Genomic DNA, 54,275 nt, shown 5'->3' with positions numbered 1-54,275 from the left:
GTAGACCTTCAGCTTCGAGAGCATCTGACGGCCCAGGCTGTTCTTCGGAACCATGCCCTTGATGGCCTTCTCGACGGCCTTCTCCGGGTTGTTCGCCAGCAGGTCGTCGTAGCGGACCGAGCGGAGGCCGCCCGGGAAGCCGCTGTGGCGGTAGGCCATCTTCTGGGTCTTCTTGTTGCCCGAGAGGTGCACCTTGTCGGCGTTGATGATGATGACGAAGTCACCAGTGTCAACGTGCGGCGCGTAGATCGCCTTGTGCTTGCCCCGCAGGAGGTTGGCGGCCTGGGAGGCCAGGCGGCCGAGCACGACGTCGGTCGCGTCGATGACGTGCCACTGACGCTGGACGTCGCCGGGCTTGGGGCTGTACGTACGCACGGTCGTAGCCTTCGCTTTTCAGTGAGTGGGTCCTGACAGGAGCACCAAGGCCCGGGGCCTCCAGCCGATCCGCCCGGACGCAATTCGGGCAGCCGCTGGAGTTCGGCCTGTCGTCTCCGGCGTACCGACGTCTCACGTGAGATAGAGCCAGCCAATACGCACAACAGCGGCCAACGATACCGGGACGGTGGGGTGGATTCCAAACCGGCCCGGCGCGGAGCCGTTCGATTCAGCGGTCGCGGACCACCCGGGTCTCGTCCCAGACCGGCTCGGGGGACTCGTAGACCCGGCCGTCCGAGCCGAACACCAGGAAGCGGTCGAAGCTCCGGGCGAACCAGCGGTCGTGCGTGACGCACAGCACCGTGCCGTCGAACGCCTCCAGGCCCTGCTGCAGCGCCTCGGCGCTCTCCAGGTCCAGGTTGTCGGTGGGCTCGTCCAGCAGCAGCGCGGTCGAACCGGACAGCTCCAGCTTGAGGATCATCAGCCGGGCCTGCTGCCCGCCGGACAGCGACTCGAACTTCTGCTCCTCCTGCCGGTCCAGCTCGTAGCGGCGCAGCGCCGACATCGCCGCGCCGCGGGAGAGCGCGTGCTCCTCCTCGACGATCGAGCGGATCGTCCGGCCGAGCAGCTCCGGGTGCGCGTGGGTCTGCCGGAAGTGGCCGGGCACCACCCGGGCGCCGAGCTTCCAGCTGCCGCCGTGCTGCACCGTGTCGTCGCCGGCCAGCAGCCGCAGGAAGTGCGACTTGCCGGAGCCGTTGGAGCCGAGCACCGCGACCCGCTCGCCGTAGAAGACCTCCAGGTCGAAGGGCTTCATCAGGCCGGACAGCTCCAGGCCCTGCATGGTGAAGGCCCGCACGCCGGTGCGGCCGCCCTTCAGCCGCATGGTGATCGACTGCTCGCGCGGCGGCGCCTCGGGCGGGCCGGCGTCCTCGAACTTCTTCAGCCTGGTCTGCGCGGCGGCGTACCGGGAGGCCATCTCGTGGCTGACCGCGGCGGCCTGACGGAGCGTCACCACCAGCTTCTTCAGCTTGGCGTGCTCCTCGTCCCAGCGGCGGCGCAGCTCCTCGAAGCGCTCGAACCGGGCCTTGCGGGCCTCGTGGAAGGTGTCGAAGCCGCCGCCGTGCACCCAGACGCTGGAGCCGGTCGCGCCGGACTCCACCGCGATGATCTTGTCGGCCGTCCGGGACAGCAGCTCGCGGTCGTGCGAGATGTACAGCACCGTCTTGGAGGTGGCCCGGATGGCCTCCTCCAGCCAGCGCTTGCCCGGGACGTCCAGGTAGTTGTCCGGCTCGTCGAGCAGTAGCACCTCGTCCGGGCCGCGCAGCAGCGCCTCCAGCACCAGCCGCTTCTGCTCGCCGCCGGAGAGGGTGTTCAGGCCGCGCCACTGGGCCCGCTCGAACGGCATCCCGAGCGCCGCCACGGTGCAGACGTCCCAGTCGGCCTCGTACTCGTAGCCGCCGGCGTCCGACCAGTCGGCGAGCGCCTGGGCGTACGCCATCTGCGACTTCTCGTCGTCCTGGGCGATCATCGCCAGCTCGGCGGCGTCCACCCGGCGGGCCGCGTCGGCGATCCGCTTCGGCGCCACCGAGACCAGCAGGTCCCGGACCGAGGCGTCGGCGGGCAGCGCGCCCGGCGCGTCCTCGGCGCTCTCCCGGCCGGTGGTGCCGACGAACTGGCGCATCACGCCGAGCCCGCCGCTCACCGTCACCGAGCCGCCGTGCGGCTGGGTGTCGCCCGCGATCATCCGCAGCAGCGTGGTCTTGCCGGCGCCGTTCGCGCCGACCAGCGCCACGGCCGCGCCCTCGCCGACCCGGAAGGACGCGTCGTCGAACAGCACCCGCCCGTCCGGCAGGTAGTACTCCAGGTGCGAAATCTCGACGTGTCCCATGCCTACGGATTGTGCCAAGCCCCCACCCCGCGACAAAACGGATTACCCGGCGGCCGGCTCCCCCAGCGTCCGCAGCCGGCGCGAGACCCGGTTCCGCTCGGCCAGTTGGTCGTCCGCCGGGTAGCCGACCTCCTCCAGCGTCAGCCCGTGCGGCCGGATCACGTTGACGGCCGAGTTCCGCACCCCGCCCGCCAGCACCTCGCCCGGGAACTCCACCGGCCGGTGCCCGTCGCCGACCAGCAGCATCGCCCCGACCAGCGCGCGCACCATGTTGTGGCAGAACGCGTCCGCCCGCACGGTGGCCACCGCCAGCGAGCCCTCCTGGGCCGCGTACGGGTCGATCGGCACCCGGTCCCAGTGCAGCTCCAGCAGGGTGCGGATGGTGGTCGCACCCTCGCGCTTCTTGCAGTACGCGGCGAAGTCGTGCTCCCCGACCAGCAGCCGGGCCGCCTCGTTCATCTTCGCCAGGTCCAGCGGCCGGTCGTGCCAGAGCACGTGGCCGCGCACCAGCGGGTCCACCCCGCCCGGGTGGTCGGCCACCCGGTACGCGTAGCGCCGCCAGATCGCCGCGAACCGGGCGTCGAAGCCGTGCGGCGCCTCGGCGACCCGGTACACCCGGACGTCGGCGGGCAGCCGCCCGGCCAGCCGGCGCAGCAGCTTCTCGCCGTGCAGGGCCCACAGCTCCACCGGCAGGTCCACGTGCGCGACCTGGCCGCGGGCGTGCACCCCGGCGTCGGTCCGGCCGGCGACCGTCAGCGGGAAGGTCTCCGCGCTGCGCAGCACGATCCGCAGCGCGTCCTCCAACTCGCCCTGCACGGTGCGCCGTTCGCGCTGCCGGGCCCAGCCGGAGAACTCCGCCCCGTGGTAGGCGAGGTCGAGCCTGATCCGGACGTGCCCGTCCGCCGGGCCGTCCTTCACCGGCGGCAGCTCCGCGCAGTCGTTCACCACTCCAACTCCCCTGTGCCGTAGCTGAGATGACCTGGGATGCGAACGGGCCCGCTCCCCCGGCGAACGGGAGGGCGGGCCCGGACGAAGACCTACCGGGAGGCTCAGGCCTCGGTGGTCTCGGCGGCCTCGTCGGCCTTGGTCTCCTCGGCGGCCTTCGCCTCGGCGGCCTGGTCGGCCTCCTTGACGGCGCGCTTGGCGGCGGCCTCGGCCTCGGCGACGGTCGCCTTGGTGGCGATCTCGCCCTCGACCAGCTCGATCACGGCCATCGGCGCGTTGTCGCCGCGGCGGCCGCCGATCTTGGTGATGCGGGTGTAACCGCCGGGGCGGTTCTCGAACCGCGGGGCGATCTCGGTGAAGAGGGTGTGCAGCACCGACACGTCGGTGATGGTCTTGCGCACCAGGCGACGGTTGTGGATGTCGCCCTTCTTCGCCTTGGTGATCAGCTTCTCCGCCAGCGGGCGCAGGCGACGGGCCTTGGCCTCGGTGGTGGTGATGCGGCCGTACTGGAACAGCTCGCGGGCCAGGCCGGCCAGCAGCAGCGGCTCGTGGGACGGACCGCCGCCGAGGCGGGCACCCTTGGTGGGACGGGGCATGACTTAGCTCCTTGAATCTCCGACTGCGGCCGTACCAGGTACCGCAGCGGGCGTACGGACACCGCGTCCGCACGACTTCTCACGCCACCGGGGGCGGTTCACCGGGAACCGCCCCCGCTGTCGAAACTTCAGAACCTCAGTACTGCTCGGTCTCCGCGTAACCCTGGTCGTCCAGGTCGTCGGCGCCAAAGGCGTCGGCGGCGGCGGTCGGGTCGAACCCGGGCGGGCTGTCCTTGAGGGCCAGGCCCATGCCGGCCAGCTTCGCCTTGACCTCGTCGATCGACTTCGCACCGAAGTTGCGGATGTCGAGCAGGTCGGCCTCCGAGCGGGCGACGAGCTCACCCACGGTGTGGATGCCCTCGCGCTTGAGGCAGTTGTAGGAGCGGACCGTGAGCTCCAGCTCCTCGATCGGCAGCGCCAGGTCGGCGGCCAGGGCGGCGTCCGTCGGGGACGGGCCCATGTCGATGCCCTCGGCGTCGACGTTCAGCTCGCGGGCCAGGCCGAACAGCTCGACCAGGGTCTTGCCGGCCGAGGCCATCGCGTCGCGCGGGCGCATCGCGGGCTTGGTCTCGACGTCGACGATCAGCTTGTCGAAGTCGGTGCGCTGCTCGACACGGGTCGCCTCGACCTTGTAGGTGACCTTCAGCACGGGGCTGTAGATCGAGTCGACCGGGATGCGGCCGATCTCCTGGCCGGAGGCCTTGTTCTGGACGGCGGAGACGTAGCCGCGACCGCGCTCGACGGTCAGCTCCATCTCCAGCTTGCCCTTGCCGTTCAGGGTGGCGAGGACCAGCTCGGGGTTGTGCACCTCGACACCGGCCGGCGGCGCGATGTCGGCGGCGGTGACCACACCCGGGCCCTGCTTGCGCAGGTACATCACGACCGGCTCGTCGTGCTCCGAGGAGACGACCAGCTGCTTGATGTTCAGGATGAGGTCGGTGACGTCCTCCTTGACGCCCGGCACGGTGGTGAACTCGTGCAGGACGCCGTCGATCCGGATGCTGGTGACGGCGGCACCGGGGATCGAGGAGAGGAGCGTGCGGCGGAGCGAGTTGCCGAGGGTGTAGCCGAAGCCCGGCTCCAGCGGCTCGATCACGAACCGCGAGCGGAACTCGTCGACGACCTCTTCGGTCAGCGAAGGACGCTGAGCGATCAGCATGTTCTGGTTCCTCCAGTTGTCTTCGGCACCCACTATTTGATGCCGACAGAACTCAAGCGTACGGGCTCCCGCGAGCTGTGTTGAAATCAAACGCAGCGGGAGCCCGTACCAGGTTTAAAACACCGGACGCCTGGTGAACCCAGGCTCCGCGTCAGACGCGGCGGCGCTTCGGCGGACGGCAGCCGTTGTGCGGGGTGGGGGTGACGTCCTGGATCGAGCCGACCTCGAGGCCGGTGGCCTGGAGCGAGCGGATCGCGGTCTCACGGCCGGAGCCCGGACCCTTGACGAAGACGTCGACCTTGCGCATGCCGTGCTCCTGCGCGCGACGGGCAGCGGCCTCGGCGGCCATCTGCGCGGCGAACGGGGTGGACTTGCGCGAGCCCTTGAAACCGACGTGGCCGGCCGAGGCCCAGGAGATCACGTTGCCCGCGGGGTCGGTGATCGAGACGATCGTGTTGTTGAACGTGCTCTTGATGTGAGCGTGCCCGTGGGCGACGTTCTTCTTCTCCTTGCGGCGGATCTTCTTCGCGCCGGCAGCCTGACGACCCTTGGGGGGCATAAGTCTGTTCTCCTACTGAGGTGGTCGGTCCGCTGACCCGCGGGCCGGAGGGATGTCCGGTGACGGGACGGACTACTTCTTGCCCGGCTTCTTCTTGCCGGCGATCGCGCGACGCGGGCCCTTGCGGGTACGCGCGTTGGTGTGGGTGCGCTGGCCGCGGACGGGCAGACCGCGACGGTGGCGCAGGCCCTCGTAGCAGCCGATCTCGACCTTGCGGCGGATGTCGGCGGCGACCTGGCGGCGGAGGTCACCCTCGACCTCGAAGTTCGCGTCGACGAACTTCTGCAGCTTGACGAGGTCGTCCTCGGTGATGTCACGGACGCGGATGTCACCGCTCACGCCGGTCTCGGCGAGCGCCTGCTGGGCGCGGGTCTTGCCGATGCCGTAGACGTAGGTGAGGGCGATCTCGATCCGCTTCTCGCGGGGGAGATCAACGCCGGAAAGGCGTGCCATTCAAGGCTCCTGTGGTTCTTCTCAGAGGTCTGACGCGCCGCCTACTCGCTGTCTCTCGACAGGGAGCCCCGGCCTCTGACCGGGGGTGGCAGTCCGTCCTGCCGGACGGATCGGGCGGCCCGCTTATGACGTTGGTGCGCGTCGCGCGAAGGTACTACGAGAAATGCGGTGGATCAGCCCTGGCGCTGCTTGTGGCGCAGGTTGTCGCAGATCACCATGACCCGGCCGTGGCGGCGGATCACCTTGCACTTGTCGCAGATCTTCTTGACGCTCGGCTTGACCTTCATGATTCAGGTTCTCCGGGGTCTAGATCTGGCGGTTGTTACTTGTAGCGGTAGACGATCCGGCCGCGGGTCAGGTCGTAGGGGCTGAGCTCCACCACGACCCGGTCATCCGGGAGGATGCGGATGTAGTGCATGCGCATCTTGCCGCTGATGTGTGCGAGGACCTTGTGACCGTTCTGCAGCTCGACCTTGAACATCGCGTTCGGAAGAGACTCGATCACGGTGCCCTCGATCTCAATGGCGCCTTGCTTCTTAGCCATGAACTGCGAGATCCACCCTTCGGGGTCCGGCTACCGTATGCGGAACGCTCGTGCGAACCAGGCTTCACCTCTCCCCGGGGTTTCCCCTGGGCTGAGGGCGTGCGGGAACACGCTACGAGAGAGCCGACGCACCATCGTAAACCAAGCACCGTGCCGGAGCGAAATCAGCCCTGGGCCTTCACCATGACCGGGGCCGCCGGCTCCACCACGGCGGTGCAGGCCGAGCAGCGGCGGGCGGCCTGCGGGATCTCGGTCAGGCACTCCGGGCAGGGGCGCTTCGGGGTGGCCGGCTTCTTCGGCAGGTAGCGGGCGGTGGCCTTGGAGACCGGCAGCACCACGCAGAAGTACAGCACCGCGGCGGTCAGCACGAACGCGATCAGCACGTTCAGGAACTGGCCGTACGGGAAGGTGACGTCCGCCACCGTGAACGTGTAGGCACTGAAGTCGCCCGCGGCGCCGACCACCACGCCGAGCACCGGGGTGAGGAAGGCGGTCACGAAGCCGGTGACGACTCCGGTGAAGGCGGCACCGATCACCACACCGACGGCCATGTCGATGACGTTGCCGCGCATCATGAAGTCGCGGAAGCCCTTGAGCACGTTCTCTCCCTGGGGTAGCTGCGGGTATCAGCTGATGAAAATAGGACAAGAGGCCCGAAGGTCCAAACCCCCAGGCCCCGATCCCTCCGCAGTGAGAGAAGTCCCTCAGCCGGGCCGACCCGGCGGGCGCTCAGCCCAGCGGGTCGGGCGCGGCGGTGACGCCGAGCTTCGCCAGTTCGGCCTTCCCGCCGTCGAAGGCGGTCAGCACCAGCGGGCCCTGCTCGGTGATCGCCACCGAGTGCTCCCAGTGCGAGGCCCAGGTGCCGTCGGTGGTGACCACCGTCCAGTCGTCCTCCAGCACCTCGGTGTGCGGGGTGCCGAGCGAGACCATCGGCTCGATCGCCAGCACGGTGCCCGGGACCAGCTTCATGCCCTTGCCGCGGCCGGCCACGTAGTTCAGCACGTGCGGTTCCATGTGCATCGCGGTGCCGATGCCGTGGCCGCCGTAGCCCTCGGTGATGCCCCACTTGCCCTTCGGCGGCAGCGGCTGGCGGCGGATGAAGCCTTCGATCGCCCGGGAGACGTCGACCAGCCGGTTGCCCTTCTTCATCTGGGCGATGCCGGCCCACATCGAGCCCTCGGTGACCTTCGACAGCATCACGTTCTCGGCGGCGGTCTCCCCGACCGCGACGGTGATCGCCGCGTCGCCGTGCCAGCCGTCCAGGATCGCGCCGCAGTCGATCGAGATCAGGTCGCCCTCCTTCAGCACCTTGTCGCCGGGGATGCCGTGCACGACCTCCTCGTTGACCGAGGCGCAGATCACCCCCGGGAACCACAGGCCGCCGTGGTCGGCGCGGAAGTTGGAGGTGGCGCCGTGCTTGGTGATGACCGCGTCCGCGATGTCGTTCAGCTCGCCGGTGGTCACCCCCGGGGCGACCGCCGCGCGGGCGGCCTTCAGGGCCTCGGCGACGACCAGCCCGGCCGCCCGCATCTTCGCGATCTGCTCGGGGGTCTTGATCTCCACCATCTGGTCAACGCCTTCCACGTTCTGAATCTCGGACTGCCCTCCACCGTACGACGCACGAGACGGCCGGGCCGCCCGCTTCGGGGCGACCCGGCCGTCTCACGACGCCTCGTGGCGTCAGGCGTTCTTGTTCTGCTCCAGGGCGGCGACCGCGCGCTCGGTCACCTCGTCCACCTTGCCGAGGGCGGAGATGGTGACCAGCAGGCCCTGCTCCTGGTAGTAGCCGATGATCGGCTCGGTCTTGGAGTGGTACTCCTCCAGCCGGACCCGCACGGCCTCCTCGGTGTCGTCCGAGCGCTGGTACAGCTCGCCGCCGCACTCGTCGCAGACGCCCTCGGTCTTCGGCGGGTTGTACACCACGTGGAACACGTGGGAGCCGTCGTTGCGGCACAGCCGGCGACCGGCGATCCGCTTGACGACCTCGTCCTCGGGGACCTCCAGGTCCAGCACGCCGTCCAGCGCGATGCCGTTCTCGGCCAGGATGGCGTCCAGCGCCTCCGCCTGGCCCAGGTTGCGCGGGAAGCCGTCCAGCAGGAAGCCGTTGGCGGCGTCCGGCTGGAGCATGCGGTCCTTGGCCATCCCGATGGTGACCTCGTCGGGCACCAGGCGCCCGGCGTCCATGTAGCTCTTGGCCTCGACACCCAGCGGGGTGCCCTGGCTGATGTTCGCGCGGAACAGGTCACCGGTGGAGATGTGGGGAATGGACAGGGTCTTGGCCAGAACGTGCGCCTGAGTACCCTTCCCGGCCCCGGGGGGTCCGACGAGGACGATTCGCATCAGCGGAGGAACCCTTCGTAATTGCGCTGCTGGAGTTGGCTCTCGATCTGCTTCACAGTTTCGAGTCCGACGCCGACGACGATGAGCACGGAGGTGCCGCCGAACGGGAAGTTGGTCTGCTGCCCGAAGGCGACGAGGGCGACCATCGGGATCAACGCGATCAGGCCCAGGTACAGCGATCCCGGCCACGTGATGCGGGTGAGCACGTAGTTCAGGTACTCGGCCGTCGGTCGGCCGGCCCGGATGCCCGGGATGAAGCCACCATACTTCTTCATGTTGTCGGCAACTTCTTCGGGGTTGAAGGAGATGGCGACGTAGAAGAAGGCGAAGAAGACGATGAGCACGAAGTACGTCGCCATGTAGACCGGGTGGTCACCCTTGACGAAGTGCTCCTTGATCCAGATCGCCCAGCCCGCCTGGGAGTTGGTCAGCTGCACCACCAGCGCCGGGATGTACAGCAGCGAGGAGGCGAAGATGACCGGGATCACGCCGGCCTGGTTGACCTTCAGCGGGATGTAGGTCGACGTCCCGCCGAAGGCGCGGCGGCCGATCATCCGCTTCGCGTACTGCACCGGGATCCGGCGCTGGGCCTGCTCGACGAAGATGACCAGGCAGACCACGATGATGCCGACCGCGATGACCGAGACGAACTCGCCCCAGCCGTCCAGCAGCGAGCCGGACTGCTTGATCGCCCACATCGAGCCGGGGAAACCGGCCGCGATCGAGGTGAAGATCAGGATCGACATGCCGTTGCCGATGCCGCGGTCGGTGATCAGCTCGCCCAGCCACATGATCACGGTGGTGCCCGCGGTCATGATGATGACCATCGTGGCGATCCGGAAGATCGACTGGTTCGGGACGATGTCCGCGCCCTGCGGGCAGTTGGAGAACAGCGCGCCGCTGGAGGCCGTCGCCAGGATGCCGGTGCCCTGGAGCACGGCGAGGGCGATGGTCAGGTAGCGGGTGTACTGCGTGATCTTCGCGGTGCCGGCCTGCCCCTCCTTCTTCAGCGCTTCCAGCCGCGGGATGACCACGGTGAGCAGCTGGAGGATGATGCTGGCCGTGATGTACGGCATGATGCCGAGCGCGAAGATGGTCAACTGCAGCAGCGCGCCGCCGCTGAACAGGTTGACCAGCCCGAACAGGCCTTCCTTCTGGCTCTTCACGCACGCGTGGACGGCCTCGAAGTTGACTCCGGGCACGGGGATGTGGGCGCCCATGCGGAACAGCACCATGATGCCCAGCGTGAACAGCAGCTTCTTGCGCAGGTCGGGCGTCTGGAACGCCCGCGCGAACGCACTGAGCACGGTGCCTCCTGCGCCTCCCGCGCGTCGTCGGCGGAAGGGTCGGTCCTGATGTGGGGTAAGGGAACTTCACGGACTCTAACAGTGCCTGGGGGCTCCACAGAAGCTCGTGCCGCCGCTCCCCCACTCATGGGGTACGGCTTGCCCGGTTTTGACACACAAACCGAGCACGTGCAAGGGGCCCCCACGGCAACGGGCCCCGCACCCTCTTTCGCAAGAGGGCGCGGGGCCCGGTTTCTGTCCGTGCGTCAGATCGACGGCGTCAGAGCAGTTCGGTGACCGAACCGCCGGCCGCGGTGATCTTCTCGGCGGCGGAGCCGGAGACGGCGTCGACCGTCACCTGCAGCGCCACCGCGATGTCGCCCTGGCCGAGGACCTTGACGAGCTCGTTCTTGCGAACGGCGCCCTTCTCGATCAGCCCGGCCACGGTGACCTCGCCACCGTTCGGGTAGAGCTCGGCCAGGCGGTCCAGGTTCACGACCTGGAACTGCTTGTGGGCCGGGTTCTTGAAGCCCTTCAGCTTCGGCAGGCGCATGTGGAGGGGCATCTGGCCACCCTCGAAGCGCTGCGGAACCTGGTAGCGGGCCTTGGTGCCCTTGGTACCACGACCTGCAGTCTTACCCTTGGAGCCTTCACCGCGACCAACGCGGATCTTGTCCTTCTTGGCACCCGGGGCGGGCTTCAGGTTGTGGAGCTTGATCGGCGAGTCCGACATGATCAGTCCACCTCCTCGACCGTGACGAGGTGACGAACGGTGTGGACCATGCCGCGGATCTCCGGGCGGTCCTCCTTCACCACGGTGTCGTTCAGCCGCTTCAGGCCGAGCGAACGGAGGGTGTCACGGTGGTTCTGCTTGCTACCGATGTACGACTTGGTCTGGGTGACCTTCAGGCGAGCCATCAGGCGCTCACCCCAGCCGCACGGGCCCGGAGCAGCGCGGCCGGGGCCACGTCCTCCAGGGGCAGGCCACGACGGGCGGCGATCTCCTCGGGGCGCACGAGGCCCTTCAGAGCGGCCACGGTGGCGTGCACGATGTTGATCGCGTTGTCCGAGCCGAGCGACTTCGACAGGATGTCGTGAACGCCGGCGCACTCCAGGACGGCACGCACCGGGCCACCGGCGATAACACCGGTACCGGGGGACGCCGGCTTCAGCAGCACGACGCCGGCGGCCTTCTCACCCTGGATGGGGTGCGGGATGGTGCCCTGGATACGGGGGACCTTGAAGAAGTTCTTCTTGGCCTCCTCAACGCCCTTGGCGATGGCGGCCGGAACCTCCTTCGCCTTGCCGTAACCGACACCCACGGTGCCGTCACCGTCGCCCACCACGACCAGCGCGGTGAAGCTGAAACGACGACCACCCTTGACAACCTTGGCGACACGGTTGATGGCGACAACGCGCTCGACGTAAGCGGTCTTCTCGGCGACCGGGGCGCCGCCCCGCTCGTCACGCTTACGGTCACGCCGCTCGCCGCCGGTGCCACCGCCGGCGCCGCTACCGCGGCGCTGGGGTCCAGCCATTGGAATTACCTCTCTCGTTTACGTCCGCCGACAGAGTCGACGAGCGGCTTAGAAGTCGAGCCCGGCCTCGCGGGCCGCGTCCGCCAGGGCGGCGATGCGGCCGGCGTACCGGTTGCCCGCGCGGTCGAAGACGACCGACTCGACGCCGGCGGCCTTGGCGCGCTCGGCGACCAGGCTTCCGACCTTCTTGGCCAGCTCGGTCTTGTCGCCCTCGGTGCCCTTGATGGACACGTCGAGGGTGGACGCCGACGCCAGGGTGTGACCCTTGGCGTCGTCGATGACCTGGGCGACCATGTGGCGGTTCGAACGCGTCACGACGAGGCGCGGACGCACCTCGGTGCCGACGACGCGCTTGCGAACGCGGATGGCGCGGCGCTTGCGGGCGGCGTTCTTGTAGGCGTTGCCCTTGCCGATCTTGACAGAGACGCTCATCGCTTACTTACCACTCTTTCCGACCTTGCGGCGGATGACCTCGCCCGCGTACTTGACGCCCTTGGCCTTGTACGGGTCGGGCTTGCGCAGCTTGCGGATCTTCGCGGCGACCTCGCCGACCTTCTGCTTGTCGGTGCCGTCCACGTGGAACTTGGTGGGCGACTCGACGACGAAGGAGATGCCCTCCGGCGCGGTGACCAGGATGGGGTGGCTGTAGCCCAGCGCGAACTCCATGTCGGAGCCCTTCGCCGTGACTCGGTAACCGACACCGCTGATCTCCAGCGACTTGCGGTAGCCCGCGGTCACGCCGGTGATCATGTTCGCCACCAGCGTGCGCGACAGGCCGTGCAGGGCCTTCGACTGACGCTCGTCGTTCGGGCGGGTGACGACCAGAGTGCCGTCCTCGCCCTTGCCGATTTCGATCGGCGCGGCGACGACGTGGGTGAGGGAGCCCTTGGGGCCCTTCACCGAGACCGTCTGGCCGTCGATGGTGACGTCCACACCAGCGGGAACCTGGATGGGCAGCCGTCCAATGCGCGACATTGCTGTACCTCCGTTTCCCGAATTACCAGACGTAGGCGAGAACTTCTCCGCCTACGCCCTTCTTGGCGGCCTGCTTGTCGGTGAGGAGGCCGGAGGACGTGGAGATGATCGCCACGCCCAGGCCGCCGAGCACCTTCGGCAGGTTGGTGGACTTTGCGTAAACACGCAGACCCGGCTTACTGATGCGCTTGATGCCGGCGATGGAACGCTCACGGTTCGGACCGAACTTGAGCTCGATGGTCAGCTTCTTGCCGACCTCGTTCTCGGTGGGGTCCTCAACCTTGTAGGAGGAGATGTACCCCTCCTGCTGCAGGATCTCGGCGACGTGCGCCTTGATCTTGCTCGACGGCATCACGACGGAGTCGTGGTACGCCGAGTTGGCGTTACGCAGACGAGTGAGCATGTCTGCGATGGGGTCGGTCATGGTCATGGTGGCCTCAGGCCTCTCTCGCCGTGGTTTCTCCGCACCAGGTCCCCCTCCGCGCACTCACCGGGGAGTGCGAAAGGGGCACAAGCGCAGGGGACCTACCGACGTAGTAAGACTGGGTTTTGCGAGCCCTCGACAGAGGGCCGCAGCCTGCCCGGGAAGGGTGTGCTGCGGCAGGGGCCCGACCCCGCAACCTTACGGGATTCGCCTGCGAATCCCAAAAGACGGGGGCCGGACACACTGCTTCGCTGGTCAGAACTACCGGTTCCGGTAAGGGATTACCAGGAGCTCTTGGTCACGCCCGGCAGCTCGCCGCGGTGCGCCATCTCACGGAGGCACACACGGCACAGGCCGAACTTGCGGTACACCGAGTGCGGACGGCCGCAGCGCTGGCACCGGGTGTACGCCCGGACGCCGAACTTCGGCTTGCGCTCGGACTTAGCGATCAGGGCCTTCTTCGCCATGGCTCACGCCTCCTTGAACGGGAAGCCCAGAGCGCGCAGCAGCGCCCGGCCCTCATCGTCGGTCTGAGCGGTGGTCACGACGGTGATGTCCATACCGCGCTGACGGTCGACCTTGTCCTGGTCGATCTCGTGGAACATGACCTGCTCGGTCAGACCGAAGGTGTAGTTGCCACGGCCGTCGAACTGCTTGGGCGAGAGGCCGCGGAAGTCACGGATACGCGGCAGCGCCAGCGACACCAGACGGTCCACGAACTCCCACATGCGGTCACCACGGAGGGTGACGTGGGCGCCGATCGGCTGACCCTCGCGCAGCTTGAACTGCGCGATGGACTTGCGGGCCTTGGTCACGGCCGGCTTCTGACCAGTGATCGCGGTCAGGTCCTTGATGGCACCCTCGATCAGCTTGCTGTCACGGGCGGCTTCGCCGACACCCATGTTGACCACGACCTTGACCAGGCCGGGGATCAGCATGACGTTCTCGTACGAGAACTGCTCGTGCAGCTGACCCTTCACCTCGGAGAGGTACTTCTCCTTGAGGCGGGGGGTCACCTTCTCAACAGTCGTCTCAGACATCAGATGTCCTCACCGGTCCGCTTGGCAACGCGGATCTTGTTGCCCTGGTCGTCAAAGCGGTAACCGACGCGGGTGACGACCTTCTTGCCGTCCTTCTCCACGACCAGCTGGACGTTGGAGACGTGCACCGGGGCCTCGACGGTCACGATGCCACCCTGCGTGCCGGGGCCCGGCTTGGTGTGCTTCTTGACCCGGTTGACACCCTCGACCAGGACCTTGTTGTCGGCGGGGATGGCCTGGATGACCTTGCCCTGCTTGCCCTTGTCCTTGCCGGTGATGACCTGGACCAGGTCACCCTTCTTGATCTTCATGCTGTTCGCCATGGGTCAGAGCACCTCCGGCGCCAGCGAGATGATCTTCATGAACTTCTTGTCGCGCAGCTCGCGGCCCACCGGGCCGAAGATGCGGGTACCGCGGGGGTCGCCATCGGTGTTCTTGAGGACGACGGCGGCGTTCTCGTCGAAACGGATGTACGAACCGTCCGGACGGCGGCGCTCCTTGACGGTGCGGACGACGACGCACTTGACGACGTCGCCCTTCTTCACCGAACCGCCGGGGATCGCGTCCTTGACGGTGGCGACGATGACGTCGCCGATACCGGCGTAGCGGCGGCCGGAGCCACCGAGAACGCGGATGCAAAGGATTTCCTTGGCACCCGTGTTGTCGGCGACACGAAGCCGCGACTCCTGCTGGATCACAACTTTCTCCTGATCGTCAACGACTGTTGACGGGCCGGCCGCTGCTCACACCCGCACCCCTGGGGGCCCGGTGCACATACGGCCGTACCGCGAACAACCTCGTTACTTGGCCTTCTCGAGGATCTCGACGACGCGCCAGCGCTTCGTCGCGGACAGCGGCCGGGTCTCCATCAGGAGGACGCGGTCGCCGACGCCGCAGGCGTTCTGCTCGTCGTGCGCCTTCAGCTTGTTCGTACGGCGGATGACCTTGCCGTACAGCGCGTGCTTGACGCGGTCCTCGACGGCGACGACGACGGTCTTGTCCATCTTGTCGCTGACGACCAGACCCTCACGGGTCTTGCGGAAACCGCGCGTCTCGTTGGTGTTCTCAGTCATCAGGCGTTCTCCACCGTCTCGATGCCCAGCTCGCGCTCGCGCATCAGGGTGTAGATCCGCGCGATGTCCTTACGGACCAGCCGGAGCCGTCCGTGGTTGTCGAGCTGCCCGGTCGCCGCCTGGAAGCGGAGGTTGAACAGCTCCTCCTTGGCCTCACGGAGCTTGGCAACGAGGGCCTCGTTGTCCAGTTCGCGAAGCTCAGCAGCCTTGGTAGCGGCCGACATCAGCTCTCACCGTCCTCGCGCCGAACGATCCGGCACTTCATCGGAAGCTTGTGCGCGGCACGCGTGAGCGCCTCGCGGGCAATCTTCTCGTTCGGGTACGACAGTTCGAACATGACCCGACCCGGGTGCACGTTCGCGATCCACCACTCCGGCGAACCCTTACCGGAACCCATGCGGGTCTCGGCCGGCTTCTTGGTGAGCGGGCGGTCCGGGTAGATGTTGATCCAGACCTTGCCGCCACGACGGATGTGACGGGTGATCGCGATACGAGCGGACTCGATCTGACGGTTCGTCACGTAGGCCGGGGTCACGGCCTGGATGCCGAACTGGCCGAACGCCAGCTCGGTGCCACCCTTGGCCGCGCCGCGGCGCTTCGGGTGGTGCTGCTTGCGGTGCTTGACCCGACGGGGGATCAGCATTGCGGTCAGGCCTCCGTTCCGGGGGTCTCGACCGTCGCCTCGGCGGCGACCGGAGCCTGCAGCGGCTGCTCGGTCGAAGCGGGACGACGGCCACGGCCGCCGCGCTCGCCACCACGGCCACCGCGCTCGCCGCCGCGGGCGGGACGACCGCCCTCGGGACGGGCCGGACGGTTGCCGGAGCGGGCAGCGGCGTTCTCAGCGCGGACCTCGGCGATGTTCTTGACGTCGCCCTTGTAGATCCAGACCTTCACGCCGATGCGGCCGAAGGTCGTCTTGGCCTCGAAGAAGCCGTAGTCGACGTTCGCGCGCAGGGTGTGCAGCGGCACACGGCCTTCGCGGTAGAACTCCGAACGGCTCATCTCGGCGCCGCCGAGACGACCGGAGCACTGGACCTTGATGCCCTTGGCGCCGGCCTTCATGGTCGACTGCATGCTCTTGCGCATGGCGCGACGGAAGGAGACGCGGGAGGACAGCTGCTCCGCGACGCCCTGGGCCACGAGCTGGGCGTCCATCTCGGGGTTGCGGACCTCGAGGATGTTCAGCTGGACCTGCTTGCCGGTCAGCTTCTCCAGCTTGCCGCGGATCTTGTCGGCCTCCGTGCCACGGCGGCCGATCACGATGCCCGGACGAGCGGTGTGGATGTCCACGCGGACCCGGTCACGGGTGCGCTCGATCTCCACCTTCGAGATGCCGGCGCGCTCCATGCCCTGCGTCATGAGACGCCGGATGGCGACGTCTTCCTTGACGTAGTCCTTGTACAGCTTGTCGGCGTACCAGCGGGACTTGAAGTCCGTGCTGATGCCGAGGCGGAACCCGTGCGGGTTAACCTTCTGGCCCATTACCGGGTCCCTTCCTTGCTGCTGACGACCACGGTGATGTGGCTGGTCCGCTTGCGGATCCGGTAGGCACGGCCCTGGGCGCGCGGACGGAACCGCTTCAGGGTCGGGCCCTCGTCAACGTACGCCTCGGAGATGTAGAGGTCGTCCGTGTTGGAGTGGTTGTAGTTGTGCGCGGCGTTGGCGATGGCGCTGTTGAGCACCTTGCCGACCGGCACGGTGGCGGCCTGCGGAGCGAAACGCAGGACGGCCTGGGCCTCCGTGGCCGGCAGGCCACGGATGAGGTCCACCACGCGGCGGGCCTTCATGGGCGTGACGCGGATGTACCGCGCCTGGGCCCTGGCTTCCATGGTTGTCCCCTTAATGGAGTAAGTCACTTCGTCGTTCTGGTGCTACAGCTCGGAAGCCCCGGAGCGGAGCTTCAAATCGATGCTTAGCGACGCTTCGACTTGCGGTCTTCCTTCACGTGCCCCTTGAAGGTGCGCGTGGGAGCGAACTCGCCGAGCTTGTGGCCGACCATCGACTCGGTGACGAACACCGGGACGTGCTTGCGGCCATCGTGAACCGCGATCGTGTGGCCGAGCATGGCCGGGGAGATCACGGAACGACGGGACCAGGTCTTGATGACGTTCTGCGTGCCCGCCTCGTTCTGCACGTCCACCTTCTTCTGAAGGTGGTCGTCGATGAAGGGGCCCTTCTTGAGACTGCGCGGCATCTGACCTGCTCCTAGCGCTTCTTGTTGGTCTTGCGGCGGCGCACGATGAGGGAGTCCGACGCCTTGTTCGGGCGACGGGTGCGGCCCTCGGGCTTGCCCCACGGCGAGACCGGGTGGCGACCACCGGAGGTCTTACCCTCACCACCACCGTGCGGGTGGTCGATCGGGTTCATGGCCACACCACGCACGGTCGGGCGGACGCCCTTCCAGCGCATACGGCCGGCCTTGCCCCAGTTGATGTTCGACTGCTCGGCGTTGCCGACCTCGCCGACGGTCGCGCGGCAGCGCGCGTCGACCAGGCGGATCTCACCGGAGGGCATGCGCAGGTGCGCCATGCGACCCTCACGGGCGAGCAGCTGAATGCCGGAACCCGCGGAACGGGCCAGCTTGGCGCCACCGCCGGGACGGAGCTCCACCGCGTGGATGGTGGTACCGACCGGGATGTTGCGCAGCGGCAGGTTGTTGCCGGGCTTGATGTCGGCACCGGGGCCGTTCTCGACCCGGTCGCCCTGCGCCACGCCGCGGGGGGCGATGATGTAGCGCTTCTCGCCGTCCGCGTAGTGCAGGAGCGCGATGCGCGCGGTGCGGTTCGGGTCGTACTCGATGTGCGCGACCTTGGCCGGCACGCCGTCCTTGTCGTGACGACGGAAGTCGATCACGCGGTAGGCGCGCTTGTGGCCACCACCCTGGTGGCGAGCGGTGATACGACCGGCGTTGTTACGGCCGCCCTTGCTGTGCAGGGGGCGAACCAGCGACTTCTCCGGCGTGGACCGCGTGATTTCGACGAAGTCGGCCACGCTGGAGCCGCGGCGGCCCGGCGTAGTCGGCTTGTACTTGCGGATACCCATTTCTGTCCTCGTCCTTTACGACGATCGCAGTCCCTGACCCGAGGGTCAGGCGACCGGACCACCGAAGATGTCGATGCGGTTGCCCTCGGCCAGCGTCACGATCGCGCGCTTGGTGTCCTTGCGCTTGCCGAAGCCCGTCTTGGAGCGCTTGCGCTTGCCCTGACGGTTCAGCGTGTTCACGGCCTCGACCTTGACCGAGAAGACCGCCTCGACGGCCTGCTTGATCTGGGTCTTGTTGGCACCGGGGGACACGACGAACGTGTACTTGTTCTCGTCGAGGAGCGAGTAGCTCTTCTCCGAGATGACCGGCTTGATCAGGACGTCACGGGGGTCCGTGAACGTCTTGGAGGTGATCTCGCTCATCAGGCGGCAGTCCCTTCGAGCTCGCCCTCAGCAGCAACAGCCTCGGCGGACGCGGCCGGACCGGCCACGAAGCGCTCGAAGGCGGCCTGGGTGAAGACCACATCGTCGGAGACGAGCACGTCGTAGGTGTTGAGCTGGCCGGCGTCCAGGATGTGCACGTTCGGCAGGTTGCGCGCGGACAGGATGCCGCGCTCGTCCTCGCGCTCGACCACCAGGAGGAGGTTCTTGCGCTCGGAGATCTTGCCGAACAGCGCCTTGGCGGCCTTGGTCGACGGGGTCTCGGTCGCGGTCACGCCGGAGATGACGTGAATGCGCTCGTGGCGGGCCCGGTCGGTGAGCGCGCTGCGCAGGGCGGCGGCGATCATCTTCTTCGGGGTCCGCTGCGAGTAGTCGCGCGGAACGGGACCGTGGACGACGCCACCGCCCGCGAACTGCGGCGCACGGGTCGAGCCCTGACGGGCGCGGCCGGTGCCCTTCTGGCGGTACGGCTTCTTGCCGCCGCCACGGACCTCGCCGCGGGTCTTGGTCTTGTGGGTGCCCTGACGGGCGGCAGCGAGCTGCGCCACGACGACCTGGTGCATCAGCGGGATGCTGACCTTGGCGTCGAAGATCTCGGCGGGCAGCTCGACGCTGCCGGCCTTGTCGCCGGCCGGCGACAGGATGTCAATGGTGGTCATTTCCTCACAGGCCCTTCGCCGCGGTGCGGACGAGGACGAGGCCGCCGTTCGGACCCGGGATCGCGCCCTTGATGAGCAGCAGACCCTTCTCCGCGTCGACCGCGTGCACGGTCAGGTTCTGGGTGGTCACGCGCTCGTGGCCCATCCGACCCGCCATGCGCATGCCCTTGAACACGCGGCCCGGGGTGGCGCAGCCACCGATGGAGCCGGGCGAACGGTGCTTGCGCTGGGTGCCGTGACCGGCGCCGAGGCCCTTGAAGTTGTGACGCTTCATGACACCGGCGAAGCCCTTGCCCTTGGAGGTGCCGGTCACGTCGACCTTGACACCCGCCTCGAACAGCTCGGCGGTGATCTCCTGGCCCAGGGTGTACTCGGACGCGTCCGAGGTACGGAGCTCGACCAGGTGGCGGCGCGGGGTGACACCGGCCTTGGCGAAGTGGCCCTGGAGGGGCTTGTTCACCTTGCGGGGGTCGATCTCGCCGAAGCCGATCTGCACGGCGTCGTAGCCGGACGGGCTGTCGGCGGTGTGGACCTGGGTCACGACATTCGGCCCGGCCTTGACGACGGTCACCGGGACGACCCGGTTGTTCTCGTCCCAGACCTGGGTCATGCCGAGCTTCTCGCCCAGGATGCCCTTAATCTGCTTAGCCATCTTCGGTGCGCCTCTCAGAGCTTGATCTCGATGTCGACGCCCGCCGGCAGGTCGAGACGCATCAGCGAGTCAACCGTCTTCGGCGTGGGGTCGAGGATGTCGATCAGACGCTTGTGAGTGCGCATCTCGAAGTGCTCGCGCGAGTCCTTGTACTTGTGCGGCGAGCGGATGACGCAGTAAACGTTCTTCTCAGTGGGCAGCGGCACCGGGCCCGCGACCTGCGCACCAGTACGAATCACCGTCTCGACGATCTTCTTCGCCGAGGAGTCGATGACCTCGTGGTCGTAGGCCTTGAGCCGGATGCGGATCTTCTGTCCCGCCATGGCTACTTCGTAGTCCTTTGTGTCGTCACGTTGCCGCACGGCCTTCCCCTCCGACCCCCGCGCTCGGGCGTGTCGCGCTCGCGCTTGCAAAAAACCGGCGAACAGATCCGTCGGTTTCGAACTGCTGGGGTGGGGACGGCCGGGCTGAGACCCCGCACACGCTTCCCGGAAGATTCCCGTACTTTCGCCCCGCAGCTGCCGTGGTGTCGACTTCACACCACTGCATCCACACACAGCACGTGGACACATGAACGGCCATCACGGGAACGACGAGTACATGGGACTCGCTTCCGGTCCTCCCGGCGGGAGGCGCGCAGCATCGGTAACTCAACCGAGCAACCCGGACATCTTGCCACAGAAAGCAGCCCGTACGCCAATCGGGTCCACCCGCTGCGTCGCAGGTCACACCTGCGGGGGACAACGCCGAGGGCCCGGCCCCCTCCCTCGCGGGAGCGGACCGGGCCCTGCGGTGACGCGTGGGTCGGCCGAGCCTGAAATTACTTCAGGATCTTGGTGACCTGGCCGGCGCCGACGGTGCGGCCACCCTCACGGATGGCGAACTTCAGGCCCTCTTCCATGGCGATGGGCTGGATCAGCGCCACCGTCATACCGGTGTTGTCGCCCGGCATGACCATCTCGGTGCCCTCGGGGAGGGTCACGACGCCGGTCACGTCGGTGGTGCGGAAGTAGAACTGCGGGCGGTAGTTGTTGAAGAAGGGGGTGTGACGGCCACCCTCGTCCTTCGACAGGATGTAGGCCTGGGCCTCGAAGTCGGTGTGCGGCGTGACCGAACCCGGCTTGATGATGACCTGGCCGCGCTCGACGTCCTCGCGCTTGATGCCGCGGAGCAGCAGACCGACGTTCTCACCCGCGTGGCCCTCGTCGAGGAGCTTGCGGAACATCTCGATACCGGTGACCGTGGTGGTGGTCTTGGTGGTCTTGATGCCGATGATGTCGACGGTCTCGTTGACCTTGAGGATGCCGCGCTCGATGCGGCCGGTGACGACGGTGCCACGACCGGTGATCGTGAAGACGTCCTCGATCGGCATCAGGAACGGCTGGTCGACCAGGCGCTCCGGGGTCGGGATGGCCTCGTCGACGGCGGACATCAGGCCGAGGAGCTTCTCGCCCCACTCCTTGTCGCCCTCCAGCGCCTTCAGCGCGGAGACGCGGACGACCGGCAGGTCGTCGCCCGGGAACTCGTACTCGGAGAGGAGCTCACGGACCTCGAGCTCGACGAGCTCCAGGATCTCCTCGTCGTCCACCATGTCGGACTTGTTCAGCGCGACGACGATGTAGGGGACGCCGACCTGGCGGGCCAGGAGGACGTGCTCCTTGGTCTGCGGCATCGGGCCGTCGGTGGCGGCGACGACGAGGATCGCACCGTCCATCTGGGCCGCACCGGTGATCATGTTCTTGATGTAGTCCGCGTGACCCGGGCAGTCGACGTGGGCGTAGTGACGCGCCTCGGTCTGGTACTCGACGTGCGCGATGGAGATGGTGATACCACGCTGACGCTCTTCCGGCGCCTTGTCGATCTGGTCGAACGGCGTGAAGGGGTTGATCTCCGGGTACGCGTCGTGCAGCACCTTGGTGATCGCCGCGGTCAGCGTGGTCTTACCGTGGTCGATGTGACCGATGGTGCCGATGTTGACGTGGGGCTTCGTCCGCTCGAACTTCGCCTTCGCCACTGCAGTCCTCCTGAGGACAGTTCTGTACGCCGTACGACGTCAGTTGGTCTGGATCGGGTTTGGGGATGGGGCGCTGGTGGCGCCCCAAGCCGTCCCGCGGGTGGGGGTGCCGGAGGGCTCCCGGGCGGAACCCGGACGGGTGTCGTCCGGGTGCCCTCCTTCTAGCCTAAAGGTTCTGGTTCGTCCCGATTACCGGGACGTCACTCGCCCTTGGCCTTGGCGATGATGTCGTCCGCCACGTTCCGCGGAACCTCGGCGTACGAGTCGAACTGCATCGAGTAGCTTGCGCGACCAGAGGTCTTGCTGCGCAGGTCACCGACGTAGCCGAACATCTCGGAGAGCGGCACCAGCGCCTTGACGACGCGGGCACCGTGACGCTCCTCCATGGCCCGGATCTGGCCACGGCGGGAGTTGATGTCGCCGATCACGTCGCCCATGTAGTCCTCGGGGGTGGTGACCTCGACGGCCATCATCGGCTCGAGCAGAGCCGGCGACGCCTTCTTGGCACCTTCCTTGAACGCCATGGAACCGGCGATCTTGAACGCCAGCTCGGACGAGTCGACGTCGTGCGACGCGCCGTCCAGCAGGCTGACGCGGACGCCCTGGAGCGGGTAGCCGGCGAGCACGCCGAACTCCATGGCCTCCTGGCAACCGGCGTCGACCGAGGGGATGTACTCCTTCGGAACGCGGCCACCGGTGACCTTGTTCACGAACTCGTAGCCCTCGCCGGACTCCAGCGGCTCGATCGCGATCTGGATCTTCGCGAACTGGCCGGAACCACCGGTCTGCTTCTTGTGCGTGTAGTCGATGCGCTCGACGGCCTTGCGGATCGTCTCGCGGTACGCGACCTGCGGCTTGCCGACGTTGGCCTCGACCTTGAACTCACGGCGCATGCGGTCGACCAGCACCTCGAGGTGCAGCTCGCCCATGCCCGCGATGATCGTCTGGCCGGTCTCCTCGTCGGTGTTGACCTGGAAGGACGGGTCCTCCTCGGCCAGGCGCTGGATGGCGACACCCAGCTTCTCCTGGTCGCCCTTGGACTTGGGCTCGATCGCGACGCGGATGACCGGGGCCGGGAAGTCCATGGACTCCAGGATGACCGGCTGCTTCTCGTCGGACAGCGTCTCACCGGTGGTGGTCTGCTTCAGGCCCATGACGGCGATGATGTCGCCGGCGCCCACCGAGTCGATCTCCTCACGCTTGTTCGCGTGCATGCGGTAGATCTTGCCGATGCGCTCCTTCTTGCCCTTGACGGAGTTCAGCACCGAGGTGCCGGACTCCAGGCGGCCGGAGTACACGCGGACGAAGGTGAGCTTGCCCAGGTGCGGGTCCGACATGATCTTGAACGCGAGCGCGGCGAGCGGCTCGTCGTCCGAGGCCTGGCGGACGATCTTCTCGTCGGGGTTGTTCGGCTTGGTGCCCTCGATGCCCTCGATGTCGAGGGGCGACGGCAGGTACTTCACGACCGCGTCGAGCAGGGGCTGGACGCCCTTGTTCTTGAACGCCGAGCCGCAGAAGATCGGGGTGAAGTCCGAGTTCAGCGTGCCCTTGCGGATCGCGGCGACCAGCAGCTCCTCGGGGATGTCCTCGCCCTCCAGGGCGAGCTCCATCACCTCGTCGCTGACGTTCGACACGGTGTCGAGCAGGGCCTCGCGGTACTCCGCGGCCTTGTCGGCGAGGTCGGCCGGGATGTCGACGGTGTCGTACATCTCGCCCTTGGGCGCGTCGGCGGACCAGACCAGGGCCTTCATCTTCACCAGGTCGACGACGCCGGCGAAGTCGCCCTCGGCGCCGATCGGCAGCTGCATGACCAGCGGGGTGGCGCCGAGGCGGTCCACGATGGTCTGCACGCAGAAGTAGAAGTCGGCGCCCGTGCGGTCCAGCTTGTTGATGAAGCAGATGCGCGGGACGCCGTAGCGGTCAGCCTGCCGCCACACGGTCTCGGACTGGGGCTCGACACCGGCGACGCCGTCGAACACCGTCACGCCACCGTCGAGCACGCGCAGCGAGCGCTCCACCTCGACGGTGAAGTCGACGTGGCCCGGGGTGTCGATGATGTTGATGGTGTGGTCGGAACCGTCGAGGGTCCAGTGACAGGTCGTCGCGGCCGACGTGATGGTGATGCCGCGCTCCTGCTCCTGCTCCATCCAGTCCATCGTGGCAGCGCCGTCGTGGACCTCACCGATCTTGTACGAGACACCGGTGTAGAACAGGATCCGCTCGGTGGTGGTGGTCTTGCCCGCGTCGATGTGCGCCATGATCCCGATGTTGCGGACCTTGGCGAGGTCAAGGGAGGTTGCAGCCATGGTGGCTCGTTCTCTCTCTGTCTAGTGACGGGGTTCGGACTACCAGCGGTAGTGCGCGAAGGCCTTGTTGGACTCGGCCATCTTGTGGGTGTCCTCGCGACGCTTCACGGAAGCGCCCAGGCCGTTGCTGGCGTCGAGGATCTCGTTGAGCAGACGCTCGGTCATGGTCTTCTCGCGACGGGCGCGGGAGTAGCCGACCAGCCAGCGCAGCGCCAGGGTGTTGGCGCGGCCCGGACGGACCTCGACCGGCACCTGGTAGGTGGCGCCGCCGACGCGGCGGGACTTGACCTCGAGGGTCGGCTTGACGTTCTCCAGCGCGCGCTTGAGCGCGATCACCGGGTCGGCACCGGTCTTCTCGCGGACGCCCTCGAGGGCGCCGTAGACGATCCGCTCGGCGGTGGAGCGCTTGCCGTGCAGCAGGATCTTGTTGACCAGCGAGGTCACCAGCGGGGAGCCGTAAACCGGGTCGATGATGACCGGGCGCTTCGGGGCGGGGCCCTTACGAGGCATTCTTACTTCTCCTTCTTGGCGCCGTAGCGGCTGCGGGCCTGCTTGCGGTTCTTGACAGCCTGGGTGTCGAGAGCGCCGCGGATGATCTTGTAACGCACACCCGGCAGGTCCTTCACACGACCGCCACGCACGAGCACGATGGAGTGCTCCTGCAGGTTGTGGCCCTCGCCCGGAATGTAAGCGGTGACCTCGATCCCGCTGGTGAGGCGCACACGGGCGACCTTGCGGAGAGCCGAGTTCGGCTTCTTCGGGGTGGTCGTGTACACACGCGTGCAGACGCCGCGGCGCTGGGGCGAGGCCTCGAGCGCGGGGGTCTTGGTCTTCTGGACCTTGTCCTGCCGGCCCTTTCGGACCAGCTGCTGGATCGTAGGCACCGTTTCTCCGTTTTCTGTGTGCCAAGGCTCGGTGGAACTAACCTGAGGTGGCGTCCCTCACTCTCCGACCCACGCGGTCGGGTGTGTTGGACCTTCTTCAGGGGAAGAATCACGGAATCCCGAGCTGAGCTGCGGCGGCGGCAAGAGCCGAGCGGGTGGAGTCTCCGCTGCGGCGGCCGATCTGCTGGCACGCACAAGGACCCGGGCACACCCCAGGCACAAGGTCAGAGCGTACCTAGCGCACCCGCGCCGGTCAAAACAAATGGGGCGCGTCCGGACGGGCGCTCCCCCGCGCGGGGCGGGCTCAGTGGCCGGAAGCCGCCAGCAGGAACAGCAGGGAGAAGAGCGCCCAGCCGGCCATCGACAGCCAGCCGAGGATCAGCCCGAACACCGCGAGGCCGTCGCCGGCCTCCCGGGTGCGGCGGATCTGGCCGCGGGCGATGTGGCCGGTGATCACCGCGGGCAGGCCGGTGAGGCCCCCGGTGAAGAGGGTCAGCCCGCCGAGGATCGCCGAGGCGGTGGCCAGGCCGTTGTTCGGCCGGGGCGGCGGCGGGAAGGCGGGCGGCAGGAAGGTCGGCGGGACCATCGGGACGGCCGCGCCGAACGGCTGCACCATCGGGCCGGCCGGCAGGTCGGCCACCAGCGAGGCCAGCTGCCCGTAGGTGGCGGCCTGGTGCGCGCTCGACATCCGGTGCTCGTACTCGGCGGCGGACAGCCGCCCCTCCGCGTACGCCGCCTTCAGCACGTCCACCGTGCGCTCGCGGTCGGAATGCGCGGCGCGCATCGCGGACTGCGGCGTCGGCGCCGGCTGCCAGGGCTGCTGCCCGTACGGCGCCGGAGATCCCCACTGACCGGACATCGCAGCCACCTCCCGTTCCCCGTGCTGCGCACGCACTCTCAGGATGCAGGACGAACGGGGTGCGCCGGTAGTTGCCGATCCCGGCCGGTTCGGTGTCAGTACCGCCGAACGGGGGATGGGAGGAGCACCGGAACGATCATAGGGTCGGGCTCCGGGAGCGCCCCTCGGCGCGTCCGCGGACCGCAGTCGACAAGGAGAACACCCGCCATGGAGGCGACCACCCCGCCGCCCGCCGTCTCGATCCGCGACCTGTGGAAGCGCTTCGGGGAACAGACCGCCGTCGCCGGGCTGAGCCTCGACCTGCCCGCCGGGTCCTTCATCGGCCTGGTCGGCCCGAACGGCGCCGGCAAGACCACCACGCTGTCGATGGTCACCGGCCTGCTCCGGCCGGACCGGGGGACGGTGCTGGTGCACGGCACCGACGTCTGGCAGGACCCGGTCGGGGTCAAGGCCCGGATCGGCATCCTGCCCGAGGGCCTGCGGATGTTCGAGCGGCTGAGCGGGCGCGAACTGCTGCAGTTCAACGGGCGGTTGCGCGGGCTCGACGGCGCCGAGACCGACCGGCGGGCCGAGGAGCTGCTCTCCGTCCTCGACCTGACCGCCTCCGGCCACAAGCTGGTCGCCGACTACTCCACCGGCATGCGCAAGAAGATCGGCCTGGCCGCCGCCCTGCTGCACAACCCGGACGTGCTGTTCCTCGACGAGCCCTTCGAGGGCGTCGACCCGGTCTCCGCGCAGACCATCCGCGGCGTGCTGACCCGGTACGCGGCGTCCGGCTCCACGGTGGTGTTCTCCAGCCACGTGATGGAGCTGGTCGAGTCGCTCTGCGACTGGGTCGCCGTGGTCAACGCCGGCCGGGTGGTCGCCGCCGGGCCGCTGGCGGAGGTCCGCGGCGGGACGTCGCTGCACCAGGCGTTCCTCGGGCTGGTCGGGGTCCGCGAGGACGACGGCCGGTCGCTCGGCTGGCTCGGCGGGGGCAACCGGTGAACGCCGCAGCCCCCGTCCCGGCCGCCGCGGCCGCCACCGACGACCGCGCCGTGGTCCGCGCGCTGGTCGGGCTCAAGCTCCGGCTGCTGCGCAACGGGCTGCGGCGCAGCCCCGGCCTCACCGCCGGCTACGTCCTGGGCACCTGCGTCGGGCTGCTGTTCGGCCTGGCCGCCGCCGCGGGGCTGATCGCCCTGCACGGCCGGGCCGGGGCCGCCGACGTGGCGGCGGTGCTCACCGCCGGGCTGGCGGTCTGCTGGGCCGCGATGCCGCTGTTCTTCTTCTCCGGCGACGAGAGCGCCGACCCGACCCGGCTCACCATGCTGCCGCTGCGGCCGGGCGCGCTGCTGCGCGGCACCCTGCTCGGCAGTCTGATCGGGCCCGGGCCGCTGGTCGGTCTGCTGCTGCTGGCCGGGGCCGCGGCGGCGGCCGGGCGGGGCACCGGCTCGCTGGTGGTCGCGTTCCCGGCGGTGCCGCTGGTGCTGCTGACCCTGGTCGCGCTGACCCGCGCGGTCGGGGCGGGCAACGCCCGGGTGCTGTCCAGCCGGCGCGGCAAGGACTTCGCGGTCTTCGGCGGCCTGCTGTTCGCGGTGCTGGCCCAGCTCGGCAACCTCGGCGTGCAGAGCTCGCTGAACGCCTCCGGCCGGGGCGTCGACCTGTCGGTGCTGCACCCGTACGGCTCGGTGCTGCGCTGGGTGCCGCCGGTCTCCGCGATCGACGCGGTGCGCTCGGCCGGCGAGGGCGCCTGGGCCGTGGCGGCGCTGCAACTCGCGCTCACCGCGGGCCTGCTGGCGGTGCTGCTGCGCTGGTGGCTGCGGAGCCTGCAGGACCTGATGGTCACCGGCGACTCCTCCACCCTGGTCGAGACCGCGCCGGCCGCCGCCGGACGGGCCGCCCGCGGCTGGCGGCTGCTCCCGGGCGGCCGGGTCGGCGCGGTGGCGCAGCGGCACCTGCGGTACGCCTGGCGCGAGCCGCGCTCCAAGGCCGCGATCTTCACCGGCATCGGGATGACGGTGGTGTTCGCGGCGCTCTCGGTGGTGCAGGGGCACGGCTCGGTGTACGTGGTGGCGATCGGCGGGCTGATGCTGGGCCTGCAGTCCGCCAACCTGTTCGGCATGGACGGCTCCGGCTTCTGGATGGTCGCCGCCGCGCTGGCCACCCGGCGGGACGCCCGCGACGAGCTGCGCGGCCGGGTGCTGGCGATCCTGCTCTACGGCGTGCCGGTGCTGCTGGTGCTGGCGCCCGCGATGGCCGCCCTCACCGGGCGGTGGGACGAGCTGGCCCCGGCGCTCGGCCTGGCCCTGGCGGCGTTCGGCACCAGCCTCGGCCTGGGCTGCCTGATCAGCGTGTACGCGCCGTTCGCGCTGCCCGCGGACGGCAATCCGATGCGCAGCGCGGCGCCGGGGCAGAACGGCGTGGTGATGTTCAACGCCTTCGGTTCGATGATCGGCGTGCTGCTGGGCTGCCTGCCGGTCGGCGGGCTGCTGGCCTACCTCCTGCTGGGCCACCACCCGGCCTGGCCGGTGCTGCCCGCGGGGGTGCTGTACGGCGCCGCGCTGGCGCTGCTCGGCGTCCGGCTGTCGGCGGGGCCGCTGGTGCGCCGGGCGCCGGAGATCCTGGCGAAGGTGATCGAGCACTGAGCCCCGGCGGCCGCCCCGCCCGGCCCGGGCGCGCCGCTATCATGCCTGCGCGCCCGGGAGCCGATCCGCGGCGCGAAGGGGGAGAACGGCAGTGGGCACCAGCATCGCCGCAGCGGTCAGGACGCAGTACGACTGGACCGACAGCCCGTTCTGGACGCACACCGTGCTGCCGATGCTCGCGGTCGTGCTGGTGCTCCGGCTGGTCACGCTGCCCTCGCTGCGGGCCGGGATGCACGGCTACCGGGCCCGGCTGCTCAGCCGCGACCGGTTGAAGCAGATCCGCACCCGGCTGGCCGGGGACGCCTCGCGCCGGCAGTTCGAGCTGACCTCGCTGCGGGCCGGCTACCCGCCGCGGCGGTTCGCGGCCGTGCTGGAGCCGGTGCTGGTGGTGGTGGTCGGCGGCGGGCTCACCGTGCTGCTGTGGATCGCGCTCCACCACACCTTCACCGACCCCGGGGACAACGCCGACCAGCAGGCCCTGCGCACCAGCCCGCCCTGGCTGGCCGGGCGCGGGCTGCTCGCGCTGTTCGGGGCCGAGCGGGGCGGGTTCCCGGCGGCGCTGGTCGGCCTGGGGCTGGCCGCGCTGTGGGCCGGCATGTGGGCCCGGACCCGGTTCCTGGTGCTGTGCACCCGGATGCCCTCCGGCACCTGGGAGCGGTCCGCGCTGCGCCGCTGGCTGGTGCCGGTGCTGGCCGCCCAGTTCGTGCTGCTGCCGCTGGCGCTGCCGAACGGCGCGCTGCTCGCCCTGGTGCTGTGGCAGGGCTGCTCGCTGTTCGCCACCCGCGGCCTGAACCGGCTGCCGCTCGCCGCCGCCGCTCCCCCGCTGGTGGCCGTCGCGACCACGGTGGACGCCCCGGCCGGGGCGGTCCGGGCCACCTACGACACCGTCAGCGCGGGCGTGCGCGACTACCGCGACCAGCGGCGCGAGGCGCGGGCCGCCGAGCAGGCCCGGCTCGCCCGGGAGGCCGCCGACCGGGCGGCCGCGGAGCGCAGCGCGGCGCTGACCGCCGAGCGGGACGCCGAGATCGCCCGGCAGGTGCTGGCCGAGTCGGAGGCGTTGCGGGCGGCGAAGGAGGCCGAGCGGGCGGCCGCGGCGCCGGCCGCCGAGCCGGTGGCGGAGCCGGTCACGGTGCCGGTCACGACGCCGCTCGCCGAACCGGTGACGGAGCCGGCCGGGGGCGCCGGGGGCACCGTGCGGGACACCCCGGCTCCGGAGCCGGCGGACGGGGCCTTCCCGGGCTTCCGCTCGGACCCGCTGCCGCCCGGGTCGCCCGCCGAGATCGGCGACTACCGGCTGCGCCGCCGGCTCGGCAAGGGCGGGTACGGCACCGTGTACGCCGCGACCCGGAAGGGCTCCGCCACCCTGGTCGCGCTCAAGACACTGCAGGCCGACACCGGCCACGACGAGGAGCTGCGGGCCAGGTTCGGGCGGGAGATGGCGGCGCTGGAGCGGGTGCCCGCCCGGTACACCGCCCGGATGGTGGAGAACGGGTTCGCCGCCGACGGCACCCCGTTCATCGCCATGGAGCTGCTCGACGGGCTGCCGCTGGACCACTACCTGCGCCGGCACGGGCAGGTCCGCGAGCGGGTGCTGCTGCGGGCGCTGGCGGTGGCGCTGGCGGAGGCGCTGCGGGCCGTCCACGAGGTGCGGCTGGTGCACCGCGACCTGAAGCCGAACAACGTGATGCTGACCACCGACGGCCCGAAGCTGCTGGACTTCGGCATCTCGCTGGTGGGCGACCTGACCCGGCTGACCCGGGCCGGCTGGACCGGGACGCCGCCGTTCATGGCGCCCGAGCAGTTCCGGCCGGGGCCGGTCGGCCCGGCGGCGGACGTCTGGGCCTGGGCCTGCTCGCTGACCTGCCTGGTGCACGGGAGCAGCCCGTTCGGGAACGGGGGCGACGGCAACCCCTGGGTGGTGATGCAGCAGGTCCTCCAGGAGGAGCCGGACCGGGCGGCGCTGGGCGCGGTGCGCGCGGTGGACCCGCAGCTCGCCGGGGTGCTGGAGCGGGCGCTGGCCAAGGAGCCGGCCGACCGCCCGGCCGACGGCGGGGCGCTGCTCGCGCTGCTGGGCGAGGCGGGGGTCGGGATGCCGGCCGGCTTCGCCTGGAGCGCGCTGGGGCTGTGACGGCGGTCCGGCATCATGGGGGTGTTCGCCCCACCGTCCCCCGCAGGAAGCAGGATCAGCCGTGACCAGCACCGACCGGCCCGTGGACGAGCTGGTGGCGGAGGCGGTGGGCCGGGTGCTGGGGGCGCCGGCCGGGGGGCTGGAGTTCGCGGTGGACGGCGCCGCGTCGGGGCTGGCGGCCTCGGTGGAGCGCTGGCCGGCGGTGAGCCGGGCGCTGCTGGCGTTCGCGGAGCGGTCGGTGGACCGGTGCTGGGCGGCGGGCTGGCGGCCGGCCGACCTGGTGCGGGTGGCCCGGCGGGAGCTGGGCCCGGTGCAGGTGGCGCTGGCGGTGGACCTGATCGCGGCGGAGTCACGGCGGCACCCGGCGGCGGCGCTGGACCGGCGCTGGCGCGAGCAGCTGCGGGAGCTGGAGGCGGAGCCGTGGTGGCCGTCCGACGAGGCGTTCCTGGCGGAGTTCGCGGCCCGGCACCGGCTGGACCGGTTCGCGCTGGCGACGGCGGCGCTGGAGCTGCTGCGGAGCTGGGCGCTGCTGCCGCCGGTGCAGCCGGTGGGCCCGGTGCCGGGGCGGTCGGCGCCGCGGGCGGGGACGTCCCGGGCGGGGGCGCCGCGTGGGGACGAGCCGCGGATGCTGGGGCGGATCAGGGCGCTGCTGGCGAAGGCCGAGTCGACGGGCTTCCCGGAGGAGGCGGAGGCGCTGACCGCGAAGGCCCAGGAGCTGATGGCGCGGCACTCGATCGACGAGGCGCTGCTGTCGGCGGCGGGCGGCCCGGCCGCGGACGACCCGGCGGCGGTGCGGATCGGCGTGGACAACCCGTACGAGGGCCCCAAGACGATGCTGCTGGACGCGGTGGCGGCGGCGAACCGGTGCCGGGTGGTGTGGGCGAAGGAGTTCGGGTTCTGCACGGTGATCGGGTTCGACGCGGACCTGGACGCGGTGGAGCTGCTGTACACCTCGCTGCTGGTGCAGGCCACGGCGGCGATGAACCGGGCGGGGAGCCGCAAGCACAAGGACGGGGCGGCCCGGACGAAGGCGTTCCGGCAGTCTTTCCTGGTGGCGTACGCGGCCCGGATCCGGGAGCGGCTGGCGGAGGCGACCGAGCGGGCCACCGAGGACGCGGCGGCCGGGCGGCCGGCGGACGGCGGCGGGACGGAGGCCGGGGCCGGGGCCGGGGCGCTGCCGGTGGTCCCGGACGGCGGGCTGCTGCCGGTGCTGGCGGCCCGCGCGGAGGCGGTGGACGACGCGGTCGGCAGGATGTTCCCGAAACTGGTGTCGCAGCGGGTCCGGGTGAGCGACGGCGAGGGCTGGGTCGAGGGCCGGGCCGCCGCCGACCGGGCGTCGCTGCACCGGGGTTCGGGTCGGATCGAGCGCTGACGGAGCGTCGGCGGGACAGGGAGGACGGCATGGAGTTCACGGAGCGGGTGCGCGGGTCGCTGCTGGGCGGGGCGCTGGGCGACGCGCTGGGTTGGCCGATCGAGTTCCTGCAGCTGCCGCAGATCGAGGAGCGGTACGGCCCGGCCGGGCTGGCCGACCTGGCGGACGCCGGGCGCGGCGGGGAGGTCACCGACGACACCCAGATGACGCTGTTCACGGCGGAGGGTCTGCTGCGCGGCGGCCGCCCGGAGGACCTGCACGCCGCGTACGCGCGCTGGTTCCTGACCCAGCGGCTGCCCGGGCCGCCCCGGGACGCGGACGGCTGGCTGGCCCGGCAGGAGTTCCTGTACGCCTCGCGGGCGCCGGGCGGCGCCTGCATGTCGGGCGTGGCGACGGCCTACCGGCCGGCCGCCCCGTTCGGGCAGGAGGGGCCGGTGAACCCGCACTCGAAGGGCTGCGGGACGGTGATGCGCTCGGCGCCGTTCGGCCTGCTCGGGCTGGGTCCGCAGGAGGCGTTCCGGCGGGCGGCGGTGGCGGCGCAGCTGACGCACGGCCACCCGACGGGCTACCTGGCGGCGGGCGCGTTCGCGGCGCTGGTCGACCGGGTGGCGGCCGGGGTGCCGCTGCCGGCGGCGGTGGACGCGGTGCTGGCGCAGGTCGAGGCGGAGCCGTCCGGCGAGGAGACCGCGGCGGCGCTGCGCCGGGCGGTGCGGGTGGCCGGGGAGGGCCCGGGTTCGGCGGCGGGCGTGGAGCGGGTCGGGCTGGGCTGGATCGCCGAGGAGTGCCTGGCGGTCGCGGTCTACGCGGCGCTGGCGGCCCCGGACGCCCGGACGGCGCTGGTGCTGTCGGTGAACCACTCGGGCGACAGCGACTCGACGGGCGCGGTGTGCGGCAACCTGGTCGGCGCGCTGTACGGCGCGGCGGGGCTGCCGGCGGACTGGTGCGCGCTGGTGGAGGGCCGCGAGGTGCTGCTGCGGGTCGCGGACGACCTGGTGGCGTTCGCCCGGGGCGACCTGGCGGCGCTGGGCGACCGGTACCCGGTGGCCGGGGCCCCGGCCACCGCTCCGGCGCCGGCCGCGGCTCCGGTCCAGGAAACGCAGCCGGAACCGGTCGTCCACCGCGCCGCCGCGCCGGTCGCGCCCGCGGACCCGGCGACCGGCCGGACCCGGTTCCGCCAGCGCGACTGAACGGTGGCGCGGCGGACGACCACTGACGCGGCGTCGATCACGGAGAACGCCGAGAGCGCCGAGAACGCCGAGGGCAAGCAGCGGGTGCCCCTGCTCGCCCCGCGCCCGCAGACCCTCCGGGCCGGTCAGCCGCCCTGACGGACCCTCGGCCCCGGCGGGTACCGAAGGCGAGCAGCTCGTCGCGGCACTCGCTCCGCGCCCGCGCACCCGACGGGCCGGGCACCGGTCGGCCGCCGGCGCCGTGTCAGTCCCAGAGCGCGCCGAGGGCGAGCAGCTCGTCGCGGTACTCGATCCGCTCGATCCAGTCCTGCGGCCAGGCGCCCTCGCCGTGCCGGGCGCCCGCGAACGCGCCCGCCAGGCAGGCCAGCGAGTCGGAGTCGCCGGAGGAGACGGCGGCCCGGCGGACGGCGGCGACCGGGTCGTCGGGGAAGAGCAGGAAGCAGAGCAGCGCGGTGGCGAAGGCTTCCTCGGCGACCCAGCCCGCGCCGGTGCGCTCGCACGGGTCGGCGTCGTGCTCGCGGGCGGCGAGGGCGGCGTCGAGCCGGTCGAGGGCGCGCAGGCTCTCCTGCCAGCCGCGGGCGATGAACTCCTCCGGGGAGCCGAAGTGGTCCCGGGAGGCGAGGTCGCCGAGCCAGAACTCGTCGTAGCGGGTGCGCTGCGCCTCGGCGTGGGCGCGCAGCCGGGCCGGGAGGTCGGCGGGGTCGGCGCCTTGGGCGAGCCAGCGGACGGTGAAGGCGGTGAGCTCGCTGGCGGCGAGCGCGGTGGGGTGCCCGTGGGTGAGGCCGGACTGCAGCTGGGCGGCGCCGGCGACCTGACGGTCCGTCAGCTCGCGGACCAGGCCGAGCGGGGCGACCCGCATGTTGGCGCCGCAGCCCTTGGAGCCGATGTCGCTGGCGTCCTGCCAGGGCCGGCCGGTGGAGAGCCGGAAGCAGGAGCGCAGGCAGGTCATGCCGGGGGCGCGGTTGTTGCTCGGCGAGCGCCACCACTCGACGAACTCCGCGCGCAGCGGCACTTCGAAGCGCAGCGGGACGAGCGGGCCCTCGGCGAGGGCGTCGCGCAGCGCGCGGGCCAGCGCCAGCGTCATCTGGGTGTCGTCGGTGACCTGGGCCTTCTTCGGGAGCGGGAGCTGCCGCCAGTCGGCGTGCAGCAGCCCGATCTCGGCCATGGTCATGAATTCGGTGCGCTTGCCGAGCGCGTCCCCGATCGCCAGCCCCAGCATCGCCCCGGTGGCCCGCCCCATGGTGTGCTCCCCCTTCTTCCGGATCTCTCAGACCTCGACCAGCAGTTCCTCCAGCCCGCGGATCACGTAGCCGGGGCGCCACTCGGGTTCGCGGACCAGCCGGAGCCCGGGGGCCCGGCGGAGCAGTGCGCCGTAGGACTCGGTGAGCTCCAGTCTGGCAAGCGGGGCGCCGAGACAGAAGTGGATTCCGGCGCCGAAGGTGAGGTGCGGGTTGTCGGTGCGGCCGAGGTCGAGCCGGTCGGGGTCGGCGAAGCGGGCGGGGTCGCGGTTGGCGGAGCCGAACAGCAGGGCCACCTCGGCGCCGCGCGGGATGCGGGTCCCGGCCACCTCGATGTCGTCCAGCACCCAGCGTTCGAACATCTGCAGCGGGGTGTCGTACCGCATCAACTCCTCGACGGCGGTGGGGAGCAGGGCGTCGACGTCGGCGCGCAGCCGGGCGAGTTCGCGGGGGTGGCGGAGCAGGGCGAGCCAGCCGTTGCCGGTGGTGTTGACGGTGGCCTCGTGGCCGGCGTTCAGCAGCAGGACGCAGGTGGAGACGGTCTCCTGCTCGCTGAGCACCTGGCCGTCCTCGGCGGCGGCGACCAGCGCGCTGATCAGGTCGGGGCCGGGTTCGGCGCGCCGACGGCGGATCAACTCCCGCAGGTAGGACGAGAATTCGAGGCTGGCGGTGACGGCCCGGCGGGCGGTCTCCGCGCTCGGGTTCAGTTCGAACATGCCGGTGATGTCGGCGGACCAGGGCCGCAGCTGGTGCCGGTCGGACTCGGGGATGCCGAGCATCTCGGCGATCACGGCGACCGGCAGCGGTTCGGCGACCCGGGCGATCAGGTCGCCGCCGCCGTCGGCGAGCAGCCCGTCGACGAGTCCGCCGGCCAGTCGGCGGACGGCGGGGCGGAGCGCCTCGACCGTCCGCGGGGTGAAGGCCTTGGAGACCAGCCGCCGGATCCGGGTGTGGTCGGGGCCCTCCAGGTCGAGCAGGCCGTGGTCGTTGAGGGTGTGGAAGGGCTCGTGCGCGGGGTCGGGCGCGGGGCGGCCGAACTCCTCGTGGGTGAACCGGTGGGTGTGGGTGCGGCCGAGGCGGCGGTCGCGGAGCAGGGCGCTGACGTCCGCGTGCCGGGAGACCAGCCACTGGCCGGTCGGCGCGCAGTACTGGACCGGCGCCGACTCGCGCAGGGCGGCGTACGCGGGGTACGGGTCGGCGACGAAGGCGGGCGACCAGGGGTCGAAGGCGGCGGTCGGCATGCGGCGGGCTCCCTTGCTCCTCGGGCCGCCATGCTATGCGGCGGGTGCGCCGCCCGGCCGCCGCGCGACTGCTGGGCGGCGGCCGGGCGGCCCGAGGAGCGGGAGCGGGTGGTCAGAGCGCGGCGAGGTCGCCGTCGACCAGGCGGCGGACCAGCTTCGGCAGCGCCTGCGAGATCGGTTCGCGGATCACCTCGGCGGCCTCCGCGTCGTAGGGCGTCGGCTCGCCGTTGACGACGATCAGCCGGGCGCCGTGCTCGACGGCGATCCGCGGCAGCAGCGCGGCGGGCCGCACCTGCAGCGAGCTGCCGACGGCCAGGAAGACCTGGCAGGCCTTGGCGATCGCGTCGGCCTGGGCGAGCACCCGCTCGTCCAGCGCCTCGCCGAACATCACGGTGCGCGGGCGCAGCACGGCGCCGCACTGCTCGCAGGCCGGGTCGTCCTCGCCGGCGGCGACCCGGTCCAGGGCGGCGGCCATCGGTCCGACCTCCCGGCAGCGGACGCACTGCACCTCGGTGGCGGTGCCGTGCAGCTCGACCACCTTGCGGGCGGACAGGCCGGCCGCCTGGTGCAGGCCGTCGACGTTCTGGGTCAGCACCCGGACGGGCACCCCGGCCCGTTCGAGGTCGGCCAGCGCGCGGTGCCCGGCGTTCGGCTCGGCGGCGAGCGCGCCGGCGTCCCGCCGCATCAGCCAGGCCCGGCGGCGCACCTCGGTGCTGGCCAGGTACGGCTGGAGGGTGACCAGTTCCTGCGCGCTCGGGTCGCGCTGCCAAAGTCCTTGCGGGCCGCGGTAGTCGGGGATGCCCGAGTCCGTCGAGATGCCCGCCCCCGTCAACACCGCCACCAGTGGGCGCTTCTCGTTCATGCCCGGGACGGTACGGCCCGCAGGCCCTGGCGGCCACTCCTTATCAGCGGCAGGAACGCCACCAGGTACAGCGCGGCGCCGACGGAGAGGAAGTCCAGCGAGGCGCCCATCAGCAGGGTACCGGCCAGCACCAGCACCGGGCTCCACCAGGGGGCGGCGCGGCGGGCCACCAGCCGGACCAGCAGGGCGATCAGGCCGAGGTAGAGGAACAGCGGGACGACGGTGTACACCAGCGGCAGCACGCCCGGCACGGCCTGGACCCGGTCGAACAGTTCGGACTTCCGGGCGGCGTCCTCGGCGACGGCGCCGACGTACAGGTCGATCGCGGTCTGCGCGAGGCCGGCCGCGGTGCCGGCCCACCCGACGGCCAGCCAGCCGGTGCCCCAGGCCCCGGGGCCGCCGAGCCGGCGCAGTTCGGCCAGGCCGCGGCCCATCAGCAGCAGGCCGCCGAGCAGCGCGAGGTGCCCGAGCATCCAGCCCGCGCCGACCCCGCGCGAGCCCGGCAGCAGCCGCACCGCCCCGTAGACCGCCAGCAGTGCCGTCGACCAGCCCAACGCCCGACGTCCCGTCACCATCGCCCAACCCCCTGTGCAGAAGCCCTTCTTGGCGTCTCCACCCTCCCGCGCCGGGGCGCCGGGCGCCTCCCCCGCGCCGGTGATCCCGGCGCCTCCCTCCGCCGGGGGACTCACTCCCCCGCGGTGACCGCCCCGGCCTCGTAGGCGAAGACCACGGCGTGCACCCGGTCGCGCAGGCCGAGCTTCTGCAGCAGGTTGCTGACGTGCGTCTTGACGGTGTGTTCGCTGACCACCAGGGCGGCGGCGATCTCGGCGTTGGACATGCCGCGGGCGACCAGCCGCAGCGTCTCCGCCTCGCGGGCGGTGAGCGACTCCAGCAGCCGGGCGAGCGGGCGGGGGACGGCCGGGGCACCACCGCTCTTGCGGGCGGTGACCTCGCCGATCACCCGGCGGGTGACGGAGGGCGCGAGCAGCGCCTCGCCGGAGTGCACCACCCGGACGGCGTGCACCAGGTCGTCGCGGCGGACGTCCTTGAGCAGGAAGCCGCTGGCCCCGGCGTACAGCGCGTCGAAGACGTAGTCGTCGACGTCGAAGGTGGTCAGCATGACGACCTTGCAGCCGGGGTGCTCGGCGCAGACCCGGCGGGCCGCCGCCAGGCCGTCCATGACGGGCATCCGGACGTCGAGCAGCAGCACGTCGGGGGCGTGCGCGCGGACGGCGTCCAGGGCCTGCTGCCCGTCGCCGGCCTCGGCCACCACCTCGATGTCGGGCTGGGCGTCCAGGATCATGCCGAAGCCGGCCCGGACCAGTTCCTGGTCGTCGGCGATCACCACGCGGATGGTCAACTCGGGTTCCTCCCTCAGGCGTGGAGCGGCAGCACGGCCGCCACCAGGTAGCCGGGCCGGTCCGGCCGGGGGCCGGTCTCGGCGGTGCCGCCGCAGGCCGCGGCGCGTTCGCGGATGGAGAGCAGGCCGCGGCCGCCGGAGCGGCCGTCGATGCCGGCCCCGGCGGGGGCGGGCGCCGGTCCGGCGCCGTCGTCGGCGACCTCGACGGCCAGCCGGTCGCCGCGGACGGCGACCCGGACGGTGACGTGCCGGGCCCCGGCGTGCTTGACCACGTTGGTGAGCGCCTCCTGGACGATCCGGTACGCGGCGGCCTGCACCTCGGCGGGCCCGGCCTCGGCGATCTCGGCGTCGACCGCCACCCCGGAGTCGCGGACCCGCTGCAGCACCCCGGCGAGCTCGGCCAGCCGGGGCTGCGGGGCGAGCGCGGGCGCGGCGTCGTCCTGCTTCAACACGCCCAGCACGCGCCGGAGTTGGACCATGGCGTCGCGCCCGGAGTCGGCGATCGCGTCGAACGCCCGGATCGCCCGCTCGGGGTCGCGGTGCACCACCAGCGGCCCGGCCTCGGCCTGCACCACCATCAGCGAGACGGCGTGGGCCAGGATGTCGTGCATCTCGCGGGCGATCCGGGCCCGCTCCTCGGCGACCGCGCGGGCCGCGTCGCTGGCCGCGCGCAGCCCGGCCTGCCGGGCCCGCTCGGCCTCCACCCCGGCGAGTCGGCGCAACTCCCGCACCAGGGAGCCGAACACGAAGCTGCCCACCGAGACCAGCAGGCTGAACAGCGCCCCGCCGAAGGAGTGGGTGCCGAAGATGTTGCCGAACACGGCGAAGCCCAGCAGCAGGGCGCGCTGCCAGTCCCGGCCGCGGTCGGCCAGGGTGTAGATGGCGATCACCATGGTGACCTGCACCTGCGGCATGGCGAAGTGCGCGACCACCGAGAGGGTCGCCACCGGCACCGTGCAGGCCAGCATCACCGCCCAGGGCGCCCGCCGCCGCCACCACAGCGGCAGCGCCCCGGCGAGCGCCAACGCGTAGGCCCACCACTGGCGTTCGGCCTCGTACGGGTCGGTGTGCACGCCCCACAGCGCGACGCCGACCGCGACCGCCAGCAGCAGCCCGTCCACCGCCCAGGGCCGGGCCCTCCCCCAGGCCAGCAGGCCGTCCGTCCATCTCCCCATGCCGGGCATCCTCTCGCACCGCTCGCTCCGCCGTCGGCCGAGGTCCGGCCGCCGTCCGGCCGCTGCGGCGCGCGCCCGGGAACGCCGCAGGGGGCGCCCCCGGCCGGGAGCGCCCCCTGACGGTCCGTCAGCGCGTCACAGCAGCCGCTTGATCTCGCCGCGGGCCCGGTAGAACCCGCCGGACGCGGAGGCGTGCACCTCGGCGACCAGGTAGCGGGCGCCCGCGATCCGGACGTCCTTCGGGAACTGCACCCGCATCGCCGAGTCGTAGCCGGGCGACACCACCCGGACCCGGAGCCGGCCGTTCTCGGCCACGCACTCGACCTCGACGCCGGACCCGGAGGCCACCGCGGCGACGCTGACCGTCTCCAGCTCGGTGCTCGCCGCCACCCGCTCCACGTGCGCACCGCTCACCTCGGCGGTGGTGGGCAGGGTGCCCTGCTCGGCGGCCTGCACGGCGCCCTGGGAGGCGTCCAGGCAGGCCAGCGAGCCGTCGGTGGTGACCAGGTACAGCCGCCCGTCGCGGTACTGCATGCTGTAGGCGGAGCCGCAGCCGGTGCCGAGCTTCCACAGCCGGGTGCCGTCGGCGGCGAAGCAGTAGACGGACGAGTGGTTGTCGCCCGCGAACACGAACTCCCCGTCGGGGGAGGCCGCGCAGGAGAACACCGAGGCGTCGCACTTGTACGCGGCGACCTCGGCGCCGTCGGACTTGCGCAGCCGGTGCACCCAGCCCTGCGAGGTGCCGGCGAACACCTCGTCCCGCTCCTGCCAGCCGAACAGCACGCCGCCCTTGGTGCGGGTGTGCCACAGCTGGTCGCCGCCGCGCTTGGCGTACCGGGCCACACCGGCCGACCAGCCGTGGTAGACCGCGTCGGCGTCGCAGCGCACCATCCAGCCGGAGGAGCCCTGCGCGTTGCGCCGCCACTGGAACTCGTCCTCGTGGTCGACGGTGGTCAGGCCGCCGCGCTCGTCGGCGACGCCGAGCACGCCGTCGTGGATGTCGAGCCAGTAGATGTCGACGTCCTGGGCGATCTCGTACGCCACCCGCGGGACCTTGCCGCCGAGGTCGTACACCTTGCCGTCGTCGCAGCCCGCGTAGATCCACCAGTCGTCGGCGACGATGCACTTGACGCCGTCCGGCAGGCCGAACCGGCCGGTGACCTGCCCGTCGGTGGTCAGGGTGTAGACGTCGCCCTTCTCGTTGCCCACCCAGGCGTGCTCCTCGCCGACGTACACGCCGAAGGCGGGCGAGCCGGAGCGGAAGCGCCACAGCAGCGGGGCCTGGTGGGCGGTGGAGCGGGTCGAGGTGATCTGCCGGCGGGTCACCGCACGGCGCTGGCGCACCCCCTGGACGGCCGGCGCGTAGCCCTTGCGGACCTTCTCGCCGATCTTCTTCGCCGCGGTGGCGGCGGCCTTCTCGGGGCTCGGGCAGACCGTGGTCTTGGTGGTGCCGGGCTCGCCGATCCGGCCGTAGCGGAGGGTCAGCTCGGCGCCCCGGACGGTCACCTCGTAGAACTTGTGGGCACTTCCCTGGTCCTCGGAGAGCTCCAGGTAGGTCACCTGCGGATCCGCGGAAACGGTGGCAGACATCGGCCGACGCCCCTTTCGGGCACAGACTTCGGGGGGGGTGCCGACGGGGTCTCGCCGCCTGTCGACACCGCTCAATCTACGGCCCCTCACCGACAGTTGGCGATCAGCCCGGGGCCCTCCCGGTCAGCCGGCGGTCACCTTCAGACCGCCGCTGCCGACCCGGGCGACCAGCACGTGCGGCGCCCCGGCGGCGGACGGCACCGTCACGTCGGTCCCGCCGCTGTCCGCGTGCGCGTCCACCTGGTACTGCACCCCGGCCGGGACCTTCAGCTTCAGCCCGCCGGAGCCGGTCGAGACCTCCGCCCGGTCCGGCGCCTCGGCGAAGCCCGCGTCCAGCCCGCCCGAGCCGACCGACAGCCGGACGCTGCGGGCCCGCAGCCCGTCGGCGTCGATGCCGCCGGAGTCCACCTTCGCCTCGATCTCGCCCGCCATGTCGTGCACCCGGACGCCGCCGCTGCCCTCGGTCAGCCGCAGCTTCGTCCCGGCCGGCACCCGCACCTGGTAGCCCATCCCGCAGTCGGGGCCGGAGCAGCTGTACGACAGCTTGAGCACGCCGTCCGCCAGGCTGTGGGCGCCCTGCGGCTCCGTGTCGCTCCAGCTCCGCTTCTCCACCACCTGCACCGGCCCGTCCCCGGCCCGCACCTCGATCCCGCCCGAGTCCCCCGTCACGACCAGCTCGGTGACCTGCCCCGGCACCTCGTACGACACCGTCCGGTGCTGCTGCTCCCACGCCCCGCAGCCCACCGCCCCCACCAGCAGCAGCCCCACGACCGCCACCGCCCCCACCGTCCGCCTCACCGCGGCCTCCCCTCGTTCGACTGCCCCCAGTCTCCCGCCGCCGCACCCCCGCCCACCTCCCTCCCGGGAGTGGTTCCGCACCCTCCTCCCCCAGGGGGATCCCCTAGGGCCTGTCTTCGAACCCCCGCCTGCCCCACGGCGCCCGGCACGCGCCCTCCTTGCCCGCCCTCGGGCAGGAGGGGCCCGCTCGCCGCACCGGCCGAAAACCCGAGTACACCCAGTACGAGGGCTTCCGGCCGGCACGCCGAGAGCACGCACCGGACACCGCAGGGCCGCGCCGGGGGTTCGAAGACAGGCCCTAGGTGAAACGCCGCAGGGCGGCCACCCCGAGTGGGGTGACCGCCCTGCGGTTCAGCCGATCGCTCAGCCGGTGTACGGACCGTAGTCGTAGTCGTCCAGCGGGACGGCCTGACCGGAGCCCGCGCCGAACGGCGACAGGTCGTAGTCGTCGTAGCCGACGGCCGAGTACATCGCGGCCTTGGCCTCCTCGGTCGGCTCGACCCGGATGTTGCGGTAGCGGGGCAGACCCGTACCGGCCGGGATGAGCTTACCGAGGATGACGTTCTCCTTGAGGCCCAGCAGCGGGTCCGACTTGGCGTGGATCGCCGCGTCGGTGAGCACCCGGGTCGTCTCCTGGAAGGAGGCGGCCGACAGCCAGGACTCGGTGGCCAGCGAGGCCTTGGTGATACCCATCAGCTGCGGACGGCCGGAGGCGGGGTGGCCGCCCTCGGAGACCACGCGACGGTTCTCCTGCTCGAAGCGGCCGCGCTCGACCAGCTCGCCCGGCAGCAGCTCGGCGTCGCCCGACTCGATGATCGTCACGCGGCGGAGCATCTGCCGGATGATGATCTCGATGTGCTTGTCGTGGATCGACACACCCTGCGAGTTGTAGACCTTCTGGACCTCGGCGACCAGGTGGATCTGGACGGCCCGCTGGCCCATGATGCGCAGCACGTCGTGCGGGTTGGTGGCACCGACGGTCAGCTTCTGGCCGACCTCGACCGCCTCGCCCTCGCTGACCAGCAGCTTGACGCGCTTGGAGACCGGGTAGGCGATCTCGTCCGAGCCGTCGTCGGGGGTGACGACGACCTTGCGGGTCTTCTCGGTGTCCTCGATCCGGACCCGGCCGGCCGCCTCCGAGATCGGGGCCACACCCTTGGGGGTGCGGGCCTCGAAGAGCTCGACGACACGCGGCAGACCCTGGGTGATGTCGTCACCGGCCACACCACCGGTGTGGAAGGTACGCATGGTCAGCTGGGTGCCGGGCTCACCGATGGACTGGGCGGCGATGATGCCGACCGCCTCGCCGATGTCGACCAGCTTGCCGGTGGCCAGCGAGCGGCCGTAGCAGAAGGCACAGGTACCGACCGCGGACTCGCAGGTCAGGATCGAGCGGACCTTGACCTCGCTCACGCCGTTCCGGATCAGCTCGTCCATCAGGACGTCGCCGAGGTCGGTGTTGGCGGTGGCGATCAGCTTGCCGTCGACGGTGATGTCCTCGGCGAGCATGCGGGCGTAGACGCTGGTCTCGACGTCGTCGGCCTTGCGCAGCACGCCGTCCGCGCCGACCGAGCCGATCGACAGCTTGAGGCCGCGCTCGGTGCCGCAGTCCTCCTCGCGGATGATCACGTCCTGCGAGACGTCCACCAGACGACGGGTCAGGTAACCCGAGTCGGCGGTGCGCAGCGCGGTGTCGGCCAGACCCTTACGGGCACCGTGGGTGGAGATGAAGTACTCCAGCACGGACAGGCCCTCACGGAACGAGGCCTTGATGGGACGCGCGATGGTCTCGTTCTTCGCGTTCGACACCAGACCACGCATACCGGCGATCTGACGCATCTGCATCATGTTTCCGCGCGCGCCCGAGTCGACCATCATGAAGATGGGGTTCGTCTTCGGGAAATTCGCGGCCATCGCGTCGGCGACCTCGTTGGTCGCGCGGGTCCAGATGCCGATCAGCTCGGACTTGCGCTCGTTGTCGGTGATCAGACCGCGCTCGTACTGACGCTGGACCTTCTCCGCCTGCGCCTCGTAACCCTCCAGGATGGCGGGCTTGGTCGGCGGGACGATGACGTCCGAGATCGAGACGGTGACACCGGAACGGGTCGACCAGTGGAAGCCGGCCGCCTTCAGGTTGTCGAGCGCCGCGGCGACGACGACCTTCGGGTAGCGCTCGGCGAGGTCGTTGACGATCGCCGAGAGCTGCTTCTTGCCGATCTCGTAGTCGACGAACGGGTAGTCCTCGGGCAGCAGCTCGTTGAAGAGCGCGCGGCCCAGGGTGGTGGTGATCCGGAACGGCTCGCCCTCGTGCCAGGTCGGCTGCCCGTCCTCGTCCACCGGCGGGACCCAGCCGCGCGGCGGCACGGTACCGGCCGCCATGCGCAGGTCGATCGGGGCCTGGACGTCCAGCTCGCGGGCGTCGAAGGCCATGATCGCCTCGGCGGTCGAGGAGAAGGAACGGCCCTTGCCCTTGACCTCCTCGCGGTCCGAGGTGAGGAAGAACAGGCCCAGCACCATGTCCTGGGTCGGCATGGTGACGGGGCGGCCGTCGGCCGGCTTCAGGATGTTGTTCGAGGACAGCATCAGGATGCGGGCCTCGGCCTGCGCCTCCGCGGACAGCGGCAGGTGCACGGCCATCTGGTCGCCGTCGAAGTCCGCGTTGAACGCGGTGCAGACGAGCGGGTGGATCTGGATGGCCTTGCCCTCGACCAGCTGCGGCTCGAAGGCCTGGATGCCGAGGCGGTGCAGGGTGGGCGCACGGTTCAGCAGCACCGGGTGCTCGGCGATGACCTCTTCGAGGACGTCCCACACCACGGGGCGGGCGCGCTCGACCATGCGCTTGGCCGACTTGATGTTCTGCGCGTGGTTCAGGTCGACCAGGCGCTTCATCACGAACGGCTTGAAGAGCTCCAGCGCCATGGCCTTCGGCAGGCCGCACTGGTGCAGCTTGAGCTGCGGGCCGACGACGATGACCGAACGGGCCGAGTAGTCGACGCGCTTGCCGAGCAGGTTCTGGCGGAAACGACCCTGCTTGCCCTTGAGCATGTCGGACAGCGACTTCAGCGGACGGTTGCCGGGGCCCGTGACCGGGCGGCCGCGGCGGCCGTTGTCGAAGAGCGCGTCGACGGCCTCCTGGAGCATGCGCTTCTCGTTGTTCACGATGATCTCGGGCGCGCCGAGGTCGAGAAGCCGCTTCAGGCGGTTGTTGCGGTTGATCACGCGGCGGTACAGGTCGTTCAGGTCGGAGGTGGCGAAGCGGCCACCGTCGAGCTGGACCATCGGGCGCAGGTCCGGCGGGATCACCGGGACGCAGTCGAGCACCATGCCCTTGGGCTTGTTGCTGGTCTGCAGGAAGGCGGAGACGACCTTGAGGCGCTTGAGCGCGCGGGTCTTCTTCTGGCCCTTGCCGGTGCGGATGATCTCGCGGAGGCGCTCGGCCTCCTCCGCCAGGTCGAAGGACTCCAGGCGGTCCTTGAGGGCCGCGGCGCCCATCGAGCCGGAGAAGTAGGTGCCGAAGCGGTCGCGCAGCTCGCGGTAGAGCAGCTCGTCGCCCTCCAGGTCCTGGACCTTGAGGTTCTTGAAGCGGGCCCAGACCTCGTCCAGGCGGTCGATCTCGCGCTGGGTGCGGTCGCGCAGCTGCTTCATCTCGCGCTCGGCGCCCTCGCGCACCTTGCGGCGGACGTCGGCCTTGGCGCCCTCGGCCTCCAGCTCGGCCAGGTCGGACTCGGCCTTCTTGGCCCGGGCCTCCAGGTCGGCGTCGCGCCGGTTCTCGATCTGCTGGCGCTCGACCGAGACGTGCGCCTCCAGGGACGGCAGGTCGCGCTGGCGGCGCTCGTCGTCGACCCAGGTGATCATGTAGGCGGCGAAGTAGATGACCTTTTCGAGGTCCTTCGGCGCCAGGTCCAGCAGGTAGCCCAGGCGCGACGGGACGCCCTTGAAGTACCAGATGTGGGTGACGGGGGCGGCCAGCTCGATGTGGCCCATCCGCTCGCGGCGCACCTTGGCGCGGGTCACCTCGACGCCGCAGCGCTCACAGATGATGCCCTTGAAGCGGACGCGCTTGTACTTGCCGCAGTAGCACTCCCAGTCCCGGGTCGGGCCGAAGATCTTCTCGCAGAAGAGGCCGTCCTTCTCGGGCTTCAGGGTGCGGTAGTTGATGGTCTCCGGCTTCTTGACCTCGCCGTGCGACCACTGGCGGATGTCGTCGGCGGTGGCCAGGCCGATGCGGAGCTCGTCGAAGAAGTTGACGTCAAGCACTGGTCGTCAAGCCCTCTTTCGTGATTCGAGAGTCTGTCTGTTGGTCTGAGGGGGGCCTGGGGGCTGGGCCGGCTGCCTCGCGGGGGCAGCCGGCCCGGCCTCCGTCAGACCTCTTCGACGCTGCTCGGCTCGCGCCGGGACAGGTCGATGCCGAGCTCCTCGGCCGCGCGGAACACGTCCTCGTCGGAGTCGCGCAGCTCGATGTTGGAGCCGTCCGAGGACAGCACCTCCACGTTGAGGCAGAGCGACTGCATTTCCTTGATGAGGACCTTGAAGGACTCGGGAATGCCGGGTTCGGGGATGTTCTCGCCCTTGACGATCGCCTCGTAGACCTTCACGCGGCCGAGCACGTCGTCGGACTTGATGGTGAGCAGCTCCTGCAGCGCGTACGCGGCGCCGTAGGCCTCCAGCGCCCACACCTCCATCTCGCCGAAGCGCTGGCCACCGAACTGCGCCTTACCACCGAGCGGCTGCTGGGTGATCATCGAGTACGGGCCGGTCGAGCGGGCGTGCAGCTTGTCGTCGACCAGGTGGTGGAGCTTGAGGATGTACATGTAGCCGACCGAGACCGGCATCGGGAACGGCTCGCCGGAGCGGCCGTCGAACAGCCGGGCCTTGCCGGTGGAGTTCACCAGGCGCTCACCGTCACGGGTGAGGGTGGTGTTGTCCAGCAGGCCGGTGATCTCGTCCTCGCGGGCGCCGTCGAAGACCGGGGTGGCCAGGTTGGTGCCGCCCTCGACCTTGTCCGCGCCGATCGCCTGCAGGCGCTGGGCCCACTCGTCGGCGAGGCCGGAGACGTCCCAGCCCTGCTGGGCGAGCCAGCCGAGGTGGATCTCCAGGACCTGTCCCGGGTTCATTCGGGACGGGACGCCGAGCGGGTTCAGGATGATGTCGACCGGGGTGCCGTCCTCCAGGAACGGCATGTCCTCGACCGGCAGGATCTTGGAGATGACGCCCTTGTTGCCGTGGCGGCCGGCCAGCTTGTCACCGTTGGTGATCTTGCGCTTCTGGGCGACGTAGACGCGGACCAGCTGGTTCACGCCGGGGGGGAGCTCGTCCCCCTCCTCGCGGTCGAAGACGCGGACGCCGATGACCTTGCCGGACTCGCCGTGCGGCACCTTCAGCGAGGTGTCGCGGACCTCACGGGCCTTCTCACCGAAGATCGCGCGGAGCAGGCGCTCCTCCGGGGTCAGCTCGGTCTCGCCCTTGGGCGTGACCTTGCCGACCAGGATGTCGCCGGTGACGACGTCGGCGCCGATCCGGATGATGCCGCGCTCGTCGAGGTCGGCGAGGACCTCCTCGGAGACGTTCGGGATGTCCCGGGTGATCTCCTCGGGGCCCAGCTTGGTGTCGCGGGCGTCGACCTCGTGCTCCTCGATGTGGATCGAGGAGAGGACGTCGTCCTGCACGAGGCGCTGCGACAGGATGATCGCGTCCTCGTAGTTGTGGCCCTCCCAGGACATGAACGCCACCAGGAGGTTCTTGCCGAGCGCCATCTCGCCCTGGTCGGTGCACGGGCCGTCGGCCAGCACCTGGCCGGCCTCGACCCGGGCGCCCTCGTCCACCAGCACCTTCTGGTTGAAGGCGGTGCCCTGGTTGGAGCGGGTGAACTTGGCGGCCCGGTAGGTGTTGTACGTGCCGTCGTCGTTGGCGACGGTGACGTAGTCGGCCGAGACCTCCTGCACCACGCCGGCCTTGTCGGCGGTGATGACGTCCGCGGCGTCGACGGCGCAGCGGTACTCCATGCCGGTGCCGACCAGCGGCGCCTCGCTGCGGAGCAGCGGGACGGCCTGGCGCATCATGTTCGAGCCCATCAGCGCGCGGTTGGCGTCGTCGTGCTCGAGGAAGGGGATCATGGCGGTCGCGACCGACACCATCTGGCGCGGCGAGACGTCCATGTAGTCGATCTCGGTGCCGGGGATGTAGTCGATCTCGCCGCCGCGGCGGCGGACCAGGACGCGCGGCTCGGCGAAGGTCAGCTCCGCGGTGAGCGGGGCGTTGGCCTGCGCGATGACGTAGCGGTCCTCCTCGTCGGCGGTCAGGTAGTCCACCGACTCGGTGACCACGCCGTCGACGACCTTGCGGTACGGGGTCTCGATGAAGCCGAACGCGTTGACCCGGCCGTACGAGGCCAGCGAGCCGATCAGACCGATGTTCGGGCCTTCGGGGGTCTCGATCGGACACATCCGGCCGTAGTGCGAGGGGTGCACGTCACGGACCTCGAAGCCGGCCCGCTCGCGGGACAGACCACCGGGGCCGAGCGCGGACAGCCGGCGCTTGTGGGTCAGGCCCGACAGCGGGTTCGTCTGGTCCATGAACTGCGACAGCTGGCTGGTGCCGAAGAACTCCTTGATGGAGGCGACGACCGGCCGGATGTTGATCAGGGTCTGCGGCGTGATCGCCTCGACGTCCTGGGTGGTCATCCGCTCGCGGACCACGCGCTCCATGCGGGCAAGGCCGGTGCGGACCTGGTTCTGGATCAGCTCGCCGACGTTGCGCAGGCGGCGGTTGCCGAAGTGGTCGATGTCGTCGACCTCGATGACGATGTCGCGGCCCTCGTCATCGCGCCACTCGGTCTCGCCGGCGTGCAGCTTCACCAGGTACTTGATGGTGTTGATGATGTCCGGCTCGGTGAGCACGCCGGAGTCCAGCGACTCGGCGTTGCCGAGCTTCCGGTTCACCTTGTAGCGGCCGACCTTGGCGAGGTCGTAGCGCTTCGGGTTGAAGTACAGGTTCTCCAGCAGCGTCTGCGCGGCCTCGCGGGTCGGCGGCTCGCCCGGGCGCAGCTTGCGGTAGATGTCGAGCAGCGCGTCGTCCTGGCCCTGGGTGTGGTCCTTCTCCAGGGTGGCGCGCATGGACTCGTACTCGCCGAACTCCTCGAGGATCATCTCGGTGGTCCAGCCGAGCGCCTTGAGCAGCACGGTGACGGACTGCTTGCGCTTGCGGTCGATGCGGACACCGACCATGTCGCGCTTGTCGATCTCCATCTCCAGCCAGGCGCCGCGGGAGGGGATGATCTTGGCGGAGTAGATGTCCTTGTCGGACACCTTGTCCAGGGTGGAGTCGAAGTAGACGCCCGGGGAGCGCACCAGCTGGGACACGACGACACGCTCGGTGCCGTTGATGATGAACGTGCCCTTGTTGGTCATGAGCGGGAAGTCGCCCATGAACACGGTCTGGGACTTGATCTCACCGGTCTCGTTGTTGGTGAACTCCGCGGTGACGAAGAGCGGGGCCGCGAAGGTGAAGTCGCGGTCCTTGCACTCGTCGATGGAGTTCTTCGGCGGCTCGAAACGGTGGTCCCGGAAGGTCAGGGACATCGACCCGCTGAAGTCCTCGATCGGGGAGATCTCTTCGAAGATCTCCTCCAGACCGGACTTGGTGGGGACGTCCTGACCGCTCTCCAGGGCAGCCTCGACCCGGGACTTCCAGGCCGCGTTCCCGAGCAGCCAGTCAAAGCTCTCGGTCTGCAGGGCCAGGAGGTTCGGGACCTCGAGGGGCTCCTTGATCTTCGCGAAGGAGACGCGGAGCGGGGCGGTGGAATTGGCGTTGTTCGAGGCGTTGCGCGGCGCGGCCAAGAGGGGGGTCCTTCCGAGGGCTCGGAGCTCACTACGCGCATACCGTCCGGGCCTTGGCCGAGGCGGAAAACCCCAGGTCAGGACAGGGATCGCTCCGGGCGACGAGTCACGGAGCGACTAATAGGCAGCGCAAAGGGACAGTGTAGCCAAAGGCGACACTGCTAGCAAGCCCTGATTCGGAGACCGAATCGGACGCTCCTCCCGTACATCCGACAACCCGGGCAGTGATCCCTCACCGGCCGGGCCGTCACACCTCGTCTGCGTCACCGGGAACCTTCCCAGTGCCGGCCCCGAATATGCATCGGGGACCGTTCCGCTTGGGGCACGCGCCTAGAGAATCGCGCGCCTCGTGCTGCTCGTCAAGGCCCGCACCAGGGTGTGGACCTCGTACTGCCCATCGTCCGGGACGGCGCTCGCGTTACACCCGACCCGCGCCCGGGGGCTGGACGAATGCGATCACCCTACCCCCGGGCACCGACAAGCTCCGAGCCCCGCGTGGGCCATCGGAGGGCATCCGGGGGGCCGTCCGGGGGTTCTTCGGCCCGGCCCGGAACCGAAAACAGCCGGGCCGGCCACCCCGAAGGGTGGCCGGCCCGGCCGGAAGAGAACCTCTCAGCGAGAGGAACGAGTCACTTGACGGTGACCTTGGCGCCGGCGCCCTCGAGCTGGGCCTTCGCCTTCTCGGCGACGTCCTTGGCGACCTTCTCCAGAACCTTCGCACCGGCGGTGTCGACGAGGTCCTTGGCCTCCTTCAGGCCGAGGGAGGTGAGGGCGCGCACCTCCTTGATGACCTGGATCTTCTTGTCGCCGGCACCGTCGAGGATGACGTCGAACTCGTCCTGCTCCTCGACAGCCTCGGGGGCAGCGCCCTGAGCGGCAACGCCGGCAACGGCGACCGGGGCGGCGGCGGTGACGTCGAACTTGTCCTCGAACGCCTTCACGAACTCGGAGAGCTCGATCAGGGTCATGCCCTCGAACTGCTCGAGCAGGTCCTCGGTGCTGAGCTTCGCCATGATTGGCGTCCTTCCACTAATTCGGCAGGTGCCGGATGTACGGGTTGGCGGGCGTACGTGCGGGCCCGCTGGGACGGGAGTGGTTACTCCGCGTCCTCGGCGGGAGCCGGAGTACCGGCACCGCCCTGCTCGACCTTCTCGCGCAGCGCCTCGACGGTGCGAACGAGCTTGGACGGGAGCGCCTGGAACACGGCGGCAGCCTGGGAGGGCTTGGCCTTCAGGGCACCCGCCAGCTTGGCGAGCAGCACCTCGCGGGACTCGAGGTCCGCGAGCTTCTTGATCTCATCGGCGGACAGCGCCTTACCGTCAAGGACACCGCCCTTGATGATGAGAGCAGGGTTCTCCTTGGCGAAGTCACGCAGAGCCTTCGCCGACTCCACCGGGTCACCGGTGACGAAGGCGACAGCCGTCGGACCGGCGAACAGGTCGTCAAGCTCGGAGATCCCGGCCTCATTGGCCGCGATCTTGGTCAGCGTGTTCTTCACCACGGCGTAATCGGCGTTGCCGCCGAGCGAGCGACGCAGCGTCTTCAGCTGCTTCACCGTGAGACCGCGGTACTCGGTCAGAACGGCGGCGCTGGAGGCACGGAACTTGTCCGTGATCTCGGCGACGTCGGCAGCCTTGTCGGGCCTGGCCATAGGCTTACGCCTCCTTCCGTGATGTCGAAGTCGGGCCGACCTTCGAGAAGTCGACCATTCAACGCCGCGGACCCCGGAAGCGAAAAAGCCCCGGCGCGCAGGCGCACGGGGCTTGCAACGACCTCGACGAACCGGAACGGTCCGGAGATCTTCACTGCTCCACAACCTGCGCGGGCGATGCGCACCAGGTGCGAATCCTTCGGTGCCGTCCACCCTTGCGGGCCCACGGCGACAACCAGCGGTCTTTGGCTCGGCCAGCGTAGCCGGGCCGGACCGGTTTGACCAAATCGGGTTACGGGAAGGCGGGCGGGCTGGCCGATCCGGCGTCCGCGGTGTCGGCCTCGGCCGGGGCCTGGACGGAGAGCGCGGAGCTGCCGTACTCGGCGTACGAGACGGTGTCCACCTCGGCTGCGGCACGCCGGAGTTGGACCAGCTGGTCGCGGTCGTTGAGCCAGAGGTCGAGCACCACCTCGCCGGGGCCGAGCGCGCTCTCCAGGGCCTGTCGGCGCGCCGGGTCGAGCTGGGTCTGCGCGGCCGCGTACCGGGCGGCGGTCAGCGTCACCCGGTAGTGCGCGGCGGTGCCGTCGAGCAGCTTCTCCTCGCCGAGCGGCACCGGGTCGCTCGCGGCGACCGCGGCGGTGACGGCCACCACCGGGCTGAGCCGGTCGATCAGCGCGGCGTACGGGGTCCGGCCGCCGGCGAACTTCTGCCAGTGCGGGCCGCCCAGCCGCAGCGCACTGGCCTGGTCGCCGCCCAGGTAGGCGGAGGTGTCCAGCACCATCAGCAGCCGGGCGTCCAGGTCGGACTGGTACTTGAGCACCGTCTTGGGGGCCCAGAACAGCGCGCCCCGGGCCCGGTCCTCGCCCAGCACGGCCCGGAACTCGGCCCGCCGGGCGTCGTGCAGCGCCAGCTGCGCGGAGAGCAGCACCCCGTGCGGGGAGCGGTCGGTGGGGCTGGGCTGCGGGCTGGAGGGCGCGACGCCGGCGGTGGCGGTGGCCGCCGGGTCCGGCGCGGGGGCGGAGCCGGTGCAGCCGGTGGCCGCGCCGCCCAGCAGGACGGCGGCCAGCAGGGCCGCGGCCCATCGCGCCGGTGCCGCCATCGGTCCCTCCTCCTGCCGCCGTCGCCCGCGTCCGCTCCCCCACCATGCCATGCGGCCCGCGCCGCCCGGGGAGCGACCCCGGGCGGCGCGGGCCGGACGGCGCGGGCCGGACGGCGCGGGCCGGACGGCGCCGACTACTGCTTCAGCAGGTCCGCGAGCGAGAAGACGTCGGCGTCGGCCGGGGCCGGGGTGGCCTTGACCTCGCCGAGCTTGGAGTAGCCGATCGTGCTCGGCTTGGCGCCGGCGGTGGAGGCGTCCGCGTTGGACTGCTGGACCAGCTCGCCCTTGGCGTTGATCCAGAGGTCAGCGGTGGCGGTGTTGCCCTTCTTCTTCAGCTCGGCCAGCACCTGCGCCTTGAGCTCCGGGGCGAGCTGCATCTTGGCGACCATGTCGTCGACCTTGACCTCGCTGCGGTAGTGCGTGGTGCTCTGGCCCGCGACCGTCTCGGCACCGACCAGCTTCGCGCCCGGCGCGGCGGTGACCAGCTGCACCGACGGGTTCATCAGCTGCATCATCGAGGCGAAGGCGCCCGCGTCGGCCCCGCCGGCGGCGGCCCCGCCCGCCTTCGGGTCCAGCTTCATCCACTTCTTGTTGCCGGCCACCGCGGCCATGTCCGCGGTCACGCCGACGTACATCACGTCGTTGGCGAAGAGGACCTTGACCTCCTTGCCCTCGTCCGTGGTGCTCATCAGGAAGGACGACGGGGTCTTCCAGACGTAGTCGGCGGTGCCCTCGGTCTCGCCGGAGAGGGTGAGCTTGGCGCTGCCGGCCTTGTCCATCACCGCGGCCGAGGCCAGCAGGGCGTCCTTCGGGGCGAGCTTGGACGCCGCGCCCGCAGCGGCGGCACCGTCGGCGGCGGCCGACGCGCCCTGCGAGGCGCCCGCACCGGCGGCCGCGCTGGAGCCGGAGCCGGCCTTGGTCTCGGTCGATCCGCCGGAGCTGCTGCAGGCGGTCAGGACGCCGGCGGCCAGGCAGGCCACGGCAAGGGTACGCAGAGCGCGCACGAGGGTCCCCCTCTAATCGGATTCTCAGGAAAGGCGATCGGACTCTACCCGACGGCTCCGACCGCGGCGCAAACCCGTAGGACAGGCCGACGGCCCGCACCCCTGCCGGGGTGCGGGCCGTCGGACGGGACCGCTGGGGGCACTGACCTGGGGTCAGACCGCCGCCGGGTCCTCCTCGACGAGGAGGTTGCGGGTGCGGTTCGGGTCCACCTGGATGCCGGGGCCCATGGTGGTGGAGAAGGCGATCTTCTTCACGTAACGGCCCTTGGCGGCGGACGGCTTGGCCCGGAGGACCTCGTCCAGCGCGGCGGCGTAGTTCTCGACCAGCTGCTCGTCGGAGAACGAGGTCTTGCCGATGATCAGGTGGAGGTTCGAGTGCTTGTCGACGCGGAACTCGATCTTGCCGCCCTTGATGTCGTTGACGGCCTTGGCGACGTCCGGGGTCACGGTGCCGGTCTTCGGGTTCGGCATCAGGCCACGGGGACCGAGCACGCGGCCCAGGCGGCCGACCTTGCCCATCAGGTCCGGGGTGGCGACGACGGCGTCGAAGTCCAGACGACCCTTGGCGACCTCGTCGATCAGCTCGTCGGAGCCGACGATGTCGGCGCCGGCGGCACGCGCGGCCTCGGCACGCTCACCGTTCGCGAAGACCAGGACCCGAGCGGTCTTACCGGTGCCGTGCGGGAGGATGACGGTGCTGCGGACCATCTGGTCGGCCTTGCGCGGGTCGACGCCCAGACGCATGGCGACCTCGACGGTGCCGTCGAACTTGGTGGTGGAGGTCGCCTTGGCGAGGCGGACGGCCTCGAGGGGGGCGTAGATCCGGGCGCGGTCGATCTGGGCGTCCGCGGCCTTGAGGGCCTTGCTGCGCTTCACTGCTGCTCCTGGTGGTTATGGAGTTCGTGGTGGGAACGGGCCGCGCGGGGCCCTACCACGGGGACGTACGGGCTGGTCAGCCCTCGACGGTGATGCCCATCGACCGGGCGGTGCCGGCGATGATCTTCTCCGCCGCGTCCAGGTCGTTGGCGTTCAGGTCGGGCATCTTGGTGGTGGCGATCTCGCGCACCTGGGCCGAGGTCAGCTTGGCGACCTTGGTCTTGTGCGGCTCCTTGGAGCCCT

61 protein-coding genes (2 of these 61 running past the window's edge) are annotated in these 54,275 nt (G+C 70.6%); 6 read left to right on the top strand and 55 right to left on the bottom strand.

All coding sequences use genetic code 11. The annotated features are described in order from the left end of the window. From rplM to ACIOHG_RS09550, 39 genes are all read right to left on the bottom strand, one after another. Positions 1-375: the 5' portion of a 50S ribosomal protein L13 gene (gene rplM, locus ACIOHG_RS09740; RefSeq protein ID WP_400714172.1), read on the bottom strand. It extends 69 nt beyond the left edge of the window; only the first 375 of its 444 coding nucleotides appear in the window; the start codon lies at positions 373-375; its stop codon lies beyond the left edge, outside the window. 229 nt (positions 376-604) lie between these two features. After that, positions 605-2,263 carry an ABC-F family ATP-binding cassette domain-containing protein gene (locus ACIOHG_RS09735; RefSeq protein WP_400947529.1) on the bottom strand — a complete coding sequence of 553 codons (1,659 nt, stop codon included), beginning with the start codon at positions 2,261-2,263 and terminating at the stop codon, positions 605-607. 42 nt (positions 2,264-2,305) lie between these two features. Continuing rightward, complete coding sequence (truA, locus tag ACIOHG_RS09730) at positions 2,306-3,211, bottom strand: tRNA pseudouridine(38-40) synthase TruA (protein WP_400947526.1); 906 nt, start codon at positions 3,209-3,211, stop codon at positions 2,306-2,308. Positions 3,212-3,312: 101 nt separating this feature from the next. Then, positions 3,313-3,804 carry a 50S ribosomal protein L17 gene (gene rplQ, locus ACIOHG_RS09725; RefSeq protein WP_400947524.1) on the bottom strand — a complete coding sequence of 164 codons (492 nt, stop codon included), beginning with the start codon at positions 3,802-3,804 and terminating at the stop codon, positions 3,313-3,315. A 136-nt stretch (positions 3,805-3,940) separates the two neighbouring features. Beyond that, complete coding sequence (locus tag ACIOHG_RS09720; RefSeq protein ID WP_030457404.1) at positions 3,941-4,963, bottom strand: DNA-directed RNA polymerase subunit alpha; 1,023 nt, start codon at positions 4,961-4,963, stop codon at positions 3,941-3,943. Between the two features lie 151 nt (positions 4,964-5,114). Further along, a complete protein-coding gene (gene rpsK, locus ACIOHG_RS09715; protein ID WP_030232513.1) occupies positions 5,115-5,522 on the bottom strand; it encodes a 30S ribosomal protein S11 in 408 nt (135 codons plus the stop codon). A 72-nt stretch (positions 5,523-5,594) separates the two neighbouring features. Next, entirely contained in the window at positions 5,595-5,975 is a 381-nt protein-coding gene (rpsM, locus tag ACIOHG_RS09710) for a 30S ribosomal protein S13 (RefSeq protein ID WP_033213983.1), read from the bottom strand. 173 nt (positions 5,976-6,148) lie between these two features. Further along, positions 6,149-6,262, bottom strand: a complete 114-nt coding sequence (rpmJ, locus tag ACIOHG_RS09705) for a 50S ribosomal protein L36 (RefSeq protein WP_003956441.1) — start codon at positions 6,260-6,262, stop codon at positions 6,149-6,151. Between the two features lie 35 nt (positions 6,263-6,297). Further along, on the bottom strand, positions 6,298-6,519 hold the full coding sequence (gene infA, locus ACIOHG_RS09700; RefSeq protein WP_003956442.1) for a translation initiation factor IF-1: 222 nt from the start codon (positions 6,517-6,519) through the stop codon (positions 6,298-6,300). Positions 6,520-6,683: 164 nt separating this feature from the next. Next, positions 6,684-7,118 carry a large conductance mechanosensitive channel protein MscL gene (gene mscL, locus ACIOHG_RS09695; protein ID WP_400947522.1) on the bottom strand — a complete coding sequence of 145 codons (435 nt, stop codon included), beginning with the start codon at positions 7,116-7,118 and terminating at the stop codon, positions 6,684-6,686. Between the two features lie 130 nt (positions 7,119-7,248). After that, positions 7,249-8,085 carry a type I methionyl aminopeptidase gene (gene map / locus ACIOHG_RS09690; RefSeq protein ID WP_400947519.1) on the bottom strand — a complete coding sequence of 279 codons (837 nt, stop codon included), beginning with the start codon at positions 8,083-8,085 and terminating at the stop codon, positions 7,249-7,251. 114 nt (positions 8,086-8,199) lie between these two features. Further along, positions 8,200-8,859: an adenylate kinase gene (locus tag ACIOHG_RS09685; protein ID WP_400947516.1), complete on the bottom strand. Its 660-nt coding sequence runs from the start codon at positions 8,857-8,859 to the stop codon at positions 8,200-8,202. After that, the gene (secY, locus tag ACIOHG_RS09680; protein WP_400947513.1) at positions 8,859-10,166 is read right to left on the bottom strand and encodes a preprotein translocase subunit SecY; all 1,308 of its coding nucleotides are present in this window, start codon (positions 10,164-10,166) and stop codon (positions 8,859-8,861) included. The genes ACIOHG_RS09685 and secY overlap by 1 nt, the downstream gene beginning before the upstream one ends. 259 nt (positions 10,167-10,425) lie before the next feature. After that, entirely contained in the window at positions 10,426-10,878 is a 453-nt protein-coding gene (gene rplO / locus ACIOHG_RS09675; protein ID WP_400947511.1) for a 50S ribosomal protein L15, read from the bottom strand. Between the two features lie 2 nt (positions 10,879-10,880). Beyond that, complete coding sequence (gene rpmD / locus ACIOHG_RS09670; RefSeq protein ID WP_014136270.1) at positions 10,881-11,063, bottom strand: 50S ribosomal protein L30; 183 nt, start codon at positions 11,061-11,063, stop codon at positions 10,881-10,883. Beyond that, positions 11,063-11,683, bottom strand: a complete 621-nt coding sequence (rpsE, locus tag ACIOHG_RS09665; RefSeq protein ID WP_030457410.1) for a 30S ribosomal protein S5 — start codon at positions 11,681-11,683, stop codon at positions 11,063-11,065. Before rpsE ends, rpmD begins: the two co-directional genes overlap by 1 nt. Before the next feature lie 48 nt (positions 11,684-11,731). Continuing rightward, positions 11,732-12,115 carry a 50S ribosomal protein L18 gene (gene rplR / locus ACIOHG_RS09660; RefSeq protein ID WP_035863513.1) on the bottom strand — a complete coding sequence of 128 codons (384 nt, stop codon included), beginning with the start codon at positions 12,113-12,115 and terminating at the stop codon, positions 11,732-11,734. 3 nt (positions 12,116-12,118) lie between these two features. Continuing rightward, positions 12,119-12,658: a 50S ribosomal protein L6 gene (rplF, locus tag ACIOHG_RS09655; protein ID WP_400947508.1), complete on the bottom strand. Its 540-nt coding sequence runs from the start codon at positions 12,656-12,658 to the stop codon at positions 12,119-12,121. A 22-nt stretch (positions 12,659-12,680) separates the two neighbouring features. After that, complete coding sequence (rpsH, locus tag ACIOHG_RS09650; RefSeq protein ID WP_043914570.1) at positions 12,681-13,088, bottom strand: 30S ribosomal protein S8; 408 nt, start codon at positions 13,086-13,088, stop codon at positions 12,681-12,683. A gap of 275 nt (positions 13,089-13,363) precedes the next feature. Further along, the gene (locus ACIOHG_RS09645) at positions 13,364-13,549 is read right to left on the bottom strand and encodes a type Z 30S ribosomal protein S14 (protein ID WP_008747480.1); all 186 of its coding nucleotides are present in this window, start codon (positions 13,547-13,549) and stop codon (positions 13,364-13,366) included. Positions 13,550-13,552: 3 nt separating this feature from the next. Then, positions 13,553-14,122, bottom strand: a complete 570-nt coding sequence (rplE, locus tag ACIOHG_RS09640) for a 50S ribosomal protein L5 (RefSeq protein ID WP_030457412.1) — start codon at positions 14,120-14,122, stop codon at positions 13,553-13,555. Continuing rightward, positions 14,122-14,433, bottom strand: coding sequence for a 50S ribosomal protein L24 (gene rplX, locus ACIOHG_RS09635; RefSeq protein WP_030457413.1), 312 nt, complete (start codon positions 14,431-14,433; stop codon positions 14,122-14,124). The genes rplE and rplX overlap by 1 nt, the downstream gene beginning before the upstream one ends. A gap of 15 nt (positions 14,434-14,448) precedes the next feature. Next, the gene (gene rplN / locus ACIOHG_RS09630; RefSeq protein WP_030300391.1) at positions 14,449-14,820 is read right to left on the bottom strand and encodes a 50S ribosomal protein L14; all 372 of its coding nucleotides are present in this window, start codon (positions 14,818-14,820) and stop codon (positions 14,449-14,451) included. 102 nt (positions 14,821-14,922) lie between these two features. Then, positions 14,923-15,195 carry a 30S ribosomal protein S17 gene (rpsQ, locus tag ACIOHG_RS09625; protein ID WP_014136278.1) on the bottom strand — a complete coding sequence of 91 codons (273 nt, stop codon included), beginning with the start codon at positions 15,193-15,195 and terminating at the stop codon, positions 14,923-14,925. Then, entirely contained in the window at positions 15,195-15,419 is a 225-nt protein-coding gene (gene rpmC / locus ACIOHG_RS09620) for a 50S ribosomal protein L29 (protein ID WP_030457414.1), read from the bottom strand. The genes rpsQ and rpmC overlap by 1 nt, the downstream gene beginning before the upstream one ends. Then, complete coding sequence (gene rplP / locus ACIOHG_RS09615; protein ID WP_030457415.1) at positions 15,419-15,838, bottom strand: 50S ribosomal protein L16; 420 nt, start codon at positions 15,836-15,838, stop codon at positions 15,419-15,421. Before rplP ends, rpmC begins: the two co-directional genes overlap by 1 nt. 5 nt (positions 15,839-15,843) lie before the next feature. Continuing rightward, complete coding sequence (rpsC, locus tag ACIOHG_RS09610) at positions 15,844-16,677, bottom strand: 30S ribosomal protein S3 (RefSeq protein WP_400947506.1); 834 nt, start codon at positions 16,675-16,677, stop codon at positions 15,844-15,846. Continuing rightward, complete coding sequence (gene rplV, locus ACIOHG_RS09605; protein ID WP_099899927.1) at positions 16,677-17,024, bottom strand: 50S ribosomal protein L22; 348 nt, start codon at positions 17,022-17,024, stop codon at positions 16,677-16,679. Before rplV ends, rpsC begins: the two co-directional genes overlap by 1 nt. 83 nt (positions 17,025-17,107) lie before the next feature. Continuing rightward, a complete protein-coding gene (gene rpsS, locus ACIOHG_RS09600) occupies positions 17,108-17,389 on the bottom strand; it encodes a 30S ribosomal protein S19 (protein WP_014136283.1) in 282 nt (93 codons plus the stop codon). An 11-nt stretch (positions 17,390-17,400) separates the two neighbouring features. Beyond that, on the bottom strand, positions 17,401-18,237 hold the full coding sequence (gene rplB, locus ACIOHG_RS09595; RefSeq protein WP_400947504.1) for a 50S ribosomal protein L2: 837 nt from the start codon (positions 18,235-18,237) through the stop codon (positions 17,401-17,403). 45 nt (positions 18,238-18,282) lie between these two features. Then, a complete protein-coding gene (gene rplW / locus ACIOHG_RS09590) occupies positions 18,283-18,600 on the bottom strand; it encodes a 50S ribosomal protein L23 (RefSeq protein ID WP_014136285.1) in 318 nt (105 codons plus the stop codon). Next, positions 18,600-19,277 (bottom strand): 50S ribosomal protein L4, encoded by a 678-nt coding sequence (gene rplD, locus ACIOHG_RS09585; RefSeq protein WP_400947501.1) that lies wholly within the window; start codon positions 19,275-19,277, stop codon positions 18,600-18,602. Before rplD ends, rplW begins: the two co-directional genes overlap by 1 nt. A 4-nt stretch (positions 19,278-19,281) precedes the next feature. Then, on the bottom strand, positions 19,282-19,929 hold the full coding sequence (rplC, locus tag ACIOHG_RS09580; RefSeq protein WP_400947498.1) for a 50S ribosomal protein L3: 648 nt from the start codon (positions 19,927-19,929) through the stop codon (positions 19,282-19,284). Positions 19,930-19,943: 14 nt separating this feature from the next. After that, a complete protein-coding gene (rpsJ, locus tag ACIOHG_RS09575) occupies positions 19,944-20,252 on the bottom strand; it encodes a 30S ribosomal protein S10 (protein WP_012785157.1) in 309 nt (102 codons plus the stop codon). A gap of 497 nt (positions 20,253-20,749) precedes the next feature. Beyond that, positions 20,750-21,943: an elongation factor Tu gene (gene tuf / locus ACIOHG_RS09570; protein WP_400714223.1), complete on the bottom strand. Its 1,194-nt coding sequence runs from the start codon at positions 21,941-21,943 to the stop codon at positions 20,750-20,752. A gap of 200 nt (positions 21,944-22,143) precedes the next feature. Further along, complete coding sequence (gene fusA / locus ACIOHG_RS09565) at positions 22,144-24,249, bottom strand: elongation factor G (RefSeq protein WP_400947496.1); 2,106 nt, start codon at positions 24,247-24,249, stop codon at positions 22,144-22,146. Between the two features lie 39 nt (positions 24,250-24,288). Beyond that, positions 24,289-24,759, bottom strand: a complete 471-nt coding sequence (rpsG, locus tag ACIOHG_RS09560) for a 30S ribosomal protein S7 (RefSeq protein ID WP_033822197.1) — start codon at positions 24,757-24,759, stop codon at positions 24,289-24,291. Between the two features lie 2 nt (positions 24,760-24,761). After that, a complete protein-coding gene (rpsL, locus tag ACIOHG_RS09555) occupies positions 24,762-25,133 on the bottom strand; it encodes a 30S ribosomal protein S12 (RefSeq protein ID WP_014136303.1) in 372 nt (123 codons plus the stop codon). Between the two features lie 304 nt (positions 25,134-25,437). Beyond that, on the bottom strand, positions 25,438-25,992 hold the full coding sequence (locus tag ACIOHG_RS09550) for a DUF1707 and DUF4190 domain-containing protein (RefSeq protein WP_400947493.1): 555 nt from the start codon (positions 25,990-25,992) through the stop codon (positions 25,438-25,440). A gap of 207 nt (positions 25,993-26,199) precedes the next feature. Between ACIOHG_RS09550 and ACIOHG_RS09545 the strand changes: the two genes are divergently transcribed. From ACIOHG_RS09545 to ACIOHG_RS09520, 6 genes are all read left to right on the top strand, one after another. Beyond that, positions 26,200-26,979: an ABC transporter ATP-binding protein gene (locus ACIOHG_RS09545; RefSeq protein ID WP_400947490.1), complete on the top strand. Its 780-nt coding sequence runs from the start codon at positions 26,200-26,202 to the stop codon at positions 26,977-26,979. Beyond that, positions 26,976-28,616 carry a transporter gene (locus ACIOHG_RS09540; RefSeq protein ID WP_400947487.1) on the top strand — a complete coding sequence of 547 codons (1,641 nt, stop codon included), beginning with the start codon at positions 26,976-26,978 and terminating at the stop codon, positions 28,614-28,616. The genes ACIOHG_RS09545 and ACIOHG_RS09540 overlap by 4 nt, the downstream gene beginning before the upstream one ends. 91 nt (positions 28,617-28,707) lie before the next feature. Beyond that, positions 28,708-30,744 (top strand): serine/threonine-protein kinase, encoded by a 2,037-nt coding sequence (locus ACIOHG_RS09535; protein WP_400947485.1) that lies wholly within the window; start codon positions 28,708-28,710, stop codon positions 30,742-30,744. A gap of 61 nt (positions 30,745-30,805) precedes the next feature. Next, the gene (locus tag ACIOHG_RS09530; RefSeq protein ID WP_400947483.1) at positions 30,806-32,116 is read left to right on the top strand and encodes a DUF2786 domain-containing protein; all 1,311 of its coding nucleotides are present in this window, start codon (positions 30,806-30,808) and stop codon (positions 32,114-32,116) included. 29 nt (positions 32,117-32,145) lie between these two features. After that, positions 32,146-33,303 (top strand): ADP-ribosylglycohydrolase family protein, encoded by a 1,158-nt coding sequence (locus ACIOHG_RS09525; RefSeq protein WP_400947481.1) that lies wholly within the window; start codon positions 32,146-32,148, stop codon positions 33,301-33,303. A 3-nt stretch (positions 33,304-33,306) separates the two neighbouring features. Beyond that, positions 33,307-33,441, top strand: a complete 135-nt coding sequence (locus ACIOHG_RS09520; protein WP_400947479.1) for a hypothetical protein — start codon at positions 33,307-33,309, stop codon at positions 33,439-33,441. 106 nt (positions 33,442-33,547) lie between these two features. Here ACIOHG_RS09520 and ACIOHG_RS09515 read toward each other — a convergent pair whose 3' ends face one another. The 16 genes from ACIOHG_RS09515 to rplK form a co-directional block, all read right to left on the bottom strand. Beyond that, a complete protein-coding gene (locus ACIOHG_RS09515) occupies positions 33,548-34,543 on the bottom strand; it encodes an ADP-ribosylglycohydrolase family protein (protein WP_400947477.1) in 996 nt (331 codons plus the stop codon). A gap of 27 nt (positions 34,544-34,570) precedes the next feature. Then, on the bottom strand, positions 34,571-35,782 hold the full coding sequence (locus tag ACIOHG_RS09510; protein ID WP_400947475.1) for a cytochrome P450: 1,212 nt from the start codon (positions 35,780-35,782) through the stop codon (positions 34,571-34,573). Positions 35,783-35,894: 112 nt separating this feature from the next. After that, positions 35,895-36,644, bottom strand: a complete 750-nt coding sequence (locus tag ACIOHG_RS09505; protein WP_400947473.1) for an SIR2 family NAD-dependent protein deacylase — start codon at positions 36,642-36,644, stop codon at positions 35,895-35,897. Beyond that, complete coding sequence (locus ACIOHG_RS09500) at positions 36,641-37,219, bottom strand: hypothetical protein (protein WP_400947470.1); 579 nt, start codon at positions 37,217-37,219, stop codon at positions 36,641-36,643. The genes ACIOHG_RS09505 and ACIOHG_RS09500 overlap by 4 nt, the downstream gene beginning before the upstream one ends. Before the next feature lie 110 nt (positions 37,220-37,329). Continuing rightward, positions 37,330-38,004 carry a response regulator gene (locus tag ACIOHG_RS09495; RefSeq protein ID WP_400947467.1) on the bottom strand — a complete coding sequence of 225 codons (675 nt, stop codon included), beginning with the start codon at positions 38,002-38,004 and terminating at the stop codon, positions 37,330-37,332. A gap of 14 nt (positions 38,005-38,018) precedes the next feature. After that, on the bottom strand, positions 38,019-39,179 hold the full coding sequence (locus ACIOHG_RS09490; protein WP_400947464.1) for a sensor histidine kinase: 1,161 nt from the start codon (positions 39,177-39,179) through the stop codon (positions 38,019-38,021). A 135-nt stretch (positions 39,180-39,314) separates the two neighbouring features. Beyond that, positions 39,315-40,769 carry a WGR domain-containing protein gene (locus ACIOHG_RS09485; protein WP_400947462.1) on the bottom strand — a complete coding sequence of 485 codons (1,455 nt, stop codon included), beginning with the start codon at positions 40,767-40,769 and terminating at the stop codon, positions 39,315-39,317. A gap of 123 nt (positions 40,770-40,892) precedes the next feature. After that, complete coding sequence (locus ACIOHG_RS09480; RefSeq protein ID WP_400947459.1) at positions 40,893-41,567, bottom strand: DUF4097 family beta strand repeat-containing protein; 675 nt, start codon at positions 41,565-41,567, stop codon at positions 40,893-40,895. 363 nt (positions 41,568-41,930) lie between these two features. After that, a complete protein-coding gene (locus ACIOHG_RS09475) occupies positions 41,931-45,824 on the bottom strand; it encodes a DNA-directed RNA polymerase subunit beta' (protein WP_400947457.1) in 3,894 nt (1,297 codons plus the stop codon). 104 nt (positions 45,825-45,928) lie between these two features. Beyond that, positions 45,929-49,402, bottom strand: coding sequence for a DNA-directed RNA polymerase subunit beta (gene rpoB, locus ACIOHG_RS09470; protein ID WP_400947455.1), 3,474 nt, complete (start codon positions 49,400-49,402; stop codon positions 45,929-45,931). A 629-nt stretch (positions 49,403-50,031) separates the two neighbouring features. Next, positions 50,032-50,415 carry a 50S ribosomal protein L7/L12 gene (gene rplL / locus ACIOHG_RS09465; RefSeq protein WP_400947453.1) on the bottom strand — a complete coding sequence of 128 codons (384 nt, stop codon included), beginning with the start codon at positions 50,413-50,415 and terminating at the stop codon, positions 50,032-50,034. 83 nt (positions 50,416-50,498) lie between these two features. Beyond that, on the bottom strand, positions 50,499-51,053 hold the full coding sequence (gene rplJ, locus ACIOHG_RS09460; RefSeq protein WP_014136320.1) for a 50S ribosomal protein L10: 555 nt from the start codon (positions 51,051-51,053) through the stop codon (positions 50,499-50,501). Between the two features lie 292 nt (positions 51,054-51,345). Beyond that, positions 51,346-52,152 (bottom strand): hypothetical protein, encoded by an 807-nt coding sequence (locus ACIOHG_RS09455; RefSeq protein ID WP_400947450.1) that lies wholly within the window; start codon positions 52,150-52,152, stop codon positions 51,346-51,348. 134 nt (positions 52,153-52,286) lie between these two features. Further along, positions 52,287-53,156: a hypothetical protein gene (locus ACIOHG_RS09450; protein WP_400947448.1), complete on the bottom strand. Its 870-nt coding sequence runs from the start codon at positions 53,154-53,156 to the stop codon at positions 52,287-52,289. A gap of 153 nt (positions 53,157-53,309) precedes the next feature. Next, the gene (gene rplA, locus ACIOHG_RS09445) at positions 53,310-54,032 is read right to left on the bottom strand and encodes a 50S ribosomal protein L1 (RefSeq protein WP_400947445.1); all 723 of its coding nucleotides are present in this window, start codon (positions 54,030-54,032) and stop codon (positions 53,310-53,312) included. Positions 54,033-54,108: 76 nt separating this feature from the next. Beyond that, positions 54,109-54,275 carry the final stretch of a 50S ribosomal protein L11 gene (rplK, locus tag ACIOHG_RS09440; protein ID WP_363597234.1) on the bottom strand. Its footprint extends 268 nt past the window's final position, so the window shows 167 of its 435 coding nt (coding positions 269-435); the start codon falls outside the window, past its right edge — the gene reads right to left on this strand; it ends in the stop codon at positions 54,109-54,111.

The organism is Kitasatospora sp. NPDC088134 (assembly GCF_044741705.1).
GTDB lineage: Bacteria > Actinomycetota > Actinomycetes > Streptomycetales > Streptomycetaceae > Kitasatospora.
The sequence above is the reverse complement of the archived record's forward strand: the minus strand, read 5'-3'. Positions and strand labels throughout refer to the sequence as shown.

What these genes read in the sequence shown, in the direction of transcription:
- rpsK (WP_030232513.1), bottom strand. Translation starts at nt 5,522, where the DNA reads ATGCCCCCCAAGGGTCGTCAGGCTGCCGGCGCGAAGAAGATCCGCCGC.
- ACIOHG_RS09500 (WP_400947470.1), bottom strand. Translation starts at nt 37,219, where the DNA reads ATGGTGACGGGACGTCGGGCGTTGGGCTGGTCGACGGCACTGCTGGCG.
- rplV (WP_099899927.1), bottom strand. Translation starts at nt 17,024, where the DNA reads ATGGAAGCCAGGGCCCAGGCGCGGTACATCCGCGTCACGCCCATGAAG.
- ACIOHG_RS09515 (WP_400947477.1), bottom strand. Translation starts at nt 34,543, where the DNA reads ATGGGGCGGGCCACCGGGGCGATGCTGGGGCTGGCGATCGGGGACGCG.
- ACIOHG_RS09545 (WP_400947490.1), top strand. Translation starts at nt 26,200, where the DNA reads ATGGAGGCGACCACCCCGCCGCCCGCCGTCTCGATCCGCGACCTGTGG.
- rplE (WP_030457412.1), bottom strand. Translation starts at nt 14,122, where the DNA reads ATGTCTGAGACGACTGTTGAGAAGGTGACCCCCCGCCTCAAGGAGAAG.
- rplX (WP_030457413.1), bottom strand. Translation starts at nt 14,433, where the DNA reads ATGAAGATCAAGAAGGGTGACCTGGTCCAGGTCATCACCGGCAAGGAC.
- ACIOHG_RS09685 (WP_400947516.1), bottom strand. Translation starts at nt 8,859, where the DNA reads ATGCGAATCGTCCTCGTCGGACCCCCCGGGGCCGGGAAGGGTACTCAG.
- ACIOHG_RS09485 (WP_400947462.1), bottom strand. Translation starts at nt 40,769, where the DNA reads ATGTCTGCCACCGTTTCCGCGGATCCGCAGGTGACCTACCTGGAGCTC.
- ACIOHG_RS09505 (WP_400947473.1), bottom strand. Translation starts at nt 36,644, where the DNA reads ATGAACGAGAAGCGCCCACTGGTGGCGGTGTTGACGGGGGCGGGCATC.
- ACIOHG_RS09735 (WP_400947529.1), bottom strand. Translation starts at nt 2,263, where the DNA reads ATGGGACACGTCGAGATTTCGCACCTGGAGTACTACCTGCCGGACGGG.
- rpsG (WP_033822197.1), bottom strand. Translation starts at nt 24,759, where the DNA reads ATGCCTCGTAAGGGCCCCGCCCCGAAGCGCCCGGTCATCATCGACCCG.
- rpsH (WP_043914570.1), bottom strand. Translation starts at nt 13,088, where the DNA reads ATGACCATGACCGACCCCATCGCAGACATGCTCACTCGTCTGCGTAAC.
- rpmD (WP_014136270.1), bottom strand. Translation starts at nt 11,063, where the DNA reads ATGGCTCGCCTGAAGGTCACCCAGACCAAGTCGTACATCGGTAGCAAG.
- ACIOHG_RS09455 (WP_400947450.1), bottom strand. Translation starts at nt 52,152, where the DNA reads ATGGCGGCACCGGCGCGATGGGCCGCGGCCCTGCTGGCCGCCGTCCTG.
- ACIOHG_RS09550 (WP_400947493.1), bottom strand. Translation starts at nt 25,992, where the DNA reads ATGTCCGGTCAGTGGGGATCTCCGGCGCCGTACGGGCAGCAGCCCTGG.
- rpsM (WP_033213983.1), bottom strand. Translation starts at nt 5,975, where the DNA reads ATGGCACGCCTTTCCGGCGTTGATCTCCCCCGCGAGAAGCGGATCGAG.
- rpmC (WP_030457414.1), bottom strand. Translation starts at nt 15,419, where the DNA reads ATGTCGGCCGCTACCAAGGCTGCTGAGCTTCGCGAACTGGACAACGAG.
- rpmJ (WP_003956441.1), bottom strand. Translation starts at nt 6,262, where the DNA reads ATGAAGGTCAAGCCGAGCGTCAAGAAGATCTGCGACAAGTGCAAGGTG.
- rpsQ (WP_014136278.1), bottom strand. Translation starts at nt 15,195, where the DNA reads ATGACTGAGAACACCAACGAGACGCGCGGTTTCCGCAAGACCCGTGAG.
- map (WP_400947519.1), bottom strand. Translation starts at nt 8,085, where the DNA reads ATGGTGGAGATCAAGACCCCCGAGCAGATCGCGAAGATGCGGGCGGCC.
- rplC (WP_400947498.1), bottom strand. Translation starts at nt 19,929, where the DNA reads ATGGCTAAGCAGATTAAGGGCATCCTGGGCGAGAAGCTCGGCATGACC.
- ACIOHG_RS09490 (WP_400947464.1), bottom strand. Translation starts at nt 39,179, where the DNA reads ATGGGGAGATGGACGGACGGCCTGCTGGCCTGGGGGAGGGCCCGGCCC.
- rpsS (WP_014136283.1), bottom strand. Translation starts at nt 17,389, where the DNA reads ATGCCGCGCAGTCTCAAGAAGGGCCCCTTCATCGACGACCACCTTCAG.
- rplP (WP_030457415.1), bottom strand. Translation starts at nt 15,838, where the DNA reads ATGCTGATCCCCCGTCGGGTCAAGCACCGCAAGCAGCACCACCCGAAG.
- infA (WP_003956442.1), bottom strand. Translation starts at nt 6,519, where the DNA reads ATGGCTAAGAAGCAAGGCGCCATTGAGATCGAGGGCACCGTGATCGAG.
- ACIOHG_RS09720 (WP_030457404.1), bottom strand. Translation starts at nt 4,963, where the DNA reads ATGCTGATCGCTCAGCGTCCTTCGCTGACCGAAGAGGTCGTCGACGAG.
- rpsE (WP_030457410.1), bottom strand. Translation starts at nt 11,683, where the DNA reads ATGGCTGGACCCCAGCGCCGCGGTAGCGGCGCCGGCGGTGGCACCGGC.
- ACIOHG_RS09525 (WP_400947481.1), top strand. Translation starts at nt 32,146, where the DNA reads ATGGAGTTCACGGAGCGGGTGCGCGGGTCGCTGCTGGGCGGGGCGCTG.
- rplB (WP_400947504.1), bottom strand. Translation starts at nt 18,237, where the DNA reads ATGGGTATCCGCAAGTACAAGCCGACTACGCCGGGCCGCCGCGGCTCC.
- rplR (WP_035863513.1), bottom strand. Translation starts at nt 12,115, where the DNA reads ATGAGCGTCTCTGTCAAGATCGGCAAGGGCAACGCCTACAAGAACGCC.
- rplL (WP_400947453.1), bottom strand. Translation starts at nt 50,415, where the DNA reads ATGGCGAAGCTCAGCACCGAGGACCTGCTCGAGCAGTTCGAGGGCATG.
- ACIOHG_RS09510 (WP_400947475.1), bottom strand. Translation starts at nt 35,782, where the DNA reads ATGCCGACCGCCGCCTTCGACCCCTGGTCGCCCGCCTTCGTCGCCGAC.
- rplJ (WP_014136320.1), bottom strand. Translation starts at nt 51,053, where the DNA reads ATGGCCAGGCCCGACAAGGCTGCCGACGTCGCCGAGATCACGGACAAG.
- rpsJ (WP_012785157.1), bottom strand. Translation starts at nt 20,252, where the DNA reads ATGGCGGGACAGAAGATCCGCATCCGGCTCAAGGCCTACGACCACGAG.
- rpsC (WP_400947506.1), bottom strand. Translation starts at nt 16,677, where the DNA reads ATGGGCCAGAAGGTTAACCCGCACGGGTTCCGCCTCGGCATCAGCACG.
- rplD (WP_400947501.1), bottom strand. Translation starts at nt 19,277, where the DNA reads ATGACCACCATTGACATCCTGTCGCCGGCCGGCGACAAGGCCGGCAGC.
- rplW (WP_014136285.1), bottom strand. Translation starts at nt 18,600, where the DNA reads ATGAGCGAGATCACCTCCAAGACGTTCACGGACCCCCGTGACGTCCTG.
- rplF (WP_400947508.1), bottom strand. Translation starts at nt 12,658, where the DNA reads ATGTCGCGCATTGGACGGCTGCCCATCCAGGTTCCCGCTGGTGTGGAC.
- ACIOHG_RS09645 (WP_008747480.1), bottom strand. Translation starts at nt 13,549, where the DNA reads ATGGCGAAGAAGGCCCTGATCGCTAAGTCCGAGCGCAAGCCGAAGTTC.
- rplO (WP_400947511.1), bottom strand. Translation starts at nt 10,878, where the DNA reads ATGTCGGACTCGCCGATCAAGCTCCACAACCTGAAGCCCGCCCCGGGT.
- rplQ (WP_400947524.1), bottom strand. Translation starts at nt 3,804, where the DNA reads ATGCCCCGTCCCACCAAGGGTGCCCGCCTCGGCGGCGGTCCGTCCCAC.
- fusA (WP_400947496.1), bottom strand. Translation starts at nt 24,249, where the DNA reads ATGGCTGCAACCTCCCTTGACCTCGCCAAGGTCCGCAACATCGGGATC.